A 50,454-nucleotide genomic window follows, 5' to 3' on the forward strand; every position below is an offset into this window, starting at 1 on the left:
ACCGGCTGAATGATTATGTAGGCAATGACCTGTCGAATGTGCGGCCGTTTCACTGCGGCATCTATGCACTGAATCCCATCGGCAAAAAGAACCTCTACAAGTTGATCTCCATGTCGCATACCGAGTACTACAAGCGGGTACCCTGCATTCCCAAATCGAAGCTTGAAGAGCATCGTGACGGACTGCTCGTCATATCCGGCTGTGAGCGGGGCGAGTTCTTCGAGGCTGTGCTGAACAAGACCGTAGAAGAGGCGATTGAGGTTGCCCAGTTCTATGATGTGCTGGAAATCCAGCCGCTGACCATGTACATGCATCTGGTGGATAAAGGGTTCGTAGCGAGTCCAGAGGACCTGCGGGGAGTTGTACGCAAAATCTGTGAGATTGGCGAGCAGATAAACAAGCCGGTGATAGCCACTGGGAATGTGCACTATCTGGAGCCGCGCGATAAGCTGTTCCGCGATATTACGATCCACGGGATTACCGGGTTCAGTCCGCTGAAGGACCAGAACAAGCCGGATGCCCACTTCCGTACAACCGATGAGATGCTTGCCGAGTTCGAATACTTGGGTGCAGCCAAAGCGAAGGAAGTCGTGGTAACGAATACTGTTGAGCTGGCTGAGCGGTTCGAGGAATACGATCTGTTCCCAAGCGATCTCTTCACGCCTATTATTGAAGGTGCGGATGATGAGATCCGCAATACCTGCTATGACACTGCCAAATCGATCTACGGCGAGGAGCTGCCGGAGGTTGTGGTTGCCCGTCTGGAGAAGGAGCTTGCCCCGATTATTAAATACGGGTTCTCCGCCAACTATCTGATCTCGGAACGGCTGGTCAAAAAGTCGAACCAGGATGGTTATCTCGTCGGTTCCCGTGGCTCGGTAGGCTCGTCGGTAGTGGCAACATTCCTTGGAATATCGGAGGTTAATCCGCTTCCGGCCCACTATATCTGCACCAATTCCGAATGCCGGCACAGCGAATGGTTCCTGGACGGAAGTGTGCCGAGCGGCTTTGACTTGCCGGATAAGGACTGTCCGGATTGCGGCGGCAAGCTTAAGGGAGAAGGACAGGATATTCCGTTTGAGACCTTCCTGGGCTTCAAAGGGGACAAGGTTCCCGATATCGACCTTAACTTCTCCGGGGAGTATCAGCCGAACGCCCATAATTTTACCAAAACAATGTTCGGTCCGGACAATGTATTCCGCGCGGGAACCATTGGTACGGTGGCGGAGAAGACCGCCTTCGGCTTCACCAAGAAATATGAGGAGCATCACCAGAAGCGCTGGCGCGGCGCGGAGGTCGGACGGCTTGCCGCCGGCTGTACCGGTGTGAAGCGCAGTACAGGGCAGCATCCCGGCGGTATCGTTGTTTTGCCGGACTACATGGAGATCGAAGATATCACTCCGGTGCAGTTCCCGGCGGATGATGTGACAGCCGAGTGGAAGACCACCCATTTCGACTATCACGCCTTCGATGCCAACCTGCTCAAGCTCGATATTCTCGGCCACGATGATCCGACGATGATGCGGATGCTGCAGGATCTGACTGGCGTCGACCCGACGACTATTCCAATGAATGATCCGAAGGTGATGAGTATGTTCAACTCTACGGATGCGCTCGGGGTAAGGCCGGATCAGATCCGCACCCCGGTAGCCACTTATGGAGTGCCCGAGATGGGGACGAAGTTCGTCCGCCAGATGCTTGTCGAAGCGAAGCCGTCCAGCTTTGCCGATTTGCTGCAGATTTCGGGGCTGTCCCATGGAACCGGCGTGTGGCTGGGAAATGCCCAGGAGCTGATCAAGAACAACACCTGCAACATTAAGACGGTAATCGGCTGCCGTGATGATATTATGCTCTATCTGATCTATAAGGCGGGCATGGATGCCAGTCTGGCCTTCAAAATTACGGAGAGCGTGCGTAAAGGGAAGGGCTTGCCGCCGGAGTGGATTGAAGAGATGAAGAATTGCAAGGTGCCGCAGTGGTACATTGATTCCTGTCTCAAAATCCAGTATATGTTCCCGAAGGCCCATGCCGCGGCTTATGTTATTTCAGCGGTGCGAACAGCCTTCTTCAAGCTGTATCATCCGATAGAATACTATGCGACTTACTTCTCGGTCCGCGCGGCGGATTTCGATATCGAGCTGTGCTGCAAAGGCTACGAAGCCATTGCGCGCCAGCTGGTAGAGATCGAAGCCAAGGGCTTCCAGGCGCTGCCTAAGGAAAAAGCCATGCTTCCGGTCCTGGAGATGGCCCTGGAGATGACCGCACGCGGCTTCACCTTCAAGAACATTGATCTGTACCGCTCGGACGCTACCAAATTTACGGTAGACGGTACGAGCCTGATCCCTCCATTCTCCTCGCTTGCGGGAATCGGGGATAATGCTGCGATTAATATCGCCGCTGCCAAGGACGCAGGAGAATTCCTCTCCATTGAGGATTTCCAGCAGAAATCCAAGGCCAGTAAAACGGTGATTGAGCTGCTCACGGGAATGGGCTGCTTCCGGGGATTGCCGGAGAGCAACCAGCTTTCACTGTTCTAACAACCGGCTTAAGTGATAGCATATAGAGTCCTTTAAAAAGGGGAGTCAAGGGCTGGTACTTGTCAGTGCTGCCTCACTATGGTATAATTTTTTTGGTAATAATGAGATAAGTCCGTTGTGTAAAGAGTGGGGAAACCCACTCTTTATCTTTGGTATATAGCAAAAGACAAGTTCGTGGAGGTAATCTTCTTTTGAGCACACCCAAATCCAAAATTAAACAAACGGTAGAGCAGCTGCTCGGGTCCTATCTCGAGGACAATGGTTTCGAACTGGTGGACGTTGAATACGTGAAGGAAGGCTCCAACTGGTTTCTGCGCGTATTCGTAGACAAAGAGGGCGGCATCGATATCGATGACTGCGGTACCATCAGCGAATATATCAGCCAGAAGCTGGATGAGAATGATCCGTTCTCCGAAGCGTATTTCCTTGAAGTCTCCTCGCCGGGAGCTGAGCGTCCGCTCAAGAAAGCTGCGGATGTCGCCAAGGCAGTAGGCAAGGACGTATATGTAACGGTCTATGAGCCGATTCAAGGACTCAAAGAATTCGAAGGCCGGTTGCTCTCGTTCGAGAACGAGGAACTGCTCATCTCCGCGGGCAAAAAAGAACATGTGGTACCTTACGCCAAGGTCGCCAGTGCGAGATTGGCCATTATTTTTTAACGTCTTGAAAGGGGGACCGGAATTTCATGAGTATGGAGTTTATTGAAGCAATGAATGAACTGGAAAGGGAGAAAGGCATCAGCAAGGATGTGCTGTTCGAAGCCATCGAAGCGGCGCTGATCTCCAGCTATAAACGCAATTTCAATGCGGCGCAGAATGTGCGTGTGGATATGAACCGCAACACAGGCGTAATCAAGGTGTTTGCCCGCAAGCTGATTGTGGAGGAGGTTCTCGATGCACGGACTGAGATCTCACTCCTGGCTGCCCGGGAGATCAACCCGCATTTCCAGCTGGAGGACATCGCCGAGCAGGAGGTCACGCCGCGTGATTTCGGCCGCATTGCCGCCCAGACTGCGAAGCAGGTAGTTACCCAGCGTATCCGTGAAGCGGAACGCGGCCTGATCTATAACGCTTTTATCGACAAGGAAGATGATATTGTTACCGGCCTTGTACAGCGTCAGGATATGCGCAATATCTATGTGGATCTTGGCAAAATCGAGGCGGTTCTTCCGCTGAGCGAGCTGATGCCTGGAGAGAAGTTCAAGCAGAGCGAGCGCATCAAGGCTTATATCACCAAGGTGGAGAACACGACCAAAGGACCGCAGATCATGCTGTCCCGCAGTCATCCGGGTCTCCTGAAGCGTCTGTTCGAGCTGGAGGTGCCGGAGATTTTTGACGGGGTGGTGGAGATTCGTTCCGTTGCCCGCGAAGCCGGCTTCCGCTCCAAGATCGCCGTGTTCTCACGCAATCCTGAAGTGGACCCGGTGGGCTCCTGCGTAGGGCCGAGAGGCACACGTGTACAGACCATCGTGACTGAGCTTCGCGGTGAGAAGATTGATATCGTCAGATATTCCGAGCTGGTGCAGGAGTACGTAGCCAATGCTCTTAGCCCGTCCAAGGTGCTTGAGGTTCAAGTCTTTGAAGCTGAGAAAATGGCCCGCGTCATTGTTCCTGACTATCAGCTGTCGCTGGCTATCGGCATCAAGGGGCAGAATGCCCGTCTTGCCGCCAAGCTGACCGGCTGGAAGATCGATATCAAGAGCGAGACGCAGGCGGAGCAGGAATACGGCAGACCCAGATCGTCCAATGATGAAATGCATCAGGATTCCGTCTCCATCGATTAATGAATGCTGACTGACGGGAGGTGCTTTGTTATGAAGCAAAGAAAGGTGCCGCTGCGTAAATGCGTTGCCAGCCAGGAGATGATGCCCAAGAAAGAGCTGATTCGCGTGGTGAGAACGCCTGAAGGCGAGGTGCTGATCGACCTGACAGGCAAGAAGTCGGGCCGTGGCGCTTATATCTGCGGTAAACTGGAATACTTTAAGCTAGCACAGAAGACCAAAGCACTTGACCGGGCATTGAAATGTCAGGTCAGTCCTGAAATCTATGCCCAGCTTGCCCGGGATTTTGCATCCGTGGAGGAGCAGTTTTTGGCAGCGAAGGATAGTGAGGACAATGAGTAAGACACTTTCTTATTTAGGGCTTGCGATGAGAGCAGGCAAGATTGTCACCGGCGATGAGGCTGTGCTTAAGGCAGTGCGGTCTTCAGAGGCGAAGCTGGTCGTCCTGGCAGGTGACGCTTCAGATAATACCCAGAAGAAGTTCCGCGATAAATGCGGAACCTACGATATTCCACTAGTAATCGCATTTCACCGGGATGAACTCGGTGCAAGTATTGGTAAGGACCAGCGCGTGGTGCTGGCCGTTACGGATAAAGGATTCGCGGAAATGATCTCCAGAACGCTTGGAGATACTGTCGGAGGTGGAGTTATTGACTAAAGAAGATAATAAGGATAAGCTGCGCGTATACGAATATGCCAAGTCTTTGAACATGAGCAGTAAAGAAATTATTACCATTCTGAAGCGTTTGGATGTCCCGGTGAATAATCATATGAGTGTCATGGAGAATGGCTCCGTGAACAAAGTTGAACAATTCTTCAAGGACATCAAGTCAAACGCTGCAGCCAAGCGGGACAACGGCACCAGCAGCCGTCCGGTAGTGACTACCGGTGCGGTAACCGCCGAAGTACGCAGTGCTCAGAATACCAACAAAATTCATTCGGAAAAGCAGGTAGGTATGAACAGTAACCAAAACAACAACCAATCGACGACGTCCCCAAGGCCCCAAAGCGGACAAGATTCCCGCAGAACACAAACATCAGGCTCCGCTCAGAATTCCCGCCCGCAGGGCAGTTCAAGCAGCAGCCGTCCGCAAAGCAGTTCGACTGGCAGCCGCCCGCAAGGCAGCTCCACCGGCAGCCGCCCACAGGGCAGCTCCGCTGGCGGAAGCCGTCCACAAGGCAGCTCTACTGGCGGAAGCCGTCCACAGGGCAGCTCCACTGGCAGCCGTCCGCAAGGCAGCTCTACTGGCGGAAGCCGTCCACAAGGCAGTTCTACTAGCGGAAGCCGCCCACAGGGCAGCTCTACTGGCAGCCGTCCGCAAGGACAAGGCGGCGCACCACGTACAGGTGACCGTCCGTCAGGTCAAGGCAATGCAGGCGGAGGTTTCTCACGCAATGACGGCCCTAAGAAGAATACCACTGGCGGCAGACCTGGCGGCAACAACAGCGGCCAGAAACGTTACGACGACAACAAGGGCGGCAACTATCGCGGCCGTGGCGGCAAGAACAACCGCGGCAGAAACCAGCCGACCGTATATCGTGAGAAGATTGACAACACACCTAAGAAGATCATTGTCCGTGGCAGCATGACCGTGGGTGAAACCGCGAAGCTGCTTCACAAGGATGCTTCGGAAGTGATTAAGAAGCTGATCTCGATGGGGGTTATGGCCACCATCAATCAGGAGCTTGATATCGATACGATTCTGCTGCTGGCCGGCGAATTCGGCGTAGAAGTAGAAGTGAAGATTCCGGTTGACGAAGACAGCTTCGAGACCGTTGAAGAGAATGATTCCGAAGACGATCTGATGACACGGCCACCGGTTGTAACGATCATGGGGCACGTTGACCATGGTAAAACAACCTTGCTCGATGCTATCCGTTCCACGAATGTATCCGGCGGCGAAGCAGGCGGAATTACGCAGCATATCGGTGCCTATCAGGTTGAGATTAATCATAAGAAAATCACATTCCTTGATACTCCGGGCCATGAAGCGTTCACCGCAATGCGTGCCCGTGGTGCCCAGGTTACAGATATGACGATTATCGTTGTAGCTGCAGATGACGGCGTAATGCCTCAGACTGTAGAAGCGATCAACCATGCCAAGGCAGCCGGACTTCCGATCATTGTGGCAGTTAACAAGATCGATAAGCCGGGCGCAGACCCTGACAAGGTGAAGCAGGAGCTTACAAGCTATGAGCTGGTGCCGGAAGAGTGGGGCGGCGATACAATCTTCGTCAACCTGTCGGCTAAGCAGCGCATTAACCTTGAAGAGCTGCTGGAAATGATCCTGCTCGTTGCCGAAGTGAATGAGTACAAGGCGAACCCGGACAAACGGGCACGCGGTACTGTTATAGAAGCTGAGCTTGACAAGAACCGTGGACCGGTTGCCCGTATTCTGGTGCAGAACGGTACGCTGAAGGTCGGAGACGCATTTGTAGCGGGTAACTGCTTCGGCCGCGTACGCGCCATGGTGAATGACAAGGGACGCAAAATCAAGGAAGCGGGACCTTCCACTCCAGTGGAAATTACCGGTCTGACCGAGGTGCCGCAGGCGGGCGATCCGTTCATGGCCTTCGAAGATGAGCGTAAAGCACGCGCAATCTCTGACAGACGTTCTACATCGCAGCGCCAGTCCGAGCTGAACACGAACACCCGCGTTACGCTGGATGATCTGTTCAAGCACATCAAGGACGGCGAGATCAAGGATCTTAACGTAATCATCAAGGGTGACGTTCAGGGTTCGGTAGAGGCGCTTAAGGGCTCCTTGGCCAAGATCGAAGTGGAAGGCGTACGCGTGAAGATCCTTCACAGCGGTGCCGGCGCGATTACAGAATCCGATATTACCCTGGCAGCAGCTTCCAATGCTATTGTGATTGGCTTCAACGTTCGTCCGGATGCCCAGACGAAAGCGGCAGCTGAGCAGGAGAAGGTGGATGTGCGTCTGCATAACATCATCTACAATGTCATTGAAGAGATTGAAAGTGCCATGAAGGGCATGCTTGATCCTATCTTTAAAGAGAACGTTATCGGCCACGCTGAAGTGCGCAACGTATTCAAAATCAGCAAAGTGGGCAGTGTCGCAGGTTGTATGGTTACCGACGGCAAAATTACCCGCAATGCTGAAATGCGCCTGATCCGCAGCGGTATCGTTGTCTTCACAGGCAAAATCGACACCTTGAAGCGTTTCAAAGATGATGCAAAAGAAGTGGCACAGGGTTATGAATGTGGCATAACTTTGGAACGCTATAATGATGTCCTTGAAGGCGACATCATCGAAGCATTCATCATGGAAACGGTAGAGCGCTAAGCGAAGAGGTGAAATAAGATGTCTAAAATCAGAGCGGGACGGGTTGGCGAGCAGATTAAGAAAGAGCTGAGCCAGCTCATCCAGAGCGGACTGAAGGACCCGCGTGTCGGGTTCGTAACTGTAACTGGCGTAGATGTGACGAACGATCTGTCACAGGCCAAGGTATACCTGAGCGTATTCGGGGACGAGGAGCAGAAGTCAGACTCGCTTAGAGCGATTGAGAAAGCTAATGGCTTTCTCCGCTCGGAGCTTGGCAAAGCGATCCGCCTGCGCCATACGCCTGAGCTGATCTTCAAGATTGACGAATCCGTTGCTTACGGAAGTCATATTGAGAAGCTGCTCGGCGAAATCGGCAAAAACGAATAGGCTACGGAACATAAAGGAGACGGCGAATGCAGAGCTATGAACAAAGTCTCCAGCAGACGCGTAAGTTTCTGCTGGAACACGACGATTATCTTGTAGTGTCGCATGTTCAGCCGGACGGAGATGCAGTCAGCTCCACCCTCGCGGTGGGCTGGCTTCTCTCATGTCTGGGCAAAAAATATCTGATGCTGAATGAAGGCCAGATTCCGCAGCGGATGGAATACTTATGGCATGCCGATCAGATTGTCAATCTGTCTGAAGGTTCTTTGCCCCGCCAGTACGGCCATGTGATATGTGTTGACTGTGCGGATTTCCAGCGTGTAGGACTGACCCAGCAGCATTTCACCAGTGATGCCCTGATCTTGAATATAGACCATCATCCAACGAACAACGGCTACGGCGCGGTGAATCTCATCAAGCCGGATGCGGCAGCGACAGCAGAGATTCTGTTCGATCTGCTGAAGACCTTTGAACTGGAGTGGGATATTGATATTGCCACAGCCATTTATACCGGGCTGTTGACGGATACCGGCGGTTTCCGTTACAGCAATACTTCTCCTAAAGTGATGGCGGCGGTATCCGAGCTGCTGGCACTGGGTGTGAATGGACCGGACCTGGCAGAGACCCTGCTGGAAGAGATGACGCTTCCCCAGGTTAAGGTGCTCAACCGCGCACTTAGCACATTACAGCTTAGTCCTGAAGGAGATATAGCCTGGGTGTATGTTACACCTCAGGATATGCTGGACTGTGGAGCGGCCAATGAGGATCTTGAAGGGATTGTCAACTATCCCCGTAATATCCGCGGGGTAGAGGTAGGCATTCTGTTCAAGGTCATTGATGACCATGCGGTGAAGGCCAGCCTGCGTTCAGCAGGTAAGGTGGATGTGGCGCTACTTGCGCAAGCCTTCGGCGGCGGCGGACACACCCGGGCAGCGGGCGCGCGTATTAATGGAAGTCTGGAAGAAGCTGTGGCACAGGTGCTTGAGGAGGTCAAACGTCATTTATGAGTGAGCTTACAGGAGTTCTGGCTGTATATAAGCCGGCAGGGTTCACTTCACATGATGTTGTGGCCAAGGCGCGGCGCATTCTGGGCATGAAACGGATTGGACATACCGGGACACTTGATCCTCAGGTAACTGGTGTATTGCCGCTCTGTCTGGGACGGGCTACTAGAGTAGTTGAGTATATCCAGGAGCTGCCCAAGGAATATGTTGCCACACTGCGGCTGGGAATGGCCAGCGATACAGAGGACCTGACCGGCACGATTACGGAATCTGTTGAGGAGGTTCATATCACAGAAGCCGAAGTGCTGGCTGTGCTGAACTCCTTTCAGGGCGTGATCTCACAGGTACCGCCGATGTATTCCGCAGTGAAGGTGGACGGCAAGCGTCTGTACGAGCTGGCCCGGGAAGGCAAGACCGTAGAGCGCAAGAGCCGTGAAGTGGAGATTTATGAGATTGAGATGCAGGAAATGGTCTGGAACGGCAACTATCCGGAGATCACTTTCCGGGCGTTATGCTCCAAGGGAACCTATATCCGCACCCTCTGTGTAGATATCGGACGGAAGCTTGGTCTTCCCGGTGTGATGGTGAAGCTGGAGCGGACGATGTCGGCCGGGATCTCGGCCAGTCATTGCCTGACTCTGGAGCAAATCGCTGAATACAAGGAAGGCGGCACACTGGATGAGCATCTGATTGCTGCCGACGAGGCGATTTCACATTTACCCAGACATACCGTTGCGGCAGAGAAGAAGAAATCAGCCCTGCAGGGGCAGCGTCTGTCGTCCCGTTTTGTAATGCCGGAAGTGAAGCAGGCCGGAGATTTCCGTCTCTATGATCAGCAAGGGGAGTTCCTCGGTATTTATGCTTTGGAGGCTACCGGAGCTATTGCACCTGTCAAGGTGTTTGCCCAGGTCTAAACTTTAATTTATTTGCGAATGTAGGTGAGAAACAGCGTGAGAACCGTAACGTTAAGCTATCCGATGCTGCCTGAGGCGGCAGCACAGTACGCGCAGCCTCAAGTAGTTGCTCTGGGACAGTTCGATGGACTGCACCTCGGGCATGCCAGTGTCATCACATCAGCTGTTGCTCTTGCCCGCGAGGCAGGTGTACCCGCTGCGGTGATGACCTTCTACCCCCATCCCAAGGATGTTATGGGCAAGGGGGATTATGAGGGATATTTAACCCCTTCTAAGGATAAGCAGGAGCTGCTTGCCGGGATGGGTGTTGAGCTTTTATATATAATTGAATTTAATGAAGAGCTCTCCCGGGTGAGTCCGGCGGATTTTGTCTCTGTAATGCTGCTTCCGCTGCAGATTATAACTGCAGTTGTTGGGTTCGACTTCCGCTTCGGCTACATGGGCGGGGGAGATGCGGACACGCTTGCGGAGCTGGGACAGGGTGCGATGAAGGTAGAGACGGTCGCCCCGTTCCTGCTTGAAGGAGAGAAGGTCAGCAGCTCGGGTATCCGCAAGAGCTTGCTGAGCGGGGAACTGGATAAGGCCAATGCCTGGTTTGGACGTTGTTATCACCTGCGCGGTATCGTCGGTCACGGGGAGAAGCGGGGCCGGACCATCGGCTTTCCGACCGCGAACCTGCAGCTCGAAGACCGCTATGTGATTCCGGCCAAGGGCGTTTACGCCGTCAAGGTCTTTTACCGGGACGAGGTCTTGTACGGGGTGATGAATGTCGGCGTGAAGCCAACATTTCACGAAGGCGTGACCACTCCGAGCTTTGAGGTTCACCTGTTTGATTTTGCCTCAGATATCTATGGGCAGGAGCTTAAGGTGGAGCTGGTCTCCTATATCCGCTCAGAGCGCAAATTTGAGTCTATCCAGGCCTTAATTGCACAGATCGGCGCAGATGCTGAGACGGCCAAAGGGATGCTGGGATATCATTCCTAATCTTTCCGGACAAGCCGTTTACTTTTGCCTGTGAAGGTGCTATACTGATTAACGTTGCTGGAATGACAGCATGTGAACCTTAGCTTGGTTACTTGTTCTCACCGACGGTGACGAGGCTACTGGCGATTATAATGAAGGAGGTGAACAGGATGGCATTGACTCAAGAACGTAAACACCAATTGATCGACGAGCACAAAACTCATGAATCCGATACCGGATCCCCTGAGGTGCAAGTTGCTATCCTTACGGAGAACATCGTTAATTTGACTGACCACTTGCGTACGCACAAGAAGGATCATCATTCCCGCCGCGGACTGCTGAAGATGGTTGGACAACGTCGTAAACTGCTGGCGTATTTGAAGAACAAAGACATCAGACGTTACAGCGCCCTGATCGAAAAACTGGGATTGCGTCGTTAATTTTCCATAAGCTAAGCCCAAAAGCAGCCTGGTTGTATACCGTATGTCCTTCTTACGAGCGACAGCGGGACAGCCGGGTTGCTTTTTGAAAATTTAGGGTAAACTTTTACAGTTGACAAGTTGATAGCATTCGCAAAAACGGCTATAGCACTTCTGCGGAGGACAAGCCGTTTTTGCTTGTAGAACATACAGGAACGTATTATTACCATTCAAGGAGGGGTTTTATGGAACAACGTGTGGAAATGCAGCTGGGCGGAAGACGCCTTGTGCTGGAAACAGGCCGTCTGGCCAAACAAGCGAACGCAGCCGTGATGGTGCGTTACGGAGATACTTCAGTATTGTGTACGGTTACAGCTTCCAGTGAGCCTAAAGATCTGGATTTCTTCCCGCTTACAGTGAATTATGAGGAAAGATTATATGCAGTAGGCAAAATCCCTGGCGGATTCATCAAACGTGAAGGACGTCCGAGCGAGAAAGCGATTCTGTCCAGTCGTCTGACAGACCGTCCCATTCGTCCATTGTTCCCGGAAGGATTCCGTAATGACGTTCAAGTCTTGAACCTGGTAATGAGCGTGGATCAGGACTGTGCGCCTGATATTGCTGCCATGATCGGTACTTCCGCTGCGCTCAGTATTTCCGATGTGCCGTTCAACGGACCAATCGGCGGCGTGGCTGTCGGCCGGATTAACGGAGAATTCATCATCAACCCTGATCAAGCCCAGCAGGCAATCAGCGATATTTATGTGGTTGTGGCCGGTACGAAGGATGCCATCATGATGGTGGAAGCTGAAGCCAATGAAGTGACTGAAGAAGTGATGCTTGAAGCGATCATGTTCGGTCATGACGAGGTCCGCAAGATTGTGGCTGTGATTGAACAGCTCGTAGCCGTTGCCGGTAAAGAGAAGATGGCTGTGAAGCTGCATGCGGTTAATGCGGATGTCAATACAGAGGTTCGTGCTTTTGCAGAGAGTCGTCTGGTGGAAGCCGTAAGAATTGCCGAGAAGCATGCCCGTCAGGATGCTATCGATCTGGTGAACAACGAAGCGGTGACGTATTTCGCAGAGAAATACATAGAAACCCCAGAGCTTCTTAAGGATGTTAAGGAAGCCCTGCATGATATCGTGAAGGATGAAGTTAGACGACTGATCACGCATGACAAGGTTCGTCCGGATGGACGTAAGCTGGACGAGATCCGTCCGATCGAATGTGATACAGCGCTGCTGCCGCGTACGCACGGTTCCGGTCTGTTCACACGCGGCCAGACACAGATCCTCAGCGTATGTACACTGGGTGCACTGGGCGATGTGCAGATTCTGGATGGTATTGATCCGGCTGAAACCAAGCGCTTCATGCACCATTACAACTTCCCTCCGTTCAGCGTTGGGGAAGCCCGTCCGCTAAGAGCACCGGGACGCCGCGAGATCGGCCACGGGGCACTCGGTGAACGCGCATTGTCCAAGGTGATTCCAAGTGAGACTGAATTCCCGTACACCATCCGTCTGGTATCCGAAGCGATTGAATCCAATGGCTCCACCTCCCAGGCAAGTATCTGTGCCAGCATTCTGGCGATGATGGATGCAGGGGTACCTATCAAGGCGCCTGTAGCCGGTGTAGCGATGGGTCTGATCAAGGACGGGGAGCATGTGTCCATCCTGACCGATATTCAAGGCATGGAAGATCACCTCGGCGATATGGACTTCAAGGTAGCAGGTACAGCAGAAGGAGTAACGGCGATTCAGATGGATATCAAAATCGACGGCATCGACCGCAAAATTCTGCATGAAGCGCTTGAGCAAGCCAGAGAAGGCCGGATGTTCATTTTGGGTAAAATGAATGAAGCGATTGCTGCTCCAAGACCGAGCCTGTCTAAATATGCTCCGAAGATCATTATCATCAATATCAATCCGGACAAGATCCGTGATGTGATCGGTGCTGGCGGTAAAATCATCAACAAGATCATTGAAGAAACCGGCGTGAAGATCGACATCGAACAGGATGGCCGCGTATTTATCGGTTCTTCTGACGAAGCTATGATCCAGAAGGCCCGTGGCATCATCGAAGGAATTGTGAAGGAAGTAGTGGTTGGTGAGATTTATGTGGGAACCGTTAGACGCATCGAGAAATTCGGCGCTTTCGTTGAATTGATCCCTGGTAAAGACGGCCTCGTGCATATCTCCCAGTTGTCCACTGATCGTGTAGCTAAAGTGGAAGATGTTGTAGCGATAGGCGACACCATTACCGTGAAGGTAACGGAGATCGACCAGCAAGGCCGCGTCAACCTGTCGCGCAAAGCAGTTCTGACTTCTGAGAGCGGAGCGAAGGCGTAATTCTTACGCCGCCGCTTCACCGATATTCCAACTATAGAGATGAAGAAGAGACAGAAGCAGGACGGTTCTGCCTCTTTTTTTTGGAAAAGTATACGCAGCAGTACCGTCCTGACTGACGGTTATACCATACCCGCTTGAAGGCGGCATTGACGAGTATGCATAATTTGCACCCTTCATACATAGGCTGGGACAAAGCGTCCCCGCACGGCTTGACCCTGGTGCGGAGACGGAACAGACCGTTTGTGCCGGGGAGGTATAACGTCATGAAGATGGACAAGGCGGCGCTCGTGCTGGCTTGCATCGCAGTAGTCATTGGAATTGGCAGCACGAATGGACCCGTGAAAGAGATGATTGCCGGGCTTAAGCCTCAGGCGGAGGCCACCGTGATGAGCTATGCAATGAATCAGGCGGAGGATGATCTGCGCGCGCAGATTACCCGCCGTGCCGAGGCGCTGAATGCGCAGCCGGTGAATGCTGTTGTGGACCGGGTATGGAAAGCCATACCAGGGTATAACGGGCTGGAGGTCGATGTAGAGGCAACCTACCGGAGCGCGCTTTTACGGGGACCCGAAGCAGGCCTTAAGCTATTGTACCGCCAGATTAAGCCTAAGGTATCACTGGATGATCTGGGAGCGCAGCCGATTTACCGGGGGAATCCGGCGAAGCCGATGGCCTCGCTGATGATTAATGTGGCCTGGGGGAATGAGTATATCCGTCCGATGCTGGACATTCTGGATGCAGAGAAGGTGAAGGCTACCTTTTTTCTGGACGGAAGCTGGTTAAGCCGCAACAAGGAGCTTGCAGCAGAGATGCTGAAGCGTGGGCATGAGGTGGAGAACCATGCGTATACGCATCCTAAGATGAGTAGTCTAAGCCGGACACGTGCTACTGCCGAGATTGAGAAGACGCAGAAGCTGCTGAAGGAAAGCCTGGGTGTGACGAACAAGTGGTTTGCTCCGCCGTCAGGCGACTTTAACCAGCAGACGGTGGAGATCGCCGCCTCACTGGGACTGAAGACGGTGCTGTGGACGCTGGATACGGTCGATTGGCGCAATCCGTCCCCCGAATCGGTTGTTGCCAAGATCAGCAGCCGGGTAGAGCCGGGAACGTTAATCCTGATGCATCCGACAGCATCCTCCTCGCAAGCGCTGAGAGGGATGATCCGGGGGATCAGAGCCAAGGGCCTGCAGCTGGGAACCGTCAGTCAGACACTCTCCGCTGAGCGTATCATGACTGCGGAAGTTGAGTGAACGCCCTATTTCTGATAGGATAAGAGGCGCGAATAACAAATACAGACAGAACCAGGGGCTGTGCCAGGAGGATTACACATTGGACAAAATATTATTATCGAACGGACTCCGGGTGGTGACCGAGAAGATCCCGACCGGCCGGTCCGTATCTTTCGGAATCTGGGTCAAGACGGGCTCCCGTAATGAGAACCCGCTGAACAACGGGATTTCCCATTTCATCGAGCATATGCTCTTTAAGGGGACTGACCGCTATAGCGCCAAGGATATTGCCGAACAGTTCGATGCCATTGGCGGGAACGTCAATGCGTTTACCTCGAAGGAATATACATGCTTTTATGCGAAGGTGCTGGATGAGCATCTGCCGATTGCTGTGGATGTGCTGGCAGATATGTTCTTCCGCTCACGGATGGATGCCGAGGAGCTGGCCAAGGAGAAGAATGTAATCCTGGAGGAAATCGCCATGTGCGAGGACACGCCGGATGATCTTGTCCATGAGCTGATGTGTGCTGCCGCTTACGGTGAGCACCCGCTGGCCTATACGATCCTCGGGCTGAAGGAACGCCTGCTGGAGATGACGCCGGATGATCTGCGTGCTTACATGAAGGAGCAGTACACCATCGAGAATACAGTGATCAGCGTAGCCGGTAATATTAACGACGGTCTGATTCCGCTGCTGGAGCAGCATTTCGGTTCCTTCACGAATCATGGTGAAGCGCCGGTGCTGACTGAGCCTGCATATCAGGGGGAGCTGGTGTTCCACAAAAAGAAGACCGAGCAGAATCACATCTGCATCTCCTTGCCGGGCGTCCGCAGCGGCGGGCCGCTGCAATATCCGATGGCACTCCTCAACAATGCGTTCGGCGGCGGCATGAGCTCCCGGCTGTTCCAGGAGATCCGCGAGAAGCGCGGTCTGGCCTATTCCGTCTTCTCGTACCACAGTGCCCAGGCTGACAGCGGCTTGTTCACGGTGTATGCCGGGACAGCGCCGAAGCAGACCAAGGAAGTGACAGAGCTGATCAAAGAGATGCTGCGTGATCTGGCTGTGAACGGTCTGAGCGAGGACGAACTGCGTAAAGGCAAGGAGCAGCTCAAGGGCAGCCTGATTCTCAGTCTGGAGAGCACGGGCAGCCGGATGAACCGGATGGGCAAAAATGAGCTGATGCTTGGCCGTCAGGATACGCTGGATGAAATGATAGCTAAAATCGGAGCTGTAACCATGGATGATATCAATGCTCTGCTGGACTTTATGTTCGCACAGCCGTTGTCCCTGGCGATGGTAGGCTCCACTGATAAAGCGATAGCCAATGTTAGGAGAGATGATCTTGCCTCATTACGTTCAAATTAACAAACTACCGGGGAATGAGGATGTGCTGCTGCCCTGCAAAATGTCCGAGCAGGCCTCGGGATATGACCTGTATGCCGCTGTAGGAGAGCCTGTGGTGCTTGCTCCGGGCGAGCGGACGCTGATCCCCACCGGTATATCCCTGGCGATGCCAGGCGGGCTGGAGGCGCAGATCCGTCCGCGCAGCGGGCTGGCCTTGAAGCATGGCATCACCTGCCTGAACACACCGGGCACCATCGATGCGGATTACCGGGGCGAAATTAAGGTGCTGCTGATCAATCTGGGGCAGGAGCCATTTGCGATTGCCCGTAACGAGCGGATCGCCCAGATGGTATTCCAGGCGGTGCCTGAAGTGACTCTGGTGGAAGTGGATGAGCTGTCTGACACAGCGCGCGGAGCCGGCGGCTTCGGGCATACTGGCAAATAAGCGTCCTTAACTCATAGCTGTACTATTAAGCTTGCGGAAATTGTACCTTCGGGTGCAGCCGCAAGCTTTTTTTATTAGTTTAGTTAAGTGCATAGGTATTGTTGGTAATTAGAATTCCTCTCCGCTCTTCACCCATCGGCGGCTTCCGGCATAAGATGCTCTATAGTCGAATGTGGTTGTGGAAAGGAGCGTCATCCCTATGCTTACTGGCATCAGGATCGTGTTCCTGGGCGGGGACGCGAGACAAATTGAAGTGATTCGGAAATGTGTGGAATTGGATGCGGCCGTAAGCGTTGCCGGATTCGATACATGGGATGCCCCATGCCCGGGGGTAAGCCTGGAACTGTTGTCGCCCGAGCTGCTAGGTGAAGCGGATGTGCTGGTGCTGCCGGCGGTCGGCTGCGATGATGAGGGTTACATTAATGCGCTGTATTCTTCGGAACGCCTCCAGCTGCGGGAGGAGCACATCGCGGCACTGCCGTCCCGGGCATTGGTATACACCGGCATGGCTAAAAGCTATTTGCGCGGCCTGTGTGCCGGTCATTCGCTGAAGCTGGTGGAGCTGCTGAACAGGGATGATGTGGCGATCTACAACTCTATTCCGACAGCGGAGGGAGCTTTGGTGATGGCCGTACAGAACACGGACTTTACCATACACGGCTCCACATCGATGGTGCTGGGGATGGGCCGGACCGGCTTCACCATGGCCAGAACCCTCCAGGGAATGGGGGCAACGGTCAAAGTAGGCGTCAGGAAGCAGGAGCACTTTGCAAGGGCGGAGGAAATGGGCTGGAAGCCTTTTATGACAGAGGATTTGCTGCTGCATGCGCCTGAGGCGGATCTGATCTTCAACACCATACCCGCTATGATTATCAACGCACAGGTCCTGTCCCGGCTTCAGCCGCACTGCGTGATCATCGATTTGGCGTCCGCACCGGGCGGATGCGACTTCCGTTATGCCGAGAAGCGCGGGATCAAGGCGATGCTGGCACCGGGCCTGCCCGGGATTGTTGCCCCCAAGAGCGCCGGAATCATTATGGCAGGTGCGCTGGTACAGTCGATATCGGACGAGACTTTAATCAGGGGGGATGAATGAATGGATTGGCACGGAAAAACAGTAGGTTATGCCATTACCGGCTCACACTGTACCTTCGCTGAGGTGATGCCGCAGATTCAGCGGTTCATGGACTCAGGAGCGAATGTGGTGCCGATTGTGTCTGCTTCGGTACTGAACACGGATACCCGCTTTGGAACCTCGGAAAATTGGTTAAAACAGTTGAAAGATATAACAGGGAATGATATCATTTCTACAATTGTTGAAGCGGAGCCGCTGGGTCCTTCCAAGCTGCTGGATGTGCTGACGATTGCTCCCTGCACAGGGAACACAACAAGCAAGCTGGCGAACGCGATGACGGACAGTCCGGTGCTGATGGCAGCCAAATCGCAGATGCGCAACGGGCGTCCGCTGGTGCTGGCGATCTCGACGAATGACGGACTTGGGCTTAACGCTGCGAATATTGCGAAGCTCCTGGTAGCCAAACATATTTATTTCGTCCCGTTCGGACAGGATAATCCCGAGGGGAAGCCGAATTCGCTGGTGGCGCAGATGGATCTCATTCCCGAAGCCTGTTACGCCGCCCTGCAGGGTCACCAGTTACAGCCTATGTTAGTACAACGATTTCATTCTGCATAGCTTATATAATCAGTACAAGATTGGCCCGGAAGAGCGAAGTTTAGCTGACGGACCCATAAGCTTCATTTCTGCCGTCCTCATCCCGGGGGCGGCACGAACAATTTTACGCTATAATAAGAGTCAGGTTATCGCAGCTACGAACACTTCTGCCTCGCGGGGTGATTTATTTCACGTAGGGTTCAGTAAGTCTGCTGAGAGAAGCAATGGAGGAATTATACATGGGTATTTTGGTGCAAAAATTCGGCGGAACCTCACTCTCCACACCAGTGGCCAGAGAACACGTAATCCGTCATGTCAAACGGGAGCTGGCCAGCGGGTTCAGCCTGGTGGTCGTAGTCTCGGCTATGGGCCGCAAGGGGGAGCCCTATGCTACCGATACACTGCTTGATCTGGCGGTTCAGAGCGGGAATTCACTGCCGGACCGGGAACGGGATTTGCTGATGTGCTGCGGGGAGATCATCTCGGCGGCCAATCTGTGCGGTCTGCTGGAGCAGGAGGGCATTCGGTCAACGGTGCTGACAGGAGCGCAAGCCGGATTCCTGACCGACAACAGCTATGGCAATGCCAGAATCCTGGACGTGCGCACAGAACGCATTCTACGGGAACTGCGTGAGCATAAAGTAGTAATAGTAACCGGTTTCCAGGGTCAGACTGAAGCGGGTGATTTCACCACGCTGGGCCGCGGAGGAAGCGACACCTCAGCTACAGCCCTTGGGGCTGCGCTGCGTGCGGATATGGTAGACATCTATACGGATGTGGACGGAATACTCACTGCTGATCCGCGGATTGTTGAAGATGCAAGACAGCTTACTTATGTCAGCTACACCGAGATTTGTAACATGGCGTATCAGGGAGCCAAGGTCATTCATCCACGGGCTGTGGAGATTGCCATGCAGGCGCAGATTCCGGTGCGTGTACGCTCGACCTTCTCCGAAGCGGAAGGGACGCTTGTGACCCATCCCGAGGGCTTCAGTGATGTATCCCATGGAGTGGTGGACCGGTTCGTCACAGGGGTTGCCTATGTCAGCAATATTACGCAGATCTCGGTGGAATGTCCGGAGGGCAATGGAACCGGGGTGCAGCTGCAGATCTTCAAAAGCATGGCCGATAACGGAATCAGCGTGGACTTCATCAATGTGACACCGACCGAGGCCGTATATACCGTGTTCGATGACAAATCGGAGCAGGCGATTGCTGCGCTGCAGGAGCTGGGCCTGCGTCCCAAGAGCTTGTCCGGCTGTGCCAAGGTATCCGTCATCGGCGGGGGCATCAACGGTGTTCCGGGAATTATGGCACATATCGTCGAGGCGCTCAGCTCGCAGAACATCCAGATTCTGCAGTCTGCTGATTCCAACACAACGATCTGGGTTCTCGTGAAAAAAGAAGATATGGTGCAGTCGGTTCGCGCCCTGCATGCCAAGTTTGAATTGCACCGCTGACAAGGAGGAATTCAAAGTGGATTTCGGAAGACTGATCACCGCAATGGTTACCCCGTTTGACGGGGAAGGAGAAATCAACTGGGAAGCAACTTCAAGGCTGGTCGATTACCTGATCGAGGAACAAAAGTCCGCTGCGCTCGTAGTCTGCGGAACCACCGGCGAATCGCCGACCCTAACCGATAAGGAGAAGCTGAAGCTGTTCTCCTTCGTGAAGCAGCAGGCAGCCGGACGCTGTAAAATTATTGCCGGCACCGGCAGCAACAGCACCAGACATTCCACCGAGCTTACTAAGGAAGCCGAGAAAATCGGCGTGGACGGTGTGCTTCTGGTCGTCCCTTATTACAATAAACCGAATCAGGAAGGGCTCTACCAGCATTTCTCTGCAATTGCTGCTGCGACTTCACTGCCATGCATCTTGTACAATGTGCCAGGACGAACGACAGTAAGCATGAGTGTAGCTACCACCCTGCGTCTGGCGGAGATTCCTAATATTGTGGCTACGAAGGAATGTGCTTCGGTAGACCAGATTACATGGATTGCCTCAGCTTGTCCTGAAGACTTCCATGTCTACACCGGAGATGATTCCGCCGGTCTCGCGACGCTTGCTGTGGGAGGACACGGTATTATCAGTGTGGCCAGCCATGTTGTCGGAGCACAGATGTCAGAGATGATCGAGGCCTTCACCTCCGGGAATGTCCGCCGTGCAGGCGAGCTTCACCGGCAGCTGTTTCCGGTCTTCAAGGGACTGTTCGAGTGTCCGCAGCCGCTGCCGAACCCCTCGGCCGTGAAGTATGCGCTCGGGCTGCGCGGGATGGATGTCGGCTCAGTCCGCCTGCCGCTGGTTTCACCGACGGAAGAAGAGGCGGCATTCATTGCTGCCCTGCTCAGATAAGTTAGTCCAGGCATGGATAAGTGAATAGGCGAAGATAGGTACAACGGCAACCGGCCGCTCTTATGGAGCGGCCGTTTTTTTACGTTACGGACTTCTGGCTGCCGCAGATCGCATATGGTAATTATTTCTCCAGGATTAACTCTATGTTAAAAAAGTCAGGCATTGCAGCGTTTTTTGCTTGTCTTTTCCTTAAATATTGGCTGTTTGTTAAGGAAAGAATAGGACCAGGTACAGGGTGACTTGTCTTTTGCCAAAAAAATCATGTATAATGAACTTAAGTGACTTGGTGCGGTTAATTGAATATGCGGTAATCTTCCGGCAATGCGGATTTGTTGCATTGTAAGACAGGATAGGTCCTTGAATAAGTCTGTGCTAAATATGCCGGATTTACGCGCGAGGGGCGCGGTGGTGGAATTTTGAGGGCATTTGCCCGCTTCAAGAGGATATTACTGCCCGGATTCGGGAGTTTAGACCTGTGCAAGTATACAGACTTACCGGGAATTCCTTGTCGAAATAAGGAGTTAACAGCAATTTGATGTATATTACAGCGCCGCTGAAATATTGAAGCTCATTGTTAACAAATAAAAAGTATGACGTCCAACATCATAGGAGGGTTAGATTCATTTGTCCAAAAAAAACAATAACAACAACGACAAACTGACGATATTCGCACTTGGCGGAGTCGGTGAAATTGGTAAGAACATGTACGTAGTTCAGTATGGCAACGACATTGTAGTCGTAGACGCCGGTCTGAAATTCCCTGAAGAAGATATGCTGGGTATTGATATCGTAATACCGGATATCTCCTACCTCACCGAGAACCGTGACAAGGTAAGAGGGATTGTTCTTACGCATGGCCATGAGGATCACATTGGCGGCTTGTCTTATGTGCTTAAGAACCTGAATGTTCCGGTATACGGAACAAGACTTACCCTGGGTCTTGTGGAGAACAAGCTCAAGGAAGCGAACCTGCTGGGTGAAACTAAGCGGATTCTGATTAACGAGGATTCCGAGGTTGAACTGGGCACATCGCTTAAGGTAACCTTCTTCAGAACGAATCACAGTATTCCGGATTCTGTCGGGGTATGCATTGAGACACCAGAGGGCAACGTTGTCCATACCGGTGACTTCAAATTCGACCACACGCCAGTCAACGGTCAATTTGCCAATCTGCACCGCATGGCTGAGATCGGATCGAAGGGCGTTCTGGCCCTGCTGTCTGACAGCACCAATGCCGAGAAGCCGGGCTTCACGCCTTCGGAGAAGAATGTCGGCATCGTGCTGGAAGATATTTTCCGCAAAGCTGAACAACGTGTGGTAGTAGCAACCTTCGCTTCCAACGTGCATCGTATTCAGCAGGTAGTGAACGCTTCTGAAGCAACCGGACGTAAAATTACCGTTATTGGACGAAGCATGGTTAACGTAGTATCCATTGCTTCCGAGCTTGGCTATCTGCATATCCCTGACGGCATGCTCATTGAGCCTGAAGAGATGAACAGAATGGCAGGCAACCGTGTGGTAGTACTGTGCACAGGCAGCCAAGGCGAGCCAATGTCGGCGCTGACACGCATGGCGCGTTCCAGCCACCGCAAGGTAGACATTATGCCGGGCGACACCGTTATTATTGCGGCTACACCGGTACCGGGTAATGAGAAATATGTAGGCCGTACCATTGATGAATTGTTCCGTCTGGGTGCCAATGTTATCTACAGCGGCTCCAACTCCGGCGTTCACGTATCCGGTCACGGCAGCCAGGAAGAGCTGAAGCTGATGCTCAACCTGATGAAGCCGAAATACTTCATGCCGATCCACGGTGAATACCGGATGCAGCGCAAGCATGCACTTCTGGCGGAGTCTGTTGGCGTAGAGCCAAGCAATATCTTCATCACCGAGCTGGGTGAAGTGATTGAGATCTCCGGTGGAGCTGCACGCAGAGCGGGTAAGGTAACTGCCGGTAACGTACTGATCGACGGGCTGGGTGTCGGCGATGTGGGTAACATTGTATTGCGTGACCGTAAGCTGTTGTCGCAGGATGGTATTCTGGTGGTTGTGGTTACCCTCAGCAAGCAGAACGGAGCGATTGTCTCCGGTCCTGACATCATTTCACGCGGATTCGTATATGTACGGGAATCGGAAGGCCTCCTGGATGAAGCAAACCGGATTGTTGCGGGTACGCTGCAGCGTCTGATGAGTGAGAAGGTCAATGAATGGGCTTCCCTGAAGACCAGTGTCAAAGACTCCCTCGGCCGTTTCCTCTATGAGCAGACACGCCGCAGACCGATGATCCTGCCGATTATTATGGAAGTATAAGAGAAGCATTTCTTAACAATATAGCTTTGGCAATAGCCTCTTTTCCCGGAAATATTGGACGGTTTCCTGGGGAAGGGGGCTTTTTTATGTTTTTTTCACTGCACAAAACAACATTTGGGCAACCTGACCGTTATACAAGCAAGGAGGTGCAGCATGGAGCCAAGAGACTTGGAGAAGGTGCTCCAACCCAAATTGGCGGAGATCCGCCGCTACTTGATCCGCCTCGGTGCCGGGACCTCAGATGCAGAGGATATTGTGCAGGACACTGTGTACAAGGCGCTGCTGTATCTGGAAGCGATCGATGAGCGCAAATTCAGTGCCTGGTTGTATAAGGTTGCGATCAACCGGTATTTTGACCTGTGCCGCAGGAAGAAGAAGTTCCAATACAGCGAGGAAGTGGAGGTTCATCCTGCGCCTGAGCATGAGCTCCCGGAAGCGGTGCTGCTGCGCCGGGAGCGCAAGGAGAAGATTGAAGAGGTGCTGGCCGGTATGATTCCAGCCAACAGGCAGCTGATTCTGCTGAAATATGAAATGGAGCTGTCCTACAAGGAAATTTCCGCCATGCTCGGCATCACGGAAGGAACAGTGAAGGCTACGCTCTACCGGGCGCGGCAGCAATTTCAACAATTATATGGAGGTGAGGGCGAATGACTGCCCCATGGGAAGAAGCAGAAGACCAGAATATTATGACCACCCTGAAAAAAACCAAACGGAAGAGTATGATACGCAGTATCCTGATTTCACTCGGAGTCAGTATACTTACGCTGCTGATCGTATTCTATGGAGCAGCGCAGCTTGTAGGTCATCTATCCATGAATGCCCACTATAGCGAGCAGCAGTATATGAGGATCAGCAGTCCCAATGAATTCGATTCCGGCTACAAGGATAACCGCGGCTTTTTGTCAGGCGTCCTGGAAATGAATACCTACAAGATTGTCGATGACGTACCTATCCCCTGGAAAACCAGATGGCTCAATTACAATCCCTGGTGGTTCCCCTTCACAACGGGGGCGTACGGCGGCGTGTCAAACCTGACTGTAGAAGATCCGCGTATGAAGCAGGAGGGGTACGAGTATTACCGGAATTACAATTCCGACAATGGACAAAGAGAAATGGCCTTCTATATTCCGGGCGTCGATTATGGCGGGAGAATTCTAAATGATCTTCCCGAGCTGGATAAGATGAACGAAGACAAGCGAGTGGAACTGGCCGTGTCTTTTGACAAGGATTATTCGTTCGAAGAGGTGGAAGGCCTGCTGCCCGCAGGCGCAAAGCCGGTCTGGTACTGGGTCGATTCGTATGATGACCGCGAGGGGTTCAACTTCAAGCCGTATCCAAATGAGAATGATCCCGCTAAAATGAACTATCCGACCCCGATGAGTGCGAATTACGGAGTCTACGGGTTCGGCGTCCAGCCGGACTGGGATCAGGCGAAGCCCGAGGATTTCATCGGCGCAGTACAGATTGGGGTAGACAAGAAAGACAATCACCACAGTGAGTATCAGCGTATCTTCAATTATTTGAAAAAAGACAAGCCTGCACCGGAGGCCGGGGATGTACGGATACTGGGGGTGGTTGTGACCGGGACGGCGGACGGGTTAAAGAGCCTGAAAGGTCAGACCTACGTGCGCGGAGCAGCGCTGGGTGCGGTGGTGGACAAATACTAAAATATGAAATACAGAGGGCGGCCCTTTAAAGAGAGGGGCTGCCCTCTTGAATTAGCAGCAGAAAAATACAAGTGCAATTTATATAGTGCATAAGGGAGTCCCCCGGAATGTCATACTAATAGAAATCAGAATCCTGAAGCACACGGACGGGTGTTGCAGGCAGAAGGGGAGCGCTGTGTACGATGGAAATCACAGAAGCAAGCAAGGCGGGCGGAGGGCGTAACGAAGAGATCCTGCCAGGGGAGATTAAACCAGCAGTAAATGAGCCGGTTCCTCCAGGAATGCCGGGACCTGTGGGGGTGCTGAAGGAGCTGGGGCAGACGGCGGTGCCGACAGGGGAGCCGGATATTTTTTGCATGACGATTATAGGACAAATTGAAGGGCATTTCGTCTTGCCGCCGCATAACAAGACCACGAAATACGAGCATATCATTCCCCAGCTCGTTGCAGCTGAACAGAGCAAGACCATTAAAGGGCTGCTGATCATTCTCAATACGGTCGGCGGGGACGTAGAGGCTGGACTGGCCATTGCCGAGATGATCGCTTCCTTGTCGAAACCTACGGTAACAGTTGTCATCGGCGGCGGTCACAGCATCGGTGTACCTATAGCGGTATCCTCCACGTATTCCATTATTGCTGAAAGTGCCACCATGACGATCCATCCGATCCGGATGAACGGTCTGGTGATCGGCGTGCCGCAGACCTTCGAGTACATGGAGCGTATGCAGGAGCGGATGGTGAAATTCGTGACCTCTCATTCCCGCATCACGGAAGTGCAGTTCAAGGATCTGATGTTCAAGACCGGAGAGCTGAACCGCGACATCGGTACCGCAGTGGGCGGGCAGGATGCCGTCAGGTATGGTCTGATGGATGAAGTGGGCGGGATAGGTGCCGCACTCGCCCATTTGAACCGGATGATTGCTGCTGCCCCCACTCTGACAAATGAGACACTTCCGCAAGGAGGGCTGCCCCAATGACCTTTTATACCATTTTGCCGATGGAGCAGGTATTCGAGGGGGCACTGAGTTATGCCTCTCCCGTGCAGGAGATGACTATTCAGGGCATGCTGATGCAGGTAGAGCTGCTGGATGGAGGTCAGGCGAAGGTGGTCCGGCTGCTGCAGTGTCCGCTGGATAAATATCTGGATGCGGCCTTCTCCCCGGGTGCAATCGTTCAGCTGGACCGCTAAGTACGAACAACCCCCCTAAAGATGCATATTCTGACAAAAGAGAACATAGGTACGCCACGCCATTATATGGTATAATGTTGACTCGGGGGTGGCTGGCGTGGCTAAACGGAGAAGAAAGAAGAAGAAAGCGCTGCTGGGCAGTGTTTTAAAATATGAAATCTACGGAATTCTGCTGATTACGATTTCCGTCATTGCTTTGTCGGGGGAAGCGGCTGTCGGCCGCTCGCTCTCAAGCATGGCAGGTTATTTGCTCGGCAGATTCTATTTTGTGCTGCCGCTGGCGGGAACCTTTTATGGTCTGATGGTAATGATTCACAGGAAATGGCCGTCCACCTGGAACAGCCGCTATACCGGCGGCCTGCTCCTGCTGTTGTCCATGTGCCTGATGAGTACCATATCGGCGATGCAGCAGAAGCTGGGCCCGCTTGGGATGCTGCATCCGGGCAATGTACTGTCTCAAATACATAATGATCTATCCGGCGCACTCTCACCGGGCGCCGGCGACAGCAGCGTGTACATGTTGGGCAAGGACATCAGCGGGGGGTACATCGGTGCGCTTGAATACGCTGCGCTCCTGTGGCTGTTCGGCAATCTGGGCGCTAAGCTGCTGATGATTGTATTGCTGGCCATCAGCTTCATGCTGATTACCAATCTCTCCTATGTAGAGCTGTTTACCTTACTCCGGGTAAGGGCCGTCAAGCTGATTGAAGGAATTAAGCTCCGGGCGGCGAACCGCCCGGCTGCCGTTCCAGTGGTCAACAGCAGACCGGCCAGAGCCAGCAGAGTTACAACGCCGGAACCTGCGGATGATGACGATTACTTTGAAGAGGACGACAGATCGGGTCAGCAGCTGCCAAGACGCGGACAGTCGAAGCTGCTGGGCAGAATTACCGGATGGTTCAGCGGGGCTGCCCGCCAGAATCAGCAGGAAGTCATGGATGATCTGGAGGAAGAACTGCCGGATATTATCATTACTGATCCGCGGGGTGGTCCGGTCATCTCCGGAATGACAGCAGAGGGAGGTGTTCCTCTGGAGGAGTATGGCGAGGAGGACTTCCCGGATGAGGAGCTTGAGCCTGTAACGCCGATCATCCGGGACTTCTTCGAGCATATCCGCTCGGAAGGGCTGAATGCCGAGGACCGGGAGGAATGGAGCGAATTCTCACCAGCGGCACGTGGTGGTGCTGTAACCGGAATAGGTGCTGCTGAGCTTACGAGAGCGGGATCAGATTCTGTTCCGTCAGGGGAATCCGGGGAGGGTATACTGCCTGTAGAGCTGGACGGGCTGCCGGGAACGGCAGAGGAGGGCGAAGCGGCTCCAATTATACCGCCTCCACCTCCGCCCAAGCCGTACAAGCTGCCGTCCTTCCGTTTGCTGGCTAAGCCGAGTAACGGGGCGAAGGCGGGCGATCAGAATGATTATATGCAGACGGCACGCAAGCTGGAGGCTACACTGGAGAGCTTCGGTGTAAGGGCCAAGGTGCTGGAAGTGGTTCGTGGACCGGCAGTGACCCGGTATGAGATTCAGCCGGATATCGGCGTGAAGGTCAGCCGGATTGTCAATCTTACCGATGATATTGCCCTGGCACTGGCAGCCAAGGATATCCGTATGGAAGCGCCGATTCCCGGCAAATCAGCCATCGGTATCGAAGTGCCGAATTCGGAGGTCTCGGTCGTCACCATGCGTGAAGTGATGGAGACACAGATTTTCCAGGAGGCGGATTCACGGCTGTCCATTGCCTTCGGGCGGGATATCTCCGGCCAGACGATTATCGGCAATCTCGCCAAGATGCCCCATCTGCTGGTAGCAGGAGCAACCGGCTCCGGTAAATCGGTCTGCATCAACGGTATTATTACCAGCATTTTATATAAGGCTAAGCCGAATGAAGTGAAATTCCTTATGGTTGACCCTAAGATGGTCGAGCTGAATGTATATAACGGCATTCCGCATTTGCTGGCTCCGGTAGTGACAGACCCCAAGCGTGCCAGTCTGGCCTTGAAGAAGATTGTGGTGGAGATGGAGAAGCGGTACGAGCTGTTCTCCAAATCAGGCACACGCAATATGGAAGGCTATAACAACCTGATGAAGGATAATCCGGCAGCAGTACTGCCCTATATTGTTGTCATCGTGGACGAGCTTGCCGATCTGATGATGGTTGCGGCCAATGATGTAGAGGATGCGATCTGCCGGCTGGCCCAGATGGCGCGGGCGGCGGGAATTCATCTGATTATCGCCACACAGCGTCCTTCGGTTGACGTTATCACCGGCCTGATCAAGGCGAATATTCCTTCGCGGATCGCCTTCGGCGTCTCTTCGAATGTGGATTCCCGGACCATTCTGGATATGCCGGGTGCCGAGAAGCTGCTTGGACGCGGTGATATGCTGTTCCTGCCAATGGGGGCTTCCAAGCCGATTCGTGTCCAGGGCGCTTTCATGAGCGATCAGGAAGTAGAGACAATTGTACAGTATGTCAGCAGCCAGGGGGAAGCGAATTACGATGAGTCGCTTGTGCCTGAGGTGGACGACACCATGAGCGAGGATCAGGAGCCGCAGGACGAATTGTATGAACAGGCCGTCCAGATTGTCCTGGAAGCCAAGCAGGCCTCTGTATCGCTGCTTCAGCGGCGTATGCGCGTCGGTTACACCCGTGCCGCACGCTTGATCGACTCGATGGAGGCCAGAGGCGTAATCGGCCCTTACGAGGGCAGCAAGCCGCGTGAGGTGCTGATGTCACTGGAGCAGTATCAGCAGAACAGACTCAGTTCATAAATGTAAAAAGCTGTCCCGCAAGCCATGAATGGCTGATTGGGACAGCTTTTTATTAGAGGTTCTTTTCGATAACGTTGATGTTATGTGTCCCGAACAATCCCAGTATAAATGGGTGAGGTTGTTGATTTTTTTATCAGACTTACTTTTGGAGCATATGTAAAAGAATATCTTGATGTTGCTCTGAAAGCTGCAACAAGGTGAATTTCCCGTCTTTGATAAGGGAATTAATTAAGTCTGCCTCTTGTCTTGCGAGGTTATATAGAGAGCTGTCAATTCTGCCCTGAAGCAATGCTTCATCGAGTTCTTCCGAATCCTTTTGGATTACTGCACCTGACGGCAAAACGACAATATCTAAGAACAAATCGTCCATCCAAGGCACGTTATCCTCACTTACACCATTTCTATAGCATATATCAATATACCACTGTACAATCTGCCCTTGCTCGTCAAACATTGTAGTCACTGAATGATGCTTATCAAGAGGGAATTGTTGAAGCCACGAATACCCATCATTTACAATGCAAACCTTTTGGTCAAAGTATTTTACGTACAACGGCTCTTTAACTTTGGCAATCTTCAGAAGTGATAAGTAGCCTTTAAAATTATCTGTTTCAAGATATGACTGGACATATTCTCTTTCCAATACACGTTTCCAATCTGAACGGTCCCCATATTTTCTCTTCAAATGTATAGCTCCCTTCACCTAAGAAGTGTTCTTTCCTAATTGTATCAAAGCGGAGAATCAGCAACAATATTGAACCTGATTATAGGTTGTTTTACATCTAAAAACAGAGCAGCGCTTCTCCAATATAGGGGAGCGCTGCTCTGTTTGGATTGTGCCTAACTTTATTTTGCGAATGGTGCCATTGGTATTACTTCACCCGGGGAGCTGCAAGCAGAGCATCAACCATGTAATCAAGCTGCGCATTTAGGGAGTAGATATCATTGTAATACGATAATCCGAAGTCGATATTCATTAACCGGCCTTCCTTGACTGCCGGAATACTGTTCCAGATCGGGTCTCCCGTCAGGTCAGTCATTCCGTCATAAGAGGAACGGAAGATATAATCTCCGCTGTAATCGGTAATGACTTCAAAGGATACAGACTCCCCGCCGACATCGGTCTTGCTATCTATTTTTTGCTGAATCTTCTCCGGTGCCTTCATGCCAAGATATTCATATAAGACCTGCGAACCCCGGCCATACTGTTTGCTCATAATCACTAACATACTGCGTTCTCCGCCGCCTTCCATGATGGAGATGGTCGAATCTAGAATTCCCGCTTCCTTCAGCTTCAGCTTACTGTCCTCCACTTTGGCATTGAAATCATTTAATAGGCTGGTGGCCTGATCTTCCTTATTAAGAGTGTGTCCAATAAAGCTGACCCGCTCAGCGGTTGTCATTTTCTCATAAGGCACCAATACGGTGGGTGCGATATCATGCAATGCATTGTAAGTTTCCTCGGAAGGAACGATAATCAGATCGGGATCAAGCGATAAGACAGCTTCCGGGCTGGCCTCGAACCAACTTCCCAACTTCTGTACATCTTTCAATTCGTTCTCGAAGGCAGCACCTTCATTTACACTAGAGACACCTACGGGCTTAATGCCCAGCGCCAGAACATCGCCCAGCAAGTACAACACAACGACACGCTGAGGATTGGCAGGCACCTCAATATCCCCTTTTATTGTAGAGATTGTCCGGGTCTGTGCCTCGGCTGCAGTGTTGTCAGGGGACGTTGTAGAGGATGCCGTCGCAGCAGGCGAAGAGGTTGGCGTATTGCTGCCGTTGCCCGCCGTCGTTGTTGTGGCAGTTCCTGAGGAACAGGCACTTAACACTATGGTGAAGCATAACAACAAGGTTAACATTAGGGATGGCTTAGACGTTCTGAACATGGATGACGCTCCTTTTAGATCATATTGATAATGATTATCATCATCAATATATCCGAGAGTGCCTTCACGGGCAATGTCATTTGCAGACAGCGCAGATATCATATCCCGCCACGGGGAAGCGGCCTGCACAGAATTTTTGTACCTTACTGGTGAGTTTCCGAAGTGCTTTTTGAACATTTTTCCAAAAGAATACGCATCCGGATAGCCCACAGCAGCTGCAATATCATGCAGTGTGGCTTCTGTGCCCAGCAATAGCTCACGTGCCTTGTCCATGCGAATCTGAACCAGATATTGGGCGGGGCTGCTCTGAAGCCGCATGCGGAATAACCTCGATAATGTCCTCGGGCTGGTGCCCAAAGTGTCGGCTAGTGTATCCAGGGTGAACGGCCTGCTGTAAGAATCATGCATATAGCGTACAGCCTGGTCGAGCACATCTGCTCTAAGCGGGTGCAGCTCCTGCCCCTGCATCTGATGAAGCAGCTCATGGACCCACTGATAGAACAGGGCTTTGACATGCAGATGCTCAAGGTCGCGGCCTGTCTGCCACTCCCCATACATCTGGTCTAGAAGCTCATACAGCGGCAGGGGATGGGCCGGAGTGCAATGATATGACGCGGTAAAAGGCTTGCTGCGCTCCAAAAGCGCTGTAAGATTGCGGCGCGCAGGCAAGGTTAACGTTGTACGGTACATAATAAGGTAATATTCCAGAATTTCATGTGTTTTTAGCAATTTAATCGTAGTGCCTTTGCCCCCGTGAAAGACAGTTGCGCCGCTGATTTCATATCGGCTGTCATCTATAAGCAGACTTGCGCTGCCGCGAACGATATACAGGTATGTACTAGCCGGAAGGCGATACTTCAGCGGAGGTTGTCCAGAAATGAATGAGGCCTTGCGGATATCGATAACTTCTACAGCAGCATGGTTCCACAGTACAATATGGTCCTTAAAATCCATGTTTCTTCTCAACTCCTGTTGTTTCATAACCCAAGTATAGTTGATAATCGTTCTCAGTTGCAATGAATTTACGGTTCCTTGATTTGCGGTCATGCATAGGAAGTCCTGCCAGTCGTCATAATAACTTTAGCCATTCATGCAGAACTTCCAAGAGAAAGGTAGAGCGAATCCCATGACAAAACATAAGCAGTGGATCATTGCCGCCGTTACCCTTGCCCTTGCAGCTGCACCGTTTGCCGGTGCAGTCTTCAAAGATCATGATTTGATCTATGCCAAGCCATATGCAGCAGAACAGGTTGCCGCAGATAGCCCTGATGAAGGGGAGGAAGCCATGCCCGTGTTCGGCACAACTCCGCTTAAGGTCGGCTCCTCCGGGCAGGATGTCTATGAGTTGCAGGGAAGATTGAAGTACCTTGGTTATTTTAACGGGAAGATTGACAGCCAGTTCGGGACCAAAACCAAAAATGCTGTCACCTGGTTTCAGTGGAAATTCGGCCTGAAATCCGACGGGGTAGTCGGGGCCAAGACGAAGCTTAAGCTATACAATGCGACTACAGCCTGGAAGCCGACAGCGCCCGAGACGTCTACCGCCCAGAAGAAAGCGCCCTCCGGCGCAGCTGCAGCCAAAACCAATACGGCTGAACTGTCCTCCGGCAATACCATGGGCTTGTCCGAAAACGATCTGAAGATCATGGCTAACGCGGTTTACGGCGAGTCACGCGGCGAACCTTTTGAAGGACAGGTGGCTGTAGCCGCAGTCATTCTTAACCGTGTAAAATCCCCAAGCTTCCCAAATACGCCTTCGGGCGTCATTTTCCAGCCGGGAGCCTTCACCGCCGTTGCTGACGGACAGATCTATCTGGAGCCTAATGAACAGGCACGCAAGGCAGTGCAGCAGGCACTGAGCGGCTGGGACCCGTCGGGCGGCTGTATCTATTACTTCAATCCCAAGACGGCGACTTCCAAGTGGATTTGGTCCCGTCCGCAGGTGAAGACGATCGGCCAGCATATTTTCTGCATGTAGCTTACTGTGTCTGTATACAACCCTCCGTAAGAGCAACCGGTACGCTGTCCTCCGGTTGCTTCCTTACTTTGGAATGGTTTAGAATGGATAATACTTCATAAACTTGTTATAGAGCATCCATCCACGCTGCAAAGGAGTTTTGGACTTGACTAATAATGCATTTCAACATGGCCATGCCGCAGGCATGCGCATACATGTTCTGCCGACCAAGGCGTTCAAGACATTCGCCATCTCACTGTATGCAGGCGTTCCGCTTGAAGAAAGTACAGTGACTTCTACCGCACTGGTTCCGTTTGTACTCCGCCGGGGGACAGCGTCCTATCCGGAAACTACTCAATTCCGCGAGCGTCTGGAGGAGCTGTACGGTGCCGGCTTCGGCTTCGATATTTATAAACGCGGGGATTACCAGATTGTCCAGTTCCGGATGGATACGATCAATGATTCCTTTGTGCAGAGCAAGGAGAGCCTGCTTGGTGAATCCTTTGCTTTTCTGGGAGAGGTATTGACCCGTCCCCTGCTTGAGAATGGAAGCTTCCGGGCTTCTTATGTAGCTACAGAACGCGAGACGATCCGCAAGAAGCTGGAATCCATTGTGAATGACAAAATCCGCTACGCGGCAGAACGCTGCATTGAGGAAATGTGCCGCAACGAGCCTTACCGTCTCCATCCCCTCGGTCAACGGGCCGATCTGGATGCTATCACGCCTGAGACGCTGTACCAGAGCTATACCTCCTGGCTGAATGGAGCTACGCTTGATCTGTATGTTGTGGGCGATACCACACCTGAGGAGGTCGAGAAGCTGGTGATAGCTCATTTTGGCCGGGCCCATCACTCCGAAGCCGGAGGCTACACCTCGGACTTCACTCCGGTATCGGTTACGGAAGTGCGGACGGTAGAGGAGAAGCTGGATGTGAATCAAGGCAAGCTGAACATGGGGCTGCGGACCTCGATTACCTACAAGGATGACCGGTATGCTTCCGCGCTGATGTACAACGGTATTCTTGGCGGTTACCCGCATTCCAAGCTGTTCGTCAATGTCCGTGAGAAGGAGAGTCTGGCGTATTACGCCTCCTCCCGTTATGACGGGCATAAGGGCATCGGAACGATTCAATCGGGGATCGAGACCCAGAACTACGGCAAAGCCGTTGATATTATCCGCAAGCAGCTAGATGAGCTGAAGGCCGGCAATATCACTGACCTGGAGCTTAGCCAGACGAAGGCGATGATCCGCAACCTGCTGTCCGAGATTCAGGATTCGGCGTTTGAGATGATTTCCTTTGATTTCAACCGCCAGCTATCCGGCAAAGACCGTTCTGCCCAGGAGCTGATGGACCAGGTCGACGGCATGGGGGCGGCTGAAGTGAAGGCTGCAGCGGATACTTTTGAGCTGGATACGATTTATTTCCTGACAGGGAAGGAGGAATAGGGATGGAGAAGCTCCATTACGAACGGCTTCAAGAAACGCTTTATCACGAGGTTATGGATAACGGACTGCAGGTGTATGTGCTGCCGAAGCCGGCTTTTCTCAAAACCTACGCCACCTTTGCCACGAAATACGGTTCGGTAGACAATCACTTCAAGGTGGCGGGCAGCGAGGAGACTACAGTACCGGACGGAATTGCCCACTTCCTGGAGCATAAAATGTTTGAGGAGCCGGAAGGCGACATTTTTGCCACCTTTGCGTCGAATGGCGCATCGGCCAATGCCTTCACCAGCTTCGACCAGACGGTCTATCTTTTCTCGGCCACGGAGAACATTGAGCAGAATCTCAGCACGCTGGTTGATTTTGTGCAGCGTCCTTATTTTACCGATGAGAACGTGGAGAAGGAGAAGGGAATTATTGGGCAGGAAATCAATATGTATGCCGACAATCCTGACTGGCGCGTCTATTTCGGGCTGATTGAAGCTATGTATGCTACTCACCCGGTTCACATTGATATTGCCGGAACGATCGAATCCATCGCAACCATTACGAAGGAAACGCTGTACACCTGCTACAACTCCTTCTATCATCCCAGCAATATGCTGCTGTTCGTTGTCGGCGGAGTGGACCCTGAGCAGGTATTTGAACTGATCCGCAGCAATCAGCAAGGCAAGAGCTATGAGAAGCAGGGTGAAATTACGCGTATCTTCGCGGAGGAGCCTGAGCAGGTAGCCTCGAAGCATGTGGAGAGCAGACTTGCTGTCTCCATTCCCAAAATGATGTTCGGCTTCAAGGAAAAGGTGGATGGTCTGAGCGGTGAAGCGGCGGTGCGCCGTGATCTGACCACGAAGCTGATGCTGGACCTGCTGTTTGGCAGCAGTACGGCATTGTATCAGAAGCTCTATGACGAGGAATTGATCTCGGACAGCTTCGGCCATGAATTTAACAGCTCTGCGGAGTATGCCTTTTCGGCGATCGGCGGCGATACCAAAGATCCGGGTCTGCTGCTTGAACGGATTAAGGCAGAAGTTGGACGCATTCTGGAGACGGGCTTCGCGGAGAAGGATTTCGAACGGGCCCGCAAAAAGAAAATCGGCGGCTTCCTGCGGATGCTGAATTCGCCGGAGAGCATTGCCCATGAGTTCACCCGTTACCAGTTCCGTGGAGGAGATCTGTTTGAAGTGCTTCCCCTGTATGAATCGATCACTCTGGATGAAGTGAATGCCCGGCTCCATGATCATGTGAACTGGGAGCAGCTGGCCGTATCGCTGGTGGTGAGTCCTTAATGATGTTACCGGGAGAGGACAGCAAACCGATTGGCGAAATGACAGTGCTCATTACCGGGGGCAGCGGGGGAATCGGCGGCGCGATCGCTGAGCGTTTTGCTTCGGTGGGAATGAACATTGTGATTCATTATATGAATTCGCATGAAGCGGCAAATGATGTGGCCCGGCGCTGTCTGGCGCTGGGGGCGAAGGTAATGACCGTAGCGGCGGACATGAAAGACCGCAGTCAGCTCGTACGCATGGCCGAAAGGCTGGAGAGCAGCGGCATGATGCCGGATATCCTGGTCAATAATGCCGGGAAAGCTCATTATGGCATGTTAGCCGATCTGACCGAGGAGGAGTGGGACGATATCATGGCGGTGAATCTGAAGGGCACCTTCATGTGCAGCCAGATTTTCATGCCTTATATGGTCACGCAGCGTTACGGCCGGATCATTAATGTGTCTTCTGTGTGGGGGATCTCGGGTGCCTCCTGTGAAGTGGCTTATTCGGCCAGTAAGGGCGGAGTGAATGCTTTTACCAAGGCGCTTGCCAAGGAGCTTGCCCCCTCCAAGGTCACTGTTAACGCTGTAGCGCCTGGAGCAGTTCACACGGCCATGCTGTCCAATCTGCAGGCGGATGAACTGAAAATGCTGGAGGAGGAGATCCCTGCGGGGAGGCTGGCTACCCCTGAGGATATATCCTCGCTTGTTTATTTTCTGGCGCTGCCTGAGTCCGGTTATATTACGGGTCAGGTCATCAGTCCGAACGGCGGCTGGATTACGTAATAACCGGTATAATGCCAGGAACCATAAGCCTGCTCTGGAGAAATGCTCCAGCATAAGACCTTCCGGCTTGAGACATATTATAACTGTTGCTTCTAAATCTCAATATCATTACAAACCTGAGGAGGATTTAAGATGTCAACAGATTCCGTAGTGAAGAACTTTGATACCTGGAAAAGTTTTTTGGGCGACCGGGTCATTCAGGCTGAAAAAATGGGGATGAGCGACGAGACCATCACCAAGCTGGCGTTCGAAATCGGGGAATTCCTCGATAAGAAGGTCGATCCGGGCAACTATTCCAACCGGGCCATCAAAGAGCTGTGGGATGTCGGAACGGATGATGAGAAGCATACCATTGCCGGACTCATGGTCAAACTGGCGAAGAAAAACGCATAGGTACGCGGAAGAAGCTCCCCTTGCGGGAGCTTTTCTGCAATTATTACAATCGTGTCCTTGCCTTTCAATTTTTTTTTATATATCATTAACATGACCCGTGTATCTGAAACAACATGCAGGGAAAAGGAATCTATGAGGTGCGCACAAGTGGAATATAAACAATGGTATATGGAATATAAGATACATAAGAACAGACCCGGTCTGTTAGGCGACATTGCTTCCATGCTGGGGATGCTGGAAGTCAATATTCTGACGATTAACGGCGTGGAAGGCAAGACGCGCGGAATGCTGCTGGAAACCAGCGACGATGAGAAGATCATGCTGATGGGCGAAATGCTCAAGAAAGTTGATAATATAACGGTTACGGCACTCCGTACACCGCGGCTTGTGGACCGGCTGGCGGTCCGGCATGGACGGTACATCGACCGGGATTCGGATGACCGCAAGACCTTCCGCTTCACCCGCGATGAGCTCGGGCTGCTGGTCGATTTTCTGGGCGAGCTGTTTAAGAGAGAAGGCAATCAGGTTATAGGACTACGTGGCATGCCGCGGGTAGGCAAGACAGAATCGATTATTGCCGGCAGCGTCTGTGCGATGAAGCGCTGGACGTTTGTCTCCTCTACGCTGCTGCGCCAGACCGTCCGCAGCCAGCTCGCCGAAGACGAGATGAATCCGCATAATGTATTTATCATTGACGGGATCGTCAGCACCATCCGCTCGAACGAGAAGCATTATAACCTGCTGCAGAATGTCATGAGTATGGCAAGCACCAAGGTGATTGAGCATCCTGATATTTTTGTGCGGGAGTCCGAATTCACCTTCGATGACTTCGATATTATTATTGAGCTGCGCAATTCTCCGAACGAAGAGATATTGTACGAGTCGTTTACGACAAGCTACAGTGAAGATCTTTAATATATTTCATTAAGAGCATTGCTCACACAACATTCAGGAGGTGATGGTATGTCGGAACTGGGCCGGCATTTGAAGGAGGCTCGTCTGCAAAAAGGGATGAGTCTTGATGATGTCCAGGAAGTAACAAAGATCCGCAAAAAATATTTGGAAGCCATCGAAGCAGGGGATTATAAAGTGCTTCCGGGCAGCTTTTATGTCCGGGCCTTTATCAAAACCTATGCCGAGGCAGTCGGGGTTAACCCGGATGAGCTGATGGAGGAGCACGGCAATGTGCCTGCTGCTCCCGTCGATACTACCATGGAGACCGTGATTCAGAAGCGCAGCCGCAAGCCTGAAACGGAGCGTAACGCCAAGTGGCTCCCGACCTTGCTGATGTGGACCTTCCCGGTGCTGATTCTGGTGGTCATCTACTTATATGCCTCTTCCACGATGAATAATGATTCGCCGGAGAAAGCGGATAATGCAAGCATGACTACCGCGACGCAAGATCCGGCTAAGGCTAAGCCTTCTCCTACTGCCGCTGGAGGCGGTGCAGTGCCTTCAGCGACAGCGGATGCGGCAGCTACACCTGATGCAGGAGCCGCGGCAACCACTGCGCCTGCTGCAACTCCAGAGCCGTCTCCATCGGCTTCTCCGGGTGCTGTCACCGTTACTCAGGACCGTAAATCGGGCAAGACAACGATCTATAAGGTCTCCGCGCCTGCCGGAAGCCAGGTTCAGGTCGTGATTGCCTCAACCGGAGTCAGCTGGCTTGAAGTGTACAAGGGCGAGAACTCCAAGGGGGAGAAGCTCAGCTTCGGGAACACCAAGGCCGGCGATAATCTCAGCTTCACGCTGGACAGCGAAGGCATGTATATCAAATCGGGATATTCACCAGCTACCGCGATTTCGGTCAACGGACAGGCTATTACCGACGGCAAAACCTCCTCGCGTCTGCTGCTTGAACTGGACAGCGGTACGGACGGCGCTGCTGGCGGGAGTAATACCGGAGAATAATACATCCGATGTATAGTCTTTGGCGGATTGGAGAACCTAGAAGTGTTTAACAGTTCTCTCGCCAAAGTGAGGTGTATTCTCTCATGACCGTCAGCTGGATTGTAACAGGGCTTGGCATTATTGTCAGTCTCCTGGGGTATTATTTGACACCGGGCGCCTGGGGATATGGTATTCTGGGCTTTGGACTGGCACATGTTCTACTGGGGATTCTGGATATGTTCCGGGCTCCTGCACGCAGCAGATAATATTTAGAGGTGAGCGTCTCCCGGACAGGTTCCGGGAGGCGTGTTTTTAGGTGCACTCTTTTCCAGTATTAGACTTAAGAGCCCCTATCTCATATAATAGGAACAGACTAATTGTAAGTAAAGGATGTGGAACCATGAGTTCAGAAAGTTCATTTGATATCGTATCCAAGATGGATATGCAGGAGCTGACCAATGCGGTTCATCAGACCGAGAAGGAAATCGATAACCGGTTTGATTTCAAGAACAGCAAGAGCAGCCTGAAGCTGGAGAAGGATGCGCTTGTCATCGCCTCAGAGGATGAATACAAGCTGAATGCAGTTATTGATATCCTCCAGACCAAGATGGTGAAGCGTGGAATCACGCTGAAGAATATGGATTTCGGCAAAGTGGAGCCGGCTTCGCTCGGCACAGTGCGCCAGCGGCTGGGACTGCGGCAAGGGATAGACCAGGAGAACGCGAAGAAGATCAATATTCTGATCCGCGATTCCAAGCTGAAGGTTAAGAGCACGATCCAGGGTGATCAGATCCGTGTGACCGGCAAAAGCCGCGACGATCTCCAGCAGATTATCCAGCTTTTACGCAAGGCTGATTTGCCGCTTGATTTACAGTTTAACAATTTAAAGTAAGATCATGTGCCCCGCAGTGTATACTTACCTTACTTGCGGGGTGCTTCATGTTTTTTTGACACTTATTTATGGCTATAATATACTAGCTAAGCAGTTTTGAAGAAATTGCTGGAATACCGGATTCGTATGGACTAGGGGAGGAAACTTCAGTGAATTTACCCAACCGCATCACATTAGCACGTATTTGCCTTATCCCAATCATGATGTTTTTTCTGCTGGTGGACTTCAGCTTCTATCCGGAACCGATACATTGGGGCTCCTTTCAGCTTTCAATTAATCACTTGGTCGCGGCAGTTATTTTTCTGCTGGCAGCCAGTACAGATGGAATTGACGGTTACATAGCCAGAAAATATAACATGGTCACCAATCTGGGCAAGCTGCTCGATCCGCTTGCGGATAAGCTGCTGGTCTCGGCCGTGCTGATCTCGCTGGTCGAGCTGGGAAGATGCGATTCCTGGATTGCCATTGTCATCATCAGCCGCGAGTTTGCCGTGACCGGCCTGCGCCAGGTGGCACTGCTGGAAGGGAAGGTAGTGGCTGCAAGCAAATGGGGAAAGGTAAAAACAGTGATTCAGATTGTTGCTATTTCCCTGCTGCTGCTTAACAATTTCCCGTTCCAGTTCGTCAGCATCCCTGTGGATGACATTGCCATCTGGGCGGCAGCCATCATTACCATTTACTCTGGCATTGATTATTTCGTGAAGAATAAGGATCTGCTGGATTTGAACAAAGCCTGAGAGGCTGGAACAGGCTTAACCTTGCAGGATACCTACAATCAGGAGGAGAACGTCAGCTATGAAAGCAGAGATTATTGCCGTTGGAACAGAACTTTTACTTGGACAAATCGTGAACAGCAATGCCCAGTTTCTTTCAGTCGAGCTGGCTTCATTAGGCATTGACGTTTATTTTCAGACCGTTGTGGGAGATAACAAAAACCGCCTTCTGGAAGCGATCCGGATTGCTCAGAGCCGGGCGGATGTTATATTGTTCACGGGCGGCATTGGTCCGACCGAGGATGATCTGACCAAGGATGCGCTGGCTGCGGCGCTTGGCCGGACCCTGCACATCGACCAGCTAGCCATGGATCATGTGCAGCGCTTCTTCGATGACCGCAAGATTGTAATGACTGAGAATAACCGCAAGCAGGCGCTTGTCATTGAAGGGACGACTCCTCTGTCCAATGATACCGGCCTTGCGGTAGGGATTGCTTTTGCAGAAGAGGACAAATATTATATCGTGCTGCCCGGCCCGCCCCGGGAGATGAAGCCGATGTTCACGGATAAGGCCAAGCCATGGCTTCAGCAGCATGCACTTACTGGTGAAATGCCGCTCTACTCGAAGATGCTGAAGTTCGCCGGGATTGGCGAGTCGCTGCTGGAGGACAAGCTGATTGAGCTGATCCGCAGCCAGAGCGATCCAACGATTGCCCCGTATGCCAAGGAAGGCGAAGTGACCGTGCGCATCTCCACCAAGGCGCCGTCCGAGCGGGAAGCTATGGTCAAGCTCGATGCTCTGGAGAAGACGATTGCGGACATTCTGCCGGAGAATCTGTATGCCAACATCGATGTGCCGCTGGAGCAGCTGATTGTGGACTGGATGGCGGATGCGGGACTCACTCTAAGTGCTGCCGAGAGTTGTACAGGCGGTCTGCTGATGGAGAGCATTACGAATATTCCGGGCAGCGCCTCCATGTTTGCCGGAGGGATCGTGTGTTATTCCAATGATATTAAGAAGAAACTGCTGAATGTGCCTTCCGCCATGCTTGAAGGTCCGGATGCCCCGGGAGCGGTGAGCCGCGAGGTTGCGGAGGTACTGGCTGAGCAGGTGCGTATGATCGGTGACACGGACTTCGGCTTATCGGTTACCGGTGTAGCCGGACCGGGATATTCCGAGCGCAAGCCGGTGGGTCTTGTGTTCGTAGGACTGGCTGAGCGGGGCTGCAAGACAGAGGTATATGAGCTGAATCTGAAGGGCACCCGTGAGAACATCCGGCTGCGCACCGTCAAGGCGCTGCTGTACCGGTTGTGGCGCCGCCTGGAAGAACGCAAGGTTGCTACTCCGCTGGAAGGCTCGGCCTTGCAATAACTGTACGGGCCGGTATATAATTCATGTATACGGAAGAACCGTGGCTTGAGCGATCATGCTGCGGTTTTTTGTTTTATATTAGGTATAACAAATTATCCTTTGGCTGTTCCTATTAACGTAAGAAGCGGAAGAGAAGCACCTGCTGAGTTTTGCATCCGGAAGGAGGCATGTATCTTACAATAAAAGGGAGTATCATCCCCGGGAGCAAAAAAAACGAATGTATGTTCTAAAAAAGACTTGGCAAGCCCTTCAAAACACGTTATTATAATACTATAAACAGTGAAGGAAGTGGTCTGATTGTCAGATCGTCGTGCAGCGCTTGATATGGCGCTTCGTCAAATAGAAAAACAATTCGGTAAAGGTTCGGTAATGAAACTGGGAGAATCCACTCACATGAAAGTGGAAGTTGTACCTAGCGGATCTTTGGCACTTGATATTGCACTAGGTATTGGCGGACTTCCCAAAGGACGTATTATTGAAGTATATGGACCGGAATCTTCCGGTAAGACGACGGTTGCACTTCATGCGATCGCTGAAGTACAGAAGCAGGGCGGACAAGCTGCCTTCATCGATGCTGAGCATGCGCTTGATCCCAAGTATGCCAAGGCGCTTGGCGTTAACATTGATGAACTGCTGCTGTCCCAGCCTGATACGGGTGAACAGGCCCTGGAAATCGCTGAAGCGCTTGTACGCAGCGGAGCAGTAGACATCATTGTAGTTGACTCTGTAGCAGCACTTGTGCCGAAGGCAGAAATTGAAGGCGACATGGGTGATTCCCACGTAGGCTTGCAGGCCCGTCTGATGTCCCAGGCCTTGCGGAAGCTGTCTGGTGCCATTAACAAATCCAACACTATTGCGATCTTCATTAACCAGCTTCGTGAGAAGATCGGCGTAATGTTCGGTAACCCTGAGACCACTCCGGGTGGGCGCGCTCTGAAGTTCTATTCCTCTGTCCGTCTGGATGTGCGCCGGGTAGAGAGTATCAAGATGGGTAACGATGTCGTGGGTAACCGCACGAAGATCAAGGTTGTGAAGAACAAGGTAGCGCCTCCGTTCAAGCAAGCGGATGTAGATATCATGTACGGCGAAGGAATCTCCAGAGAGGGAAGCCTTGTGGATATCGGTACGGAGATGGATATTGTCAACAAGAGCGGTGCCTGGTATTCCTATGAAGGCGAACGTCTGGGTCAAGGACGGGAGAATTCCAAGCAGTTCCTGAAGGAACATCAGGATATTGCTCTGCTGATCGAGAACAAGATCCGTGAGGCAAGTAATCTCACGACTCTGGTAGAGCCACCATCTGAAGCGGCTGTGGCTGCGGAGCAAGAGGAAGAAGAGAAGCTGCTGCTTGAGATTGAGTAATTAAGTACTCCTCTACTTCTAATTGAATAATGAAGTCAAGATGGATAGGCGCCCTGTGAAGATATAACAGGGTGCCTTTTCGTAAATATTTCAGCTTAAGTAGGTGATTGGCAGGATGGTTATCCAATTGGATGAGGAATTCGAGGAACAGGATGAGCAGCAGGTGCTGGCGGATTTCCCGGCAGATCAAGAGCTGGTAATTACAAAGGTAGAGCGGCTTAAGAAGTCTAATTATCGTTATCTAATCCATTTCGGAGACTACAACATGACTGTTCATGAAGATGTCATGATCAAATACCGGATGATTACCGGGAGTGCTTTTGTAAAAGCGGATCTGGAGGATATCGTTGCCGCAGACGAGCGCCAGCGGGGGTATGTGGAGGGGCTTAGGTATCTGGAGCGCAAACCCAGAACCGCACAGGAGATGGCCCGCCGTTTAAGGGAGAAGGAAATAGGGGAGACTGTTATTGCCGAAGTTCTGCTCCGCCTGCAGGAGGAACGTCTGCTTGATGATCCCTTGTACGCCAAACAGTGGGCGGAGCAGCGGATTGTGAATCAGCGTAAGGGCAAGATGTGGATCCGGCAGGAGCTGCGGGAGAAAGGGATTGATAAGTCGCTGATTGCGGAAGCGCTGGATGAGATCACACCCGAGCAGGAGCTGGAGAGCGCGCTGCAGACCGGACGGAAGAAATGGAGTACGATCCGGGGAGATGTGAACGACAAACGCCGGAAGACAGGGGCGTTCCTGATGCGCCGGGGATTCTCAGGAGAAATGGTGCGCCAGGTGATCGGGATTCTGCGGGATGAGCAGGATTCTGGGGGGGAAGAAGAGGAGTTTTACTTCCCGGATTGATTCTCTTGACTTTATTACGGTTATCGACTCTCTTGACAAGGTCTTTTTATAAATAATAAAATATAACATGAATCGGCATAAACTAAGAATCCTTTTTCCTTCCCAAAAAGCAGACTCTTATGTTCCGGTTCGCGTACAACTCATATGAAATGTAATCGCCGGATAAGGCGGGCAATGTGCATGTGCAGCATGTGCAGTATGGCAATCGGTGTATTACCGGTTTTTTGTATGGTGATGAACGGATAGTTTAACAACTGCACAAATACCCAAGGGAAGATCCTTGGAGGATATCAACGAGGAGGTGAACAGATGGATCCATTGATCTGGGTCATTGTCGTTCTCGTTGTAGCTGCAGCATTCTTTGGATTCGGTTATTTTATTCGTAAATCCCTTGCAGAAGCTAAGATTTCCAGCGCAGAGAAAGAAGCCGTAGTCATCGTGGAGAACGCGAAGAAAGAGGCGGAGGCGCTGAAGAAGGAAACGGTACTTGAGGCTAAGGACGAAGTTCATAGAATCCGTACCGAAGCTGAGAAAGAAACTCGTGAACGTCGGAATGAAATCCAACGGCAAGAGCGACGTTTGCTGCAAAAGGAAGAATCGCTGGATAAAAAAATGGAATCGCTTGAACGAAAAGAAGAACAAGTAGCTAACAAAGAGAAACGAATTGATGAAACCCAACAGCAAATTGATGTAATTTACAAGAATCAGGTTACTGAACTGGAACGTATCTCCAATCTGAGCATCGATGATGCCAGAAGTATCATTCTCAGCAATGTAGAACAGGAAGTTCGCCATGAAACTGCTCAGATGATCAAGGAAATCGAACAGCAAGCTAAGGAAGAAGCGGACAAGAAAGCCCGTGAGATTATCACCTTGGCGATTCAACGCTGTGCGGCTGATCATGTGGCGGAAACTACGGTATCTGTCGTTACCTTGCCGAATGAAGAGATGAAGGGCCGGATTATCGGTCGTGAAGGCCGCAATATCCGTGCGCTGGAGACTCTGACCGGGATTGATCTTATTATTGATGATACGCCGGAAGCCGTTATTCTGTCAGGATTTGATCCGATCCGCCGCGAAGTGGCCCGTACGGCACTGGAGAAGCTGGTCGCAGACGGACGTATCCATCCTGCACGTATTGAAGAAATGGTGGAGAAATCCCGCAAAGAAGTGGATGAACGGATTCGCGAATACGGTGAACAAGCTACCTTCGAGGTTGGCGTTCATGGTCTGCACCCGGATCTGATCAAAATTCTGGGTCGCCTGAAATTCCGCACGAGCTACGGTCAAAACGTACTGAAGCACTCCATGGAGGTTGCTTATTTGACTGGACTTATGGCCGGTGAGCTTGGGGAAGACATCGTGCTTGCAAAACGTGCCGGACTGCTGCATGATATCGGCAAAGCGCTTGATCATGAAGTGGAAGGTTCGCATGTTGAAATCGGCGTCGAACTGGCGAAGAAGTACAAGGAACATCCGGTGGTTATCAACAGTATCGCGTCCCACCATGGAGATTGCGAGGCTACCTCGGTTATTGCTATGCTGGTTGGTGCTGCTGATGCTTTGTCGGCTGCCCGTCCAGGTGCACGCCGTGAGACCCTGGAAACGTACATCAAACGTCTGGAAAAGCTGGAGGAGATCTCGGAGTCCTTCGAGGGTGTCGAGAAATCCTATGCCATTCAGGCGGGCCGCGAGGTTCGCGTAATGGTACAGCCTGAGAAGATTGATGATGCCGAAAGCTTCCGTCTGGCCCGCGATATTACGAAGATGATTGAGAGTGAGCTGGATTATCCGGGTCATATCAAGGTTACGGTAATCCGCGAGACACGCGCTGTAGAATATGCGAAATAAATAAGGAAATCGGCCCCCTTGCGGGGCCTTTTTTCATGCAGCACGCCGTGGAGTTTGGAATGAAGCAGAATAGGTGAAATTATACTTAAGCAGCGATTTATGGTTGGCAGAGCATACACAAACCCAAAATTTAGGAGGAGAAGATTATTAAAGTTTTATTTATCGGAGACATTGTAGGCAATACAGGCAGAAAAGCGCTGCGTGAAATGCTGCCTTCCCTGAAAAGCAAATATCAGCCGCATATCATCATTGCCAATGGTGAAAATGCCGCTGCCGGCAGAGGGATCACCGCTGCTATCGCTAACGAATTCTTTAACTGGGGTATCCACGGTATTACGATGGGTAACCACACCTGGGATAACAAGGATATCTTCGAGTTCATCGACGACGAGCCGCGGATCATCCGTCCGGCTAACTTTCCGCCGGGGACACCGGGCCGTGGATATACCGTTGTTAAGGGGAACGGCAAGCAGCTGGCGATTGTGAATCTGCAGGGCCGTACCTTTCTTCCGGCGATTGATGACCCGTTCCGGGTAGGCGAGGAGATTGTGGAGGAACTGCGCAGAGAGCATAAGTGCATTCTGGTGGATTTCCATGCGGAAGCAACCTCCGAGAAAATTGCGATGGGCTATTTTATGGATGGAATGGCTTCGATTGTAGTCGGCACACATACTCATGTGCAGAGTAATGATGATGTGATCCTGCCTGGAGGTACAGCGTATCTTACAGATGCGGGTATGGTTGGTTCAAGAGAAGGGATTCTGGGTATGGAAAAGGATGCGATCATCTATAAATTTACAACTCAGCTTCCCTCCCGGTTTGTAGTCGACGAAGGCAAATGGCAGCTGCATGGTCTATTCGCAGAACTTGATGAAGCTACAGGCAGAGCGACACGACTGGAGAAGATCCGGCTGCGTGAGGATGAATGGGTGATGAGCTAAGGACGGCAATGCCGTTTCTACTTGCAAATAGGTAATTCGGTAATACTCATTTTGTTTTGGGTGAAGTGTGATATTTATTATATCGAAAAAGAGTATCTTTTGAACTATTTTCTCCGGAGAGGTCCGCAAAAAGAAGGAATTAATTCTTCTGAAGCGAATAACATCTACTGTAGTGGAAGAAGAACACCATCATTTTCCCAGGGGAGGTACTTACTATGGATGTATTAAAAGTATCAGCTAAATCCAATCCAAATTCCGTTGCTGGCGCATTAGCAGGTGTTCTTCGCGAACGTGGATCGGCCGAGCTACAAGCTATTGGAGCAGGAGCACTGAACCAGGCCGTGAAGGCCGTTGCCATCGCCCGGGGATTTGTCGCACCCAGCGGAGTGGACTTGATCTGTATTCCGGCTTTTACGGATATAGTGATTGATGGGGAAGACCGGACGGCAATCAAACTTATTGTGGAACCTAGATAACTCAAGTGAATCATTTAGATTAGGCCTGTTTACATTGTAAACAGGCTTTTTGCTGTGCTGACTGCCGCTTCAGTTAGGTGCATATACATGAAATAGACGCTGGGCCGTCAACGGTTCATTTGGATATTCAGCAGGTGAAGAAAGAAGGAGAGCTGACCTATGGTGGGAAACAGGAAGCTGAAGGTGGCGGATTTTCATTGTGATGCTCTGAGTAAGCTGCAGGCGAATCCAGGGATAGACTTTAAGAATGATCCCCGGATGGATGTGACCGCAGAGCGGCTGACAGAGGGAAATGTCGGACTGCAGGTTTTTGCCATCTATTTGTCTACGGTGCGCGGAAGGGCAAAGTTCGAGGATATTCTGGGGCAAATCGAGTGCTTCCATCAAAAGGTTACCGGTCCTGGAGGGCTGCAGTGGCTGAGGTGGAAGGAAGAAGTGCAGGAAGGCAGCTTCACTGCACCGGCCTATGGAATGCTCTCTCTGGAGGGCGTGGACGGTCTGGAGGGCAATCTGTTCTATGCCCAGTTATGCTTCGAGCTGGGTGTGCGTTGCCTGGGGATTACCTGGAACTATGCCAACTGGGCGGCGGACGGTGTGCTGGAGCGGCGGAACGGCGGGTTCACTGAGCATGGCCGGAAGCTGATCGACTGGTGCAACGGGAGCGGAATGCTGCTGGATGTGTCGCATTTGGCCCCGGCGGGATTCTGGGAGCTGCTGGAGCTCAGTACCCGTCCGTTCATTGCTTCGCATTCGAATTGCGCAGCGGTCTGCAGTCATCCCCGCAACCTGAGTGATGAGCAGCTGAAGGCACTGATTGCCAAGGATGGGCGAATCGGGCTTACCTTTGTCCCCTGGTTCGTGCGGGATGAAGGAGCGGCCCGGCGGGAGGATATGCGGAGGCATATTGAGCATGTCTGTGGTCTTGGCGGGAGCGGACAGCTGATGTTCGGCTCGGATTTTGACGGAATTGAAGCGTGGGTAGAAGGGCTGGAGCATCCGGGGCAATATGCGGAGTTCGCCGAGATGCTGCTGAAATACTATCCCGAAGCTGATGTGCGGGGCTGGCTGTATGAGAATGCGCTGGGGTTCTTGAAGGAGCAGCTGCCTTCTTCCGCAGGTTTACCCTCTTTTCTCACCAGGAAGTGACTATGAATTGGAAAAACCAGGATGAAGCATTCACAGAATCGTAATATGCCCGGAAAAAAGCCTCGCATTGTGATGCGGGTCTTTTTATTTTCGGGAAATTAGATGTATAATGTTCAGTGGCTTGTACAGATACTAGAGAAAATACAAGGAGTGACTTAAAAATGAGCAAGACTGTACCCGTAGGTGTGTCGGCCCGGCATATTCACCTTACGCAGGAGCACGTAGAAGCATTGTTTGGCCCAGGTTATCAATTGACCGAGTTCAAACCTCTGTCCCAACCCGGACAATTCGCAGCGAATGAGCAAGTGGCTGTCATTGGTTCGAAAGGGAAGTTCGACAAAGTAAGAATCCTCGGACCTGCCCGTCCGGCTTCGCAGCTGGAAGTATCCCGCACAGACTCCTTCAGCCTCGGCGTGAAGGCACCTGTCCGTGAATCCGGCAATATTGAAGGAACACCAGGAATTACGATTAAAGGACCTGCCGGTGAAGTTGAGCTGGAGACTGGTGTTATTGTAGCAGCGCGCCACATTCACTTCCACACTTCCGAAGCAGAAGCTTGGGGCATTGCCGATAAGCAGCTCCTGAAGGTACGTCTGGGCGGCGAACGCGGCCTGGTGCTGGAGAACGTGATTGCACGCGTATCCGACAGCTTCAAGCTGGACATGCACATCGATACCGATGAAGCTAACGCTGCCGGTGCCAATAATGGCGATACCGCTGAAATCCTAGACTAGTATTTTATAATAGGTAAGACAAGAGCAGGGGACCCTTCCTCTGCTCTTTTGTTGTAGATTTTTTTGAAAAGAAAGAAATGAAAGTTTTCATATTCGCTTTTATGTGTTATCATTATGTGTTATGACTTTGCTGAGCGCTATGTGGAGACGCCGCAAAAGGAATATACAGTAATGGAATTAAGGATTCACCAATATATGTATGCACAATGAAGGAGATAAAATGACATTTAACGATTTGAACCTGATCCCCCCGATTCTTAAGGCGCTTAGCCTGGAAAACTATACATCCCCGACCCCGATCCAGGAAGAGTCTATTCCTGCGGCCTTAGCCGGCAGAGACATCCTGGGCTGTGCACAGACGGGTACCGGTAAAACGGCGGCCTTCTCGTTGCCGATTATTCAGCTGCTTAGCCAGCAGGCCAGAACTGGTGGGACTAAACGTATCCGCTCCCTGATCCTTACGCCTACCCGCGAGCTGGCGCTGCAAATTCAGGAGAATATTCAGGCCTACAGCAAGTTCACAACGATCCGTTCGACAGCCATTGTCGGTGGCGTATCACAGAAGGCCCAGGAGCGGGCGCTGGCAATTGGTGCCGATATTCTGATTGCTACACCGGGCCGTCTAATCGACCTGATCAGCCAAAAGCGTGTGGATCTGCAGCATGTGCAGATTCTCGTGCTGGATGAAGCGGACCGCATGCTGGACATGGGCTTCATTCATGATGTGAAGCGGATTATCGCCAAGATGCCGCTCAAGAAGCAGACGTTGTTCTTCTCAGCCACTATGCCTGCGGAGATTTCGCAGCTGGTGAAAACACTGCTCGTCAATCCGGTGAAAATCGAGATTACTCCGGTATCCTCCACGGTAGACAGAATTGAGCAGTCGATCTATCTGCTGGAGAACGGAAATAAGCAGAATCAGCTGAACCGTCTGCTGCAGGACCCGTCGATTGTATCGGCACTGGTATTCACACGCACCAAACGCGGCGCGGACCGGGTAACCCGGGATTTAACCCGCATTAATATTACAGCACAGGCCATTCACGGGAACAAATCACAGAATGAGCGCCAGAATGCGCTGAGAAATTTCAAGAGCGGAGCGACACGCGTACTGGTAGCTACAGACATCGCTGCGCGCGGAATTGATATTGATGAGTTGTCCCATGTCATCAACTTCAACCTGCCGAATATCCCGGAAACCTATGTTCACCGTATTGGCCGGACCGGCCGTGCGGGGATGAGCGGCATCGCCATCTCGCTGTGCGAAGCGGAGGAAATTCCGTATCTGAAGGATATCCAGAAGCTGATTGGCAAGACGATTCCGGAGATCAAGGAGCATGCGTATCCGATGTCTAAGAGCAATCTGGCATTGCTGGCAGACCGTCCCGGCAAAGCGCCGGTCAAACCGTCGCAGAAAGCCAAGACGAATCCGCCCCGCAAGCCGAAGTCGGAATGGTTCGCGCAAGGCAAACAGCAGAGCGGCGGCAACACAGGTGGCGCTAAAGGCGCTTCTGGAAGCGGTCAAGCAGGCAGTGGAGCTAGAAGCGCATCGGGCAGCAGTTATGCTGGCGGTGGAGCGAGAGGTGCTTCGGGGGGCCAGGCTAATGCCAACGGGCGTCCAGGCGGCAGCCAGAGCCAGAAATCGTCCAGCGGTTCATACGGCCGTTCAAACCCTTCGGGCAGCAGACCTGGCGGTCAGAGCGGACGTCCGTCCAGCCGTCCAGCGGCTAAAGCGGGCCGCTCGTAATTCGATTTTGTAACGTGCAGTAATGATTGACCTTATCTAACACAAACACCCGCCATTCTCAGTATCTCACTGAAAATGGCGGGGGTTTGTCTGCTCCATGGCCTCTTAACGGTTATATCG

The 50,454-nt window shown here is 52.1% G+C and carries 46 protein-coding genes (1 of these 46 cut by a window edge); 44 read left to right on the forward strand and 2 right to left on the reverse strand.

The features are described from left to right. The 25 genes from C173_RS10850 to C173_RS10970 form a co-directional block, all read left to right on the forward strand. A protein-coding gene (locus tag C173_RS10850; RefSeq protein WP_036724720.1) for a PolC-type DNA polymerase III crosses the window boundary here: on the forward strand, positions 1–2,537 show its 3' portion. The gene continues 1,795 nt to the left of window position 1, outside the view; the window shows 2,537 of its 4,332 coding nt (coding positions 1,796–4,332); its start codon lies off the left edge, out of view; the stop codon is at positions 2,535–2,537. 191 nt (positions 2,538–2,728) lie between these two features. After that, a complete protein-coding gene (gene rimP / locus C173_RS10855) occupies positions 2,729–3,196 on the forward strand; it encodes a ribosome maturation factor RimP (protein WP_036724721.1) in 468 nt (155 codons plus the stop codon). Between the two features lie 26 nt (positions 3,197–3,222). After that, positions 3,223–4,320, forward strand: coding sequence for a transcription termination factor NusA (nusA, locus tag C173_RS10860; protein ID WP_036724723.1), 1,098 nt, complete (start codon positions 3,223–3,225; stop codon positions 4,318–4,320). 30 nt (positions 4,321–4,350) lie between these two features. Continuing rightward, positions 4,351–4,659 (forward strand): RNase P modulator RnpM, encoded by a 309-nt coding sequence (gene rnpM, locus C173_RS10865; RefSeq protein WP_036692616.1) that lies wholly within the window; start codon positions 4,351–4,353, stop codon positions 4,657–4,659. Continuing rightward, positions 4,652–4,975: a YlxQ family RNA-binding protein gene (locus C173_RS34460; protein WP_036724725.1), complete on the forward strand. Its 324-nt coding sequence runs from the start codon at positions 4,652–4,654 to the stop codon at positions 4,973–4,975. The genes rnpM and C173_RS34460 overlap by 8 nt, the downstream gene beginning before the upstream one ends. Then, complete coding sequence (gene infB / locus C173_RS10875; protein ID WP_036724727.1) at positions 4,968–7,625, forward strand: translation initiation factor IF-2; 2,658 nt, start codon at positions 4,968–4,970, stop codon at positions 7,623–7,625. Before C173_RS34460 ends, infB begins: the two co-directional genes overlap by 8 nt. Positions 7,626–7,643: 18 nt before the next feature. Beyond that, entirely contained in the window at positions 7,644–7,991 is a 348-nt protein-coding gene (rbfA, locus tag C173_RS10880; RefSeq protein ID WP_036692621.1) for a 30S ribosome-binding factor RbfA, read from the forward strand. Positions 7,992–8,017: 26 nt separating this feature from the next. Next, positions 8,018–8,995, forward strand: a complete 978-nt coding sequence (locus tag C173_RS10885) for a DHH family phosphoesterase (RefSeq protein ID WP_036724729.1) — start codon at positions 8,018–8,020, stop codon at positions 8,993–8,995. Next, entirely contained in the window at positions 8,992–9,906 is a 915-nt protein-coding gene (gene truB, locus C173_RS10890) for a tRNA pseudouridine(55) synthase TruB (protein WP_036724730.1), read from the forward strand. Before C173_RS10885 ends, truB begins: the two co-directional genes overlap by 4 nt. 36 nt (positions 9,907–9,942) lie before the next feature. Continuing rightward, on the forward strand, positions 9,943–10,890 hold the full coding sequence (locus C173_RS10895) for a bifunctional riboflavin kinase/FAD synthetase (RefSeq protein ID WP_036724731.1): 948 nt from the start codon (positions 9,943–9,945) through the stop codon (positions 10,888–10,890). 149 nt (positions 10,891–11,039) lie between these two features. After that, on the forward strand, positions 11,040–11,309 hold the full coding sequence (gene rpsO / locus C173_RS10900; RefSeq protein ID WP_019910460.1) for a 30S ribosomal protein S15: 270 nt from the start codon (positions 11,040–11,042) through the stop codon (positions 11,307–11,309). Between the two features lie 224 nt (positions 11,310–11,533). Continuing rightward, complete coding sequence (gene pnp / locus C173_RS10905; RefSeq protein WP_036724732.1) at positions 11,534–13,636, forward strand: polyribonucleotide nucleotidyltransferase; 2,103 nt, start codon at positions 11,534–11,536, stop codon at positions 13,634–13,636. 263 nt (positions 13,637–13,899) lie between these two features. Then, positions 13,900–14,886 carry a polysaccharide deacetylase family protein gene (locus C173_RS10910; RefSeq protein WP_036724733.1) on the forward strand — a complete coding sequence of 329 codons (987 nt, stop codon included), beginning with the start codon at positions 13,900–13,902 and terminating at the stop codon, positions 14,884–14,886. A 79-nt stretch (positions 14,887–14,965) separates the two neighbouring features. Next, on the forward strand, positions 14,966–16,231 hold the full coding sequence (locus C173_RS10915; protein WP_036724735.1) for a M16 family metallopeptidase: 1,266 nt from the start codon (positions 14,966–14,968) through the stop codon (positions 16,229–16,231). After that, positions 16,203–16,655 carry a dUTP diphosphatase gene (dut, locus tag C173_RS10920; protein ID WP_036724736.1) on the forward strand — a complete coding sequence of 151 codons (453 nt, stop codon included), beginning with the start codon at positions 16,203–16,205 and terminating at the stop codon, positions 16,653–16,655. The genes C173_RS10915 and dut overlap by 29 nt, the downstream gene beginning before the upstream one ends. A gap of 199 nt (positions 16,656–16,854) precedes the next feature. Beyond that, positions 16,855–17,751, forward strand: coding sequence for a dipicolinate synthase subunit DpsA (gene dpsA / locus C173_RS10925; RefSeq protein ID WP_036724738.1), 897 nt, complete (start codon positions 16,855–16,857; stop codon positions 17,749–17,751). Beyond that, the gene (locus C173_RS10930) at positions 17,752–18,348 is read left to right on the forward strand and encodes a dipicolinate synthase subunit B (RefSeq protein ID WP_036724740.1); all 597 of its coding nucleotides are present in this window, start codon (positions 17,752–17,754) and stop codon (positions 18,346–18,348) included. A 218-nt stretch (positions 18,349–18,566) separates the two neighbouring features. After that, on the forward strand, positions 18,567–19,787 hold the full coding sequence (gene dapG, locus C173_RS10935; protein WP_036692638.1) for an aspartate kinase: 1,221 nt from the start codon (positions 18,567–18,569) through the stop codon (positions 19,785–19,787). Positions 19,788–19,803: 16 nt separating this feature from the next. Continuing rightward, complete coding sequence (gene dapA / locus C173_RS10940; RefSeq protein WP_036724741.1) at positions 19,804–20,679, forward strand: 4-hydroxy-tetrahydrodipicolinate synthase; 876 nt, start codon at positions 19,804–19,806, stop codon at positions 20,677–20,679. Positions 20,680–21,303: 624 nt separating this feature from the next. Beyond that, the gene (locus C173_RS10945; RefSeq protein WP_036724742.1) at positions 21,304–22,989 is read left to right on the forward strand and encodes a ribonuclease J; all 1,686 of its coding nucleotides are present in this window, start codon (positions 21,304–21,306) and stop codon (positions 22,987–22,989) included. A gap of 153 nt (positions 22,990–23,142) precedes the next feature. After that, positions 23,143–23,640, forward strand: coding sequence for an RNA polymerase sigma factor (locus C173_RS10950; RefSeq protein ID WP_036724743.1), 498 nt, complete (start codon positions 23,143–23,145; stop codon positions 23,638–23,640). Next, entirely contained in the window at positions 23,637–24,656 is a 1,020-nt protein-coding gene (locus C173_RS32830; RefSeq protein ID WP_051477966.1) for an anti-sigma factor, read from the forward strand. Before C173_RS10950 ends, C173_RS32830 begins: the two co-directional genes overlap by 4 nt. A gap of 182 nt (positions 24,657–24,838) precedes the next feature. Then, a complete protein-coding gene (locus C173_RS10960; RefSeq protein ID WP_036724744.1) occupies positions 24,839–25,633 on the forward strand; it encodes a ClpP family protease in 795 nt (264 codons plus the stop codon). Next, positions 25,630–25,845, forward strand: coding sequence for a YlzJ-like family protein (locus C173_RS10965; protein ID WP_036724745.1), 216 nt, complete (start codon positions 25,630–25,632; stop codon positions 25,843–25,845). The genes C173_RS10960 and C173_RS10965 overlap by 4 nt, the downstream gene beginning before the upstream one ends. A 97-nt stretch (positions 25,846–25,942) precedes the next feature. Beyond that, the gene (locus C173_RS10970; protein WP_036724746.1) at positions 25,943–28,615 is read left to right on the forward strand and encodes an FtsK/SpoIIIE family DNA translocase; all 2,673 of its coding nucleotides are present in this window, start codon (positions 25,943–25,945) and stop codon (positions 28,613–28,615) included. Positions 28,616–28,754: 139 nt separating this feature from the next. Here C173_RS10970 and C173_RS10975 read toward each other — a convergent pair whose 3' ends face one another. Both C173_RS10975 and C173_RS10980 read right to left on the reverse strand, forming a co-directional pair. Then, positions 28,755–29,300: a DUF402 domain-containing protein gene (locus tag C173_RS10975; protein WP_036724748.1), complete on the reverse strand. Its 546-nt coding sequence runs from the start codon at positions 29,298–29,300 to the stop codon at positions 28,755–28,757. A gap of 187 nt (positions 29,301–29,487) precedes the next feature. After that, positions 29,488–31,464: an AraC family transcriptional regulator gene (locus tag C173_RS10980; RefSeq protein ID WP_036724750.1), complete on the reverse strand. Its 1,977-nt coding sequence runs from the start codon at positions 31,462–31,464 to the stop codon at positions 29,488–29,490. A gap of 172 nt (positions 31,465–31,636) precedes the next feature. On the opposite strand from C173_RS10980, the gene sleB reads away from it, so the two are divergent. The 19 genes from sleB (at position 31,637) to C173_RS11070 (ending at position 50,334) form a co-directional block, all read left to right on the forward strand. Beyond that, positions 31,637–32,488: a spore cortex-lytic enzyme gene (gene sleB / locus C173_RS10985; protein ID WP_036724779.1), complete on the forward strand. Its 852-nt coding sequence runs from the start codon at positions 31,637–31,639 to the stop codon at positions 32,486–32,488. 145 nt (positions 32,489–32,633) lie between these two features. After that, complete coding sequence (yfmF, locus tag C173_RS10990) at positions 32,634–33,914, forward strand: EF-P 5-aminopentanol modification-associated protein YfmF (protein ID WP_036724751.1); 1,281 nt, start codon at positions 32,634–32,636, stop codon at positions 33,912–33,914. Between the two features lie 2 nt (positions 33,915–33,916). After that, a complete protein-coding gene (gene yfmH / locus C173_RS10995) occupies positions 33,917–35,197 on the forward strand; it encodes an EF-P 5-aminopentanol modification-associated protein YfmH (RefSeq protein WP_036724752.1) in 1,281 nt (426 codons plus the stop codon). Next, positions 35,197–35,964, forward strand: coding sequence for an elongation factor P 5-aminopentanone reductase (ymfI, locus tag C173_RS11000; RefSeq protein WP_036724753.1), 768 nt, complete (start codon positions 35,197–35,199; stop codon positions 35,962–35,964). Before yfmH ends, ymfI begins: the two co-directional genes overlap by 1 nt. A gap of 132 nt (positions 35,965–36,096) precedes the next feature. Then, positions 36,097–36,357: a DUF3243 domain-containing protein gene (locus C173_RS11005; protein WP_036692667.1), complete on the forward strand. Its 261-nt coding sequence runs from the start codon at positions 36,097–36,099 to the stop codon at positions 36,355–36,357. 132 nt (positions 36,358–36,489) lie between these two features. Then, positions 36,490–37,272 carry a DUF3388 domain-containing protein gene (locus tag C173_RS11010; RefSeq protein ID WP_036724755.1) on the forward strand — a complete coding sequence of 261 codons (783 nt, stop codon included), beginning with the start codon at positions 36,490–36,492 and terminating at the stop codon, positions 37,270–37,272. Positions 37,273–37,320: 48 nt separating this feature from the next. Further along, positions 37,321–38,268: a RodZ domain-containing protein gene (locus tag C173_RS11015; protein ID WP_036724756.1), complete on the forward strand. Its 948-nt coding sequence runs from the start codon at positions 37,321–37,323 to the stop codon at positions 38,266–38,268. A gap of 83 nt (positions 38,269–38,351) precedes the next feature. Then, positions 38,352–38,513: a hypothetical protein gene (locus C173_RS34650; protein ID WP_179090467.1), complete on the forward strand. Its 162-nt coding sequence runs from the start codon at positions 38,352–38,354 to the stop codon at positions 38,511–38,513. 134 nt (positions 38,514–38,647) lie between these two features. Beyond that, complete coding sequence (locus C173_RS11020; RefSeq protein WP_036724757.1) at positions 38,648–39,139, forward strand: YajQ family cyclic di-GMP-binding protein; 492 nt, start codon at positions 38,648–38,650, stop codon at positions 39,137–39,139. Between the two features lie 149 nt (positions 39,140–39,288). Continuing rightward, positions 39,289–39,876, forward strand: a complete 588-nt coding sequence (pgsA, locus tag C173_RS11025; RefSeq protein ID WP_036724758.1) for a CDP-diacylglycerol--glycerol-3-phosphate 3-phosphatidyltransferase — start codon at positions 39,289–39,291, stop codon at positions 39,874–39,876. Between the two features lie 58 nt (positions 39,877–39,934). After that, positions 39,935–41,224 (forward strand): competence/damage-inducible protein A, encoded by a 1,290-nt coding sequence (locus C173_RS11030; protein ID WP_036724759.1) that lies wholly within the window; start codon positions 39,935–39,937, stop codon positions 41,222–41,224. Between the two features lie 297 nt (positions 41,225–41,521). Further along, the gene (gene recA, locus C173_RS11035) at positions 41,522–42,586 is read left to right on the forward strand and encodes a recombinase RecA (RefSeq protein ID WP_036724761.1); all 1,065 of its coding nucleotides are present in this window, start codon (positions 41,522–41,524) and stop codon (positions 42,584–42,586) included. Between the two features lie 115 nt (positions 42,587–42,701). Further along, on the forward strand, positions 42,702–43,439 hold the full coding sequence (locus C173_RS11040; protein ID WP_036724764.1) for a regulatory protein RecX: 738 nt from the start codon (positions 42,702–42,704) through the stop codon (positions 43,437–43,439). 309 nt (positions 43,440–43,748) lie between these two features. Next, on the forward strand, positions 43,749–45,290 hold the full coding sequence (rny, locus tag C173_RS11045; RefSeq protein WP_036724766.1) for a ribonuclease Y: 1,542 nt from the start codon (positions 43,749–43,751) through the stop codon (positions 45,288–45,290). Positions 45,291–45,436: 146 nt separating this feature from the next. Continuing rightward, complete coding sequence (locus C173_RS11050; RefSeq protein ID WP_036724768.1) at positions 45,437–46,231, forward strand: TIGR00282 family metallophosphoesterase; 795 nt, start codon at positions 45,437–45,439, stop codon at positions 46,229–46,231. Positions 46,232–46,446: 215 nt separating this feature from the next. Next, positions 46,447–46,707 carry a stage V sporulation protein S gene (locus tag C173_RS11055; RefSeq protein WP_019910496.1) on the forward strand — a complete coding sequence of 87 codons (261 nt, stop codon included), beginning with the start codon at positions 46,447–46,449 and terminating at the stop codon, positions 46,705–46,707. 159 nt (positions 46,708–46,866) lie between these two features. Further along, entirely contained in the window at positions 46,867–47,853 is a 987-nt protein-coding gene (locus C173_RS11060; protein ID WP_036724769.1) for a dipeptidase, read from the forward strand. A 161-nt stretch (positions 47,854–48,014) separates the two neighbouring features. After that, positions 48,015–48,587, forward strand: coding sequence for a phosphate propanoyltransferase (gene pduL / locus C173_RS11065; RefSeq protein WP_036692683.1), 573 nt, complete (start codon positions 48,015–48,017; stop codon positions 48,585–48,587). A gap of 220 nt (positions 48,588–48,807) precedes the next feature. After that, positions 48,808–50,334 (forward strand): DEAD/DEAH box helicase, encoded by a 1,527-nt coding sequence (locus C173_RS11070; protein WP_036724770.1) that lies wholly within the window; start codon positions 48,808–48,810, stop codon positions 50,332–50,334. Positions 50,335–50,454 lie beyond the last annotated feature (120 nt).

The sequence above is a fragment of the Paenibacillus sp. FSL R7-277 genome (assembly GCF_000517965.1).
Classification (GTDB): Bacteria; Bacillota; Bacilli; order Paenibacillales; family Paenibacillaceae; genus Paenibacillus_AQ; species Paenibacillus_AQ silagei.

Excerpts from the sequence above, each read along its gene's own strand:
- dut (WP_036724736.1), top strand. The coding sequence starts at position 16,203 with ATGATCTTGCCTCATTACGTTCAAATTAACAAACTACCGGGGAATGAG.
- nusA (WP_036724723.1), top strand. The coding sequence starts at position 3,223 with ATGAGTATGGAGTTTATTGAAGCAATGAATGAACTGGAAAGGGAGAAA.
- yfmH (WP_036724752.1), top strand. The coding sequence starts at position 33,917 with ATGGAGAAGCTCCATTACGAACGGCTTCAAGAAACGCTTTATCACGAG.
- C173_RS10930 (WP_036724740.1), top strand. The coding sequence starts at position 17,752 with ATGGATTGGCACGGAAAAACAGTAGGTTATGCCATTACCGGCTCACAC.
- C173_RS10885 (WP_036724729.1), top strand. The coding sequence starts at position 8,018 with ATGCAGAGCTATGAACAAAGTCTCCAGCAGACGCGTAAGTTTCTGCTG.
- C173_RS32830 (WP_051477966.1), top strand. The coding sequence starts at position 23,637 with ATGACTGCCCCATGGGAAGAAGCAGAAGACCAGAATATTATGACCACC.
- pnp (WP_036724732.1), top strand. The coding sequence starts at position 11,534 with ATGGAACAACGTGTGGAAATGCAGCTGGGCGGAAGACGCCTTGTGCTG.
- C173_RS10965 (WP_036724745.1), top strand. The coding sequence starts at position 25,630 with ATGACCTTTTATACCATTTTGCCGATGGAGCAGGTATTCGAGGGGGCA.
- rnpM (WP_036692616.1), top strand. The coding sequence starts at position 4,351 with ATGAAGCAAAGAAAGGTGCCGCTGCGTAAATGCGTTGCCAGCCAGGAG.
- C173_RS11015 (WP_036724756.1), top strand. The coding sequence starts at position 37,321 with ATGTCGGAACTGGGCCGGCATTTGAAGGAGGCTCGTCTGCAAAAAGGG.
- C173_RS11020 (WP_036724757.1), top strand. The coding sequence starts at position 38,648 with ATGAGTTCAGAAAGTTCATTTGATATCGTATCCAAGATGGATATGCAG.
- rpsO (WP_019910460.1), top strand. The coding sequence starts at position 11,040 with ATGGCATTGACTCAAGAACGTAAACACCAATTGATCGACGAGCACAAA.
- C173_RS11010 (WP_036724755.1), top strand. The coding sequence starts at position 36,490 with ATGAGGTGCGCACAAGTGGAATATAAACAATGGTATATGGAATATAAG.
- C173_RS10950 (WP_036724743.1), top strand. The coding sequence starts at position 23,143 with ATGGAGCCAAGAGACTTGGAGAAGGTGCTCCAACCCAAATTGGCGGAG.
- dpsA (WP_036724738.1), top strand. The coding sequence starts at position 16,855 with ATGCTTACTGGCATCAGGATCGTGTTCCTGGGCGGGGACGCGAGACAA.
- C173_RS10910 (WP_036724733.1), top strand. The coding sequence starts at position 13,900 with ATGAAGATGGACAAGGCGGCGCTCGTGCTGGCTTGCATCGCAGTAGTC.
- dapG (WP_036692638.1), top strand. The coding sequence starts at position 18,567 with ATGGGTATTTTGGTGCAAAAATTCGGCGGAACCTCACTCTCCACACCA.
- C173_RS34460 (WP_036724725.1), top strand. The coding sequence starts at position 4,652 with ATGAGTAAGACACTTTCTTATTTAGGGCTTGCGATGAGAGCAGGCAAG.
- rbfA (WP_036692621.1), top strand. The coding sequence starts at position 7,644 with ATGTCTAAAATCAGAGCGGGACGGGTTGGCGAGCAGATTAAGAAAGAG.
- pduL (WP_036692683.1), top strand. The coding sequence starts at position 48,015 with ATGAGCAAGACTGTACCCGTAGGTGTGTCGGCCCGGCATATTCACCTT.
- C173_RS34650 (WP_179090467.1), top strand. The coding sequence starts at position 38,352 with ATGACCGTCAGCTGGATTGTAACAGGGCTTGGCATTATTGTCAGTCTC.
- C173_RS11055 (WP_019910496.1), top strand. The coding sequence starts at position 46,447 with ATGGATGTATTAAAAGTATCAGCTAAATCCAATCCAAATTCCGTTGCT.
- C173_RS11040 (WP_036724764.1), top strand. The coding sequence starts at position 42,702 with ATGGTTATCCAATTGGATGAGGAATTCGAGGAACAGGATGAGCAGCAG.
- rny (WP_036724766.1), top strand. The coding sequence starts at position 43,749 with ATGGATCCATTGATCTGGGTCATTGTCGTTCTCGTTGTAGCTGCAGCA.
- C173_RS10980 (WP_036724750.1), bottom strand. The coding sequence starts at position 31,464 with ATGGATTTTAAGGACCATATTGTACTGTGGAACCATGCTGCTGTAGAA.
- C173_RS11030 (WP_036724759.1), top strand. The coding sequence starts at position 39,935 with ATGAAAGCAGAGATTATTGCCGTTGGAACAGAACTTTTACTTGGACAA.
- C173_RS10960 (WP_036724744.1), top strand. The coding sequence starts at position 24,839 with ATGGAAATCACAGAAGCAAGCAAGGCGGGCGGAGGGCGTAACGAAGAG.
- C173_RS11070 (WP_036724770.1), top strand. The coding sequence starts at position 48,808 with ATGACATTTAACGATTTGAACCTGATCCCCCCGATTCTTAAGGCGCTT.
- truB (WP_036724730.1), top strand. The coding sequence starts at position 8,992 with ATGAGTGAGCTTACAGGAGTTCTGGCTGTATATAAGCCGGCAGGGTTC.
- C173_RS11060 (WP_036724769.1), top strand. The coding sequence starts at position 46,867 with ATGGTGGGAAACAGGAAGCTGAAGGTGGCGGATTTTCATTGTGATGCT.
- ymfI (WP_036724753.1), top strand. The coding sequence starts at position 35,197 with ATGATGTTACCGGGAGAGGACAGCAAACCGATTGGCGAAATGACAGTG.
- sleB (WP_036724779.1), top strand. The coding sequence starts at position 31,637 with ATGACAAAACATAAGCAGTGGATCATTGCCGCCGTTACCCTTGCCCTT.
- C173_RS11005 (WP_036692667.1), top strand. The coding sequence starts at position 36,097 with ATGTCAACAGATTCCGTAGTGAAGAACTTTGATACCTGGAAAAGTTTT.